The following is a 57,671-nucleotide window of genomic DNA, read 5'->3' on the forward strand; positions in this document are numbered from 1 at the left end:
CGACCCACGGCAGTGTCGTCAGGTCGAACGACAGCCTCTCTGAGCCGAGTTCAGTGGATTCAGGCACGGGTCACCTCGAGTCCGTCGGTCCTGCTGTACCGGAGGGAGAAGCCTGCCAGCCGGGTCTGACAATCCTCATCGAGCGCGAGAATCAGCTGCCCGGCGAGCCAGTGACTGTCCTTCACCTGCCACGCGGGCACGTACAGTTTCTCCAGCTCGGCGATAGCCCGGTCCATGACCTCGGCGTACGAGAACTGGATCGGCAGGCGCAGTCCGCTCGCCGCCGCCGTACGCGCCGCGAGCGGCGCCGGGACCTGGTCCTGCGGCAGGACCAGCCCGCCGATCTGCTTGCCGTGGCGGTCCTGAGCCAGCCACGGCACCGTCGTCAGCACCCCGTCGGCACGCCGCTGGACCACGACGACCTCCAGGCTCTCGCGGCTGTCACGGACCTGAGCGCGCCCGGCCCGCGTGTCATCCGCGTCCCCAGCGCCCGCGGCCACCCATCCGAACAGTGGCCTGCCCGCCTTGCCGACCTCGTCGAGCCGGAACGTCGCCGCCCGGTCGGCTTGATCCGCCCGACGCTCCTCATGCCTGGCCAGCGCCTCAGCAAGCGCATCCGCCCACTCCTCCGGCCCCGCAGGACCGTCCGCGTAGGCGCTCTGCACCAGCGGGCTGATGTCCTCCGGGAGCCGCACCGGGCGCCCCGGCCCGCCATCAAGGTGGGGCAGCAGAGCCGCCGCGGACCTCAGCAGGGCATAGGCCCCGTACACGGCGACCGACCCCCGCACAGGAGCCGGCACGCCCCCGTCCCAGTCCACCCCCGTCACCAGACACCGCGCCTCACGCAACCGCGGCGGACGCTCCGCCTGCTCCGCTCCACGCTGATGCCGGTGAAGACGCCCCATACGCTGAAGCAACAGGTCAACCGGGCAAAGATCCGTGACGAGAAGGTCGAAATCAACATCAAGGGACTGCTCCGCGACCTGGCTGGCGACCACGATATGCGGCCCCACGGGCCGGTCGGGCGCCTTATCCGGCGGCCCGAAACGCCTCAGCAGCGCCGCGTCGTTCGCCGCACGGTCGATGTCGAGGAAACAGGAGTGCGCGACAGTGACACGGTCCTCGCCGAACCTCGCCCGCAGCGCCCGTGCCGTCTCCAGCACCCGGCTGACCGTGTTCCGCACCACCAGGACGCAGCCACCTCCGCTGAGCTCCGCCTCCAGCCGGTCTCCGAGAACCTCCAGACCGTCCTCGAGACGCTCCAGCCGGACAGGCGCACCCCGGCCAGAGGACACCGGTCGGCGCATCACAGGTTCGCCGCCCCGAATCACCGCTGTCAGCAGCGGATAGTCACCGGCCGCCGCGACTGCTTCAAACGCCGCAGCCGCCGGCCCCTGAATGCTGGGCCCGGCGTACGCCTTCACCAGTTCCCGGCGACGGCCCGCCGGCAGCGTGGCAGACAGCACCATGACAGGCACCCCGTACGCGCCGAGCCACGACAGGACCCGGTCGAGGTAGACACTCATGTACGCGTCGTACGCATGGGCCTCGTCGATGACGACGACCTTCCCGGCCACCGCCAGGTGCCGCAGCGCCAGATGCTTGCTCTTGAGACCTGCGAACAGCAGCTGGTCCACGGTGCCCGCGACAAAGGAGGACAGCATCGCCTTCTTCCGCCCCCGCAACCAGGCATGTGCCACCAGGTCCGCCGGGGCACTACGACCGCTGTCTCCCGGCCGCCACACCACACCCTGCGGCGCGTCAGCATCAACCGCCACCACAGGCCGCGTACCGCGCATGAGGTCGGCGAAGTCATCGTTCAACGCGGCTTTAGAGTGAGCCAGCAGCACCGAGTGCCGTGTGCCCTCCCGGGCAGGCAATCTCCTCAGCCAGCTCAGCAGCCGGGGAAACATCGCACTCCCCGTAGCCATCGTCGGCAGCGCGAAGAACACACCACCCGCACCCGACCGGGCCGCGAAGATCTCCGCCACAGCAAGCGCTGCCTCGGTCTTCCCCTCCCCCATCGGCGCCTCAATGACCATCAGCCCCGGCTCCGCCATGGACCGGGCCAGCTCTACAGCCGCCTCTTGCACAGGCCGTACTTTCGCCTCCGACGGAAGAGCGAACCGGGAAGCGAATAGCTCCTGAGCATCCTCGTCCGGCTCCTCTGGGCACCAGGCCTGCGGCAGATCGAGGCCGCGCCACGCCGCGGCCGCACGCTCTGCACCGCTCCGGGAAACGTCTTGCGGGTAGTACGGAAAGAGATCCGGGTTGCTCGCGATCCAGTCGGAGACGATCACCAGCGCCGTCAGCAGCACCTGCACAGGCTGCGGCAATCGCACCGCACCCCAAGCCCCCAGTCGGTCCCGCACACCGAACTCGTCCGCACAGGCATCCAGCAGTTCATCCTGAACCCGCCGCCACAGAGCACGGCTCTTCCCCGGCGTACGCAGCAGCTGACCACGACTGTCCAACGCAGTGATCTGACCGTGCTCGGGCGGCACCCCATGATGCCCGCCCACCACGACCGTGAACTGCCCACACTGCCGAGCCGCCCAGCCACACTGCTCCTCAAGCCACTCCCCCAGCAACGCCTGTCCTGCAAGCCCATGCGGCGCCAACCTGCGATCAGGCCCCATAGCCCCCTGCGACTTCATTTCCAGGCCCTGCACCCGCATCCGGTCAGCAAGCTGCTCCACCTGACACGCGAACGCCGGAGTCGCCTTCCCGATGTCATGCACACCCGCCAGCCACACCGTCAGCAGCCGGCCATCAGCCTCTCCACCCGGAAGCGCCGCGCCGATCAGACCACGCACACGCGCAGGCAGCCACCGGTCCCACAGCAAGCCCGCCACTGCAGCACTGTCCTCGATGTGCTGCCAGAGAGGCAGCCACCCATCGGAGTCCCTGTCATGCTTGGCCCACACCACCAACGCCGGCCCGGCAAGCCGCCCCCTGAGGCCTGAACGCCCCGCCCCCACGCTTGTCATGCCAGATGACTACCGGCATATTCCGGCAAGTGATGGCCATATGGCGAAAACAGCCAAGATCTCATCCAGTTTCCTCGATCTGGAGCCTCGAAGCGCGCCGACTGCTTAGCCTGAGCGGTTGACGATCAGACCAATGAAACGAATGGGCTGCTTGGGCGAATTGCCGGATGCAGTGAAACTGGTTGAGAACCGGCTCCAGGCCACAGAAGAGGGCAGGTCAAGCAGTCTGCTCCCCGCACCCGCGGGGATGGTCCCTGGCTGATGGGGCCCATCCGGGACGCGATCGCCTGCTCCCCGCACCCGCGGGGATGGTCCCGTCCCAGTGACCACCCCAACCCGCGATGGCGTCTGCTCCCCGCACCCGCGGGGATGGTCCCGTGTTGTCCGCGGTCGTGGCCGACGCGGAGAACTGCTCCCCGCACCCGCGGGGATGGTCCCTCCATCGGCTGTGTCGGTCTCTGGCAGATCAACTGCTCCCCGCACCCGCGGGGATGGTCCCACGCAGCCCAGCGCCAGGTTCCCGGTCAGCGGCTGCTCCCCGCACCCGCGGGGATGGTCCTTCCATGTCGCTGTCGTCGTCGGGCTCGATGACCTGCTCCCCGCACCCGCGGGGATGGTCCCTGGATCCGGCGCATGGAACGCGCGTACGGGTACTGCTCCCCGCACCCGCGGGGATGGTCCCCACCTCCAGCAGGAACTGCTCCGCCACCCCGACTGCTCCCCGCACCCGCGGGGATGGTCCCGACGTGATCCGACACCTGATGGTCGTCGGCTCCTGCTCCCCGCACCCGCGGGGATGGTCCCCGGGATGAGCGGACGATGTGCGTCGTCGAAAACTGCTCCCCGCACCCGCGGGGATGGTCCCTTGCGGCGCGGAGCCGTCCGGGCGCGCGGGTTCTGCTCCCCGCACCCGCGGGGATCGTCCCAAGCCGATCAACACCGCAACGCAGGTGTGGGACTGCTCCCCGCACCCGCGGGGATGGTCCCTGGCTCCGCGTCACCTTCGCCCCCCTGGTGGTGCTGCTCCCCGCACCCGCGGGGATGGTCCCTGTTCCGGACGCTGCCGCTGCGGATCTTCCGCCTGCTCCCCGCACCCGCGGGGATGGTCCCTTCTCCCCCGGGCCGCGCTCGATCGGCCGGTGCTGCTCCCCGCACCCCCGGGGATGGTCCCACCTGGCGCAGCAGAGCGGAGTCGGTGATGGCCTGCTCCCCGCACCCGCGGGGATGGTCCCACCGAGGGCGACTTCGTGATCAGGGAGACCATCTGCTCCCCGCACCCGCAGGAGAAGTTCTGCTCCCCGCACCCGCGGGGATGGTCCCACGAGCGCGCCGCGCTTCGGTCTCACGGCCGGCTGCTCCCCGCACCCGCGGGGATGGTCCCTACCTGACCTTGTCCAGCAACGGCGTGCCCGTCTGCTCCCCCGCCCCGCGGGGATGGTCCCTGGATGTCGGCGAGGAACGTGGTGCTCGCGTCCTGCTCCCCGCACTCGCGGAGAGGGTCCCTGGCCGCCGTCCTCGACCTTGAACGTCTGAGACTGCTCCCCGCACCCGCGGGGATGGTCCCGGGATCATGCTCCACCACACCGTCACCCCCAACTGCTCCCCGCACCCGCGGGGATGGTCCCGACCGCCGCGCCGAGGTGAAGAGGCTTGAGCGCTGCTCCCCTGCACCCGCGGGGATGGTCCCCTCAGCTATCTCGTGGGGTAGTACCTGGGTACCTGCTCCCCGCACCCGCGGGATGATCCCTGTGGCTCGCAGCGGTCGGTTTGTAGGTGAAGCTGCTCCCGCACCCGCGGGGATGGCCCCGAACCCGCAAGAAGGCGGGCCAGGCCGTCCTCTGCTCCACGCACCCGCGAAAAGACGAGGCGGTCATTCTCGGCAGGTCGTTGCTGCCCTGGGCACGCTGTAGCCCGGCACAAGAGCAGTCCGCCCGGTCGACGTGCGAAGGACTCCCAGGCGGACGCCACTCACCATGCTGCCCCGATTCGGCCGAGACACTGTGAACGCGGCCGACACTGAGCCGAACGAGCAGCACACCGCGCGGAGGTGGTCGAGGCCGCCAGGATCCTCACCGCCGCCAAGCGGACATCGCCTGCGTTCAAGCAGGCCACGCTCGACTTCGCCGCCTCAAGGAAAGCCGCCGAGACCCACGCGGCGCACGCCGAGAGGACCGCCGCCGGTGCCAAAGACGCCCCGAGATGAGACACTGCGCGCGAGGAGCTCGTCAGTCATCGATACAGGCGATAATGCCCAACGGAAGCTGGAATGGGCCCTGCGCAGCCGGCTGGCCGACGCTATCCGCGACCGGGCACTGCTCCCGATGTGGTTCGTTACCGCCCTCGGCCCCGTGGCCCCCGCGCACAAGACACAGGAATGGATGGACCTCGCCACCCAGGTCATGGCCTATCGCATCACCTACGACGTCACCGACCAGGTCCTCGCGCTCGGCCCCCAGCCCGCGGCCCAAGGTCTGCGGCGCGATCAGTGGCACCGGAAGCTCTCTGCGGCCCTCAGTGGCTGGCATTAGAGGACAGGACGGATGCCAAGAGGTTGGGCCTGCAGGCAGTGGGACGGTCGGGGCCTACGCTGTCCGACGAGGGGTGGGATCGGCGGCGCCGTGTTCAAGGCCTGGGTCGACGCGGCCGGCGGTGACGTCATGGCCGCCGTGCAGAAGTGGCTGGTCGACAACGACCGGATCGAGCCCGGTACGCCGATCGTCGGCCTGACGATCCGTGCTTGGAAGCCCTAGTTAGGGTGGTCGCATGGCGGAGTGGCGAGACGGGGGCGGGCGGCTGCGCAGCGGGCTGGTGGAGGTCGAGTTGGAGGTGGCCTCCTCCTACCGGGCCCGGATGCGGGGGCTGCTCGGGCGGGACGGAGTCGACGGGGCGCTGCTGCTCACTCCGGCCGGCAGCATGCACACCTTCCGTATGCGGTTCGCGATCGACGTGGCCTACCTTGACCGCCGTCTCCGCGTCATCGCGATGACTACCATGCACCCCAACCGGCTTGGTCTGCCCCGGTTCTCTTCCCGCCACGTCCTGGAGGCCGAGGCCGGCGCCATGGGCGGCTGGGGTCTGCGTGTCGGAAGCGTGGTGGAGCTGTGGCAGGGCCCCGGCAGGCCGGTCCAGACATCTCGTAGCCAGGTGTGAGCTTGCCGTTTAACGTCCGGCGGTCAGTACCGGTTGCCTGGGAGTCCGTGCAACTGTCACTCTCACTCGGCAGCGAGCGCCAGGTCATGGATCATGAAGTGGAGTTGCACGTTGTCCATCGACTCCGCCCACAGTCCCTCGGCGTCGAGCACGGAGGCCGCGACCATCCGAGCCTCAGCGACGAGTTCGGGGTCGTTCTTGAAGCCTGGCCAAGGAAGGACGGGGTAGCCGTTCTCCTCGCCGAACTGCCGCACCCTCTCCATGTCGCCCAGGGCGGCGTGCGGGAGTGACTCGTTCGCCCAGGACCACAGATAGGTCTGCTGGGCAACGCTGACGCTGCCAATCACTGTGAGCCGGCCGGTGAGGAAAACCTTGCCGTCGCGCGACCGCGCCACGGCAGGTTTCGGCGTCCCCTACGAGGCCTGCACGGGATCGACGAGCGCGCGTCCCTGACCGAGCTCCCGGACGTCTACGCCATCCACCAGCAGGCCGTGGCCGCACTGCTGACCGCACGCTGACCGCTCCCTGCTTTTCGCCCAGTGAACCTCTTTCATCCTCCGTATCCGCAGATCCGGAGGGTGTGGACGGCGGCGACGATGCGTCCGATGCGGTTGGTCGAGCATCGGGCTCGACGAAGGAGGCGCCAGGTTTTCAGTTGTGCGAAGACGCGTTCGCCAGGGGCGCGTAGTCGGGCGTGGTCCCTGTTGTACTGCTGGTAGTGCTCGGGCAGTTCGTTGTGGTGGTAGTAGGGGGTACGGACGGTGGCGCCGGCGCCCTGGTTGGCGCGGTCGGCCAGGACGAGGATCTGTCGCGTGTGGCAGTTCTCGATCACGCCGTGAGCATGGGCAGCGGTCAGATCGTGAGTGCGTCCGGGCAGGGCCCGCGAGAACCACAAGGGTGTGCCGTCGGGTGCGGCGACGACCTGCACGTTCATGCTGTGCTTCTTGTGCTTCTGGGAGTAGTACGGTTCGTCCGCCACGACCCGTTCGGTGGGGATCAGAGTGCCGTCTCGGATCACGAAACCGTCCTCGCCTCGGCCGGTCAGGGCCTTGCGCAGGCGGGGCGCCCAGGCGGCGAGGCCGTCGACCGCCTCGTCCACGTACCGCCAGGCCGTCGCTTCGGAGACGCCGAACCCGGCGCTGAGCTGGGCGAGCGTCTCGTTCTTGCGCAGGTGGGCAAGGGCGGGTTGTGCCTGACGGAAGCAGCTCAACTTGCGCCAGCGAGTGCGGCGTTCACACCTTCGGGCCTCGATGAGCCATGAGACATGCTCGACCAGCTCGTGCCGGACATCGAGCGTGGAAGGATACGGAAGGAACGAAGCCCCCGGCCGTCGGCGTGTTGAGTGAGGTCACCACACCAACGACGAAGGGCTTCGCCACGTCACCGCCCCTGACCAGCCTGGTTCACCCGACAGCCCACGATGAAAGAGGCTCACTGCGGCTGTTTCATTTTGTTGAAATCATCCGGGCGGGAGGCTGGCGGCTCGTTCGACAGCCGCCTTTTCGGCTTTAACTACTGCCTGCTTGACGAACTCGGTATTTTCATCCGGGATGACGGAGCTGACCGAACCCTGAGCTGCCGCAGCTCTCGCAGCCTTCTGAGCCTTCTTTATAGCCTTTCGTTCCGCGGCGATCTGCTCGCTGAAGAACTTCCGGTATGCGAGGGATTCCTCTCTCCTGCCCGGCTCCAGAGCTGCCCGTCGCGCCGGAGAGGACCCGTCGGTTCGCAGGCAGACCCATTGGCTTGCGCTGGTGAGTTCTATTTTTCCGAGCCGCCATGCTCGCTCCCGGTGAGCCTTCCAGTGACCGTTAAGTACTTCGAAGCCCTCATCTTCCAGCTTCTTGCGAGTCTCTCCGCGAAATCTGCGTGCATCATCCACCTGCTGTCCGATGGATTCGATTGCGTGCCGGTAGATGATCATTCCTTCGCAGCGCTTGAAGAGCTCGTAGGCCCGCTCGTTGCCTCCCCGTGGCGCAATGATGGCATCACGATCCTGCTTGCGGAGACTCATGAGGAAATTATCCGGAAGCGGCGACTTCGGCGGGACGAGCCAGCGGATTTCGCTCATACCGCCAGGGCTCTGAATGGTCCGCTTCAGATCGCGGTTACCGCCTACAAGGATTTCAGGCCTGATGCGGAGAAGTCCGACAGCCATCTGACCTGATACGTCATCGCCGTGCACGAGCAGACAAATATGACCCACAGCTTGAGGCGGTATCTGCCAGCCTCCGAATGTGCGGGACCACTTGCAGTCGACGTCAACACCCATGACGTCGAAGTCCATGCCATGCTTTCCTTCGGCCAGGTCGCACTCCTGGCGCACGATATTCTCGATATTAACGCCCAGGTAGGCCTTTTCCTGATCATTGCACTGGTCCAGCGTCCAACGTCGTGTCCGGGGAGTGGCGATAACCTCGTCCGTGGCCCTCCGGATCATGACTCCCATCCGCTGAGCAACACTAGGCATGAAGAAGCTGAAGACAGTTTCCAGGTCCGGGTCATGCACACGGTTTCCTGAAGCAGGACTTCCGGATGCAGCTACCGCAGAAATTCCGGCTGCAGCAGCTGCCGCTTCGGGGTCTTCTGCTGGGGCCAGTCCGAAAATAAAATTCTCAGTCATCTAAAAGCATCCATAGCTGTTGAGCCGGTGAAGTGAGTCGGATCACAAAACGCGCTTTTGACGCTATGTCCCGGGAAAACTCTGCTCCAGCCACTGGCGGACAGCACTTACGGTCGTGCGGCCATTCTGGCGCAGCGCGTCAATAATGTCCCGCCCGGCGACGAGGACGATGGGGTGGCCGTCCTCGTAAACCTCTTCCTGCACCTGCCGGTGAAAGTAGGACGTGGTCACCAGAACACCGAAGTTGCGGTGCCTGATCCGCGAGATCAGCCGTGAAACTTCCCGCACGCCTACGGAGTTCCCTGTCCCATAGCATTTTGCTTCGAGTGCGAAGTCGATTGCGATGCGGCTGGAGGCAGGGCCAAGACCGTATGTGCCCACCGCGTCACGTCCGCCGTCCCGGCTGGGGCGTGTGACGTCCACTGCCCCCGTGTTCCGGGCGATCATCCGCCAGATGGCAACCGCGGAAGCCTCGAAGTCATGCTCACGGCCCCGGAAGTACTCCCTGATCTCTTCCAGCATGGCCGTTCCCACGGTGTCGTCCGGGAGCTGGTCGCTCTTGGAGCGGATGACGGTCGTCACCGGCGCCAGCAGCGGGCGGTACACCCGACCTTCGACCCAGGTATGCCAGGCATCCGGGCAGCCGCCGTCAACCGGGTCTCCCCCAGCGAGCAGGTGCTGAATCCAGCTGCGGGGGATCTGGTCGTGATCGAGGACGGTGAAGCGTGACCGGTAGTTCTGGAACCGCAGCCCCCCGGTCGCTCTCCAGATGGCAGCCAGCTCGTCGTCCGGTGTGAGAGTGGGGCCGCCAGGTGCCAGCAGGCCGCGGAAGCGCACAGAGAAACCTGGTGCTGCCTTCTCAAACAGGAAGAACGGGGGAACCGCCGCCCGTTCGGCTGCGGTTCCGTGTGATGCTGCGAACACGTCACGCAGCAGGACGTTTCCTGCTCGCGGTGTGCTGTGAAGGCTCTGTCCGGGCTTCTTGTTGTCGCCGTAGTACGTGAACGTCCCGGTCTCCACGTCCAGGTGGTCAGGCCAGTCGACCTCACCTCCGCTGGTGTAGAGCACAGCCAGCTTCACGGTCCCCTTGGCCGACGATCCGGCACACCGGAAGCCTCCCTGGTTCCCGACACCCTTTATAAGCTTGCAGATCGGGTCGTCCGCCTTGTTGCCCTTGGTACCGCCCGCGTAGAGCGCATCAACAGTCAGGTCCGCAGTCTCCAGCTCAGAGAACGCCACGTGCGGTTCAGGAGCGACAGGAACAGTCATGCCTCAAGATCTACCAGCCTGCTCTGACAGACTGGTTCGCCGGGCAGGGCGTCCCAGTGCACCAGGGTGTCCCTTGGCGTCTGCCCGGTGCCTGCCTCGGAGCCGGGAACCAGGGAATTCACCTTCATCTCGTGGGCAGCTGAGCAGACCTGCGGCTGGCTCACGCTGAACCCGTACCTGGCCCATGACTGCGAAACCCCGCCCACCCGTCCCGGATCCATGGTGCACCCGCCATGACCAGCCGCCGGCGCCTGCAAGGATTCCCGGTGCCGCCGGCGGCCGCTGCTGCGGGCGCCCTGCGCCTGCACCAGGACTGGAACAACGGCCTCCTCACCCAGGCGGTGCGCACCGCTGACAACCGGCCCCTCAGCCTCCCCCGGGCTGCAGGCATCAAAATCTGGAAGCACACCGCTGCGGGGTACGGCAGGCAGAGGCAAAATGCTTGCTCCTGCGGGCCGTCGCGCTAACGGCACGCGGCTGTGTCGTCCTGGCTGACGGGCGGGGCCGGCTGGCCTGCCCAGATCTTGGGCGCTGCGGGGACCCCGGACCGGAACGCTTATTGAGAGTTGCGCCGTCTGGGCGCCAACGGTGAAACTTAAGTGATAGTTGTGTGAGGCACTGTCTGCTGGGCAGCGCGATGATCTGATGCCTGGGGGCTGTCGTGGGCACATTCTCTTCTGCTGTGCTGGCCTGGCCAGCGGCGCTCTGCGCACCCAAGTCGGCTGCTCCGGCAACGAGGTAAGCCCGTGAGCCTGCAGTTCACCCAGGTATGGCAGACCTACCAGTGGTGGCAGCACCGCCTCGAGCAGGAGTTCTTCAGCGAGAGCCGTGCCGGCACTCCGGTTCTCTTCTTCCTCGGCGAGCCGGAGATGCTGGCCCTGCGCGGCTCTGCACCGGTAGAACCGCTCGACTCTGCTGTCAGTGCCGTGCTTGCCTGGCACGGTGACCCGTACGAACCGGTTGCCGAGCGCTGCGCTGCCTGGAAGCGGACGCAGAGAACAGACCCTCCCCCGTGCCTGCCCCTGCTGGGCTCCGCCGTCCTGGCCGCAGCCAACATGCGGCGGACGACGCCTGGACCGGGTGCGCCGGCATACTACGCACGTCTCGCAGAAGTACTGCGGCCCCCATGGGGAGGCCAGCTCCACGAGCAGCGGCTGAAGCACTACTACCGGACGGTAGCCGACCTGTGGAACGAACTGCACACCTGGCTCGGAGAAATGGACGGGGCCCGCGGACTGAGCACCATCAGACCGAATCCGGCCCGCAGCAAGATCGGCTATGCGCAGTCACAGGCACTGGTCAGGGCATCAGACCACGCAGCTCTGACACGGTTCTTCAAGATCTCGGCTGAGGTCACCCCGGACCGGAAAGTTGATGGTGCACGCCTGCTGCAGGATCTCGCCGCCTGGAGCCGCCGGCACCCCCAGGGCCTGTCCGGAGAACTGCGCCTGGCTCTTGAGTCTGATGCCGACCGGCGCCTTCTTGAGCCGCTGTTAACCTCACTCGCTGAGAGCTGGGACGGCACGGTCTCACCGGGCTTTGCCGACGGCCTGCGCCTGGTACCGCTGCGCCTGGTGCTCGAGGACGGTTTCACCGGCTGGGAAGCCGGCTGGCACGCCGACGTCGTACCCGGCGTCACACAGGACCTGCTGGAGCACCCAGGCGGACACGTGCAGCTCTCAGCCGGGACAGGAAGCAGTGCATACGAGCTGTCCGGCGACGTACCCGAGCCCGCGTCCGCCCTCCGTGAAGGCTTCACGGCGAAGGGAAGCACCGCAGCCCTGCGCGTCCCCGGCGGCCGGCCCCTGCTGGCCCTGCGGGAAGATCCCGTGGCGGGCGGCTGGACAGAAACAGACATGCTCTCCGTCTACGAGCCGTATATCTTTCTCTTCCGCCCCTCCGGCGAGCAGCAGCTCAAGACCCTCATAACAGAGGCCGGACAGCAGTGGTACCTCCCTGAACAGGGGCCCCTGCCCGGCTGGCAGGTCACCTCCGCGGTCGAGTTCACGGATGAGTCAGCACTCACTGATGCCCTGGCACAGGCCGGTACCGGCCATGTCCGCTACGCGGGAGGGCCCCGCCTGAGCCTGCGCAACGGACTGCGCACAAGATCAGAATGGGGGCTGAGGACACAGTTCATGCTGGGCGGCGAGCCCGACCTTGTGGTACCGGAGGCGGTGCAGGACAAGGCGCTTGTCACCCTGGACGGCCAGCCGCTGGACGTTCCCCCAGGCCACCCTGCTGTTGTCTCTCTGCGCGACAGAGGCCTGACGCCCGGAAAACATGTGCTTGCTGCTGACAGTGCCCAACTCGTCTTCCACCTCGAAGAATTCGCTGCTCCCAGACCCCTGGATCCCCCCAGTACGGAGCAGGCGCCCGCTGGCACCGTGGTCGTGCCGCTGACCGGCGACGCTCGCTTCCTCACGGCGCAGGGCAGGTTCTCCCTCATCGGCCGACCCCAGGAACCGCCGTGGTGGCGACAGCACGCGCCCGGTCTGTGCGGCAGGGGAACAGCCAGGGTTCCCGTCCCGGCTGACGCAGTGTGGCTGGTCGTCCTGCCCGCACAGGGCGCACCAGCTGTAACACTCATGCGTAGTGCCGAGCCCGAGATAGGCGTACTGAGCCGGGCAGCCAGGGAGTTCTGGGCTCAGGTCCTGCTCGATGACCAGGCGGGCCATGCCCACGCAGCTCTCTGGCAGCGCTACCGGCAGGCCGTGCTGACCCAGAACTCCCAGGGAAGGTTCAGGCGTGTTCGACCCTGACGTCTTTGTCGTGTGGGCGGCCCACCAGCGATCGGGCCGCCTGGCATCACTGGTGCGGGATGCTGCCTGGGCGAGCGGCACGGACTCAAAAAGCGCGACCCGCTGGATCAGCCGGCTGGAGAGTCTGGGCCTGCTGTCCGTCGACTGGATCCAGGGGCGGTGGAGTGCGCTCCCCTGCCAGATCACCAGTCTGCCGGACGGCACACAGACCGCCGTGCTGACAGGCACCAGGCCCTTTGACCCCGGGCTGTGCCGCGAGGCAGGAGCGGTAACCGGGCAGGCTGGTCCGGCGGTAGACGGTATTCCCCTGCCGGCCGCCGTGTGGTTTGCGTACACCTCGGCCTCCCAGCTGCACAAATGGGCTGCCTCGCTGGGTACGGAGGTGACACCCTGCGCTGCAGAGGCACGTGCCCGCAAGCTCGCTCACTTCGAACCAGGCCCTGGCGCAGCACCACCAGCACGAAACAGCGCCGCAGAACGGCTCAATCCCGCGACGGGAAAGTTCGAGGCCGTCGATCTTTCACGCAACCAGCCCCTGCCCGGCCTGTACAAGTACCAGCTGTACGGGAGTCTGCCCCGCTACCTTCTGCTGCGCAGGCCCGTACGGCAGACACGGCAGGCTCCACATACACCTGCCCTGTCCGGACCGGGCACCTGGCACACCGTGGGCCGCCGGGAAGGAATCCACGCCGCCCTCCCTGCCACCGTGTTCCCCCTGCGCTGGACTGCCAGCCCGCAATCTGGCGGCAGAGGCAGAAGAACGCTGGGATGCCTGACCGCCAGCTGGCAAGCCCCGCTGCCGCTGGCGCAGGAGACCACCGCGGTCCTGTGCACAGGCCTGGCCGGGACCCGCACCGCACAAGGGGACTGCTACGACGGCGTCCCGCAGCACATAGCCGAACGCATCGCTTTTTCCCTGCGTCGCAGCCTGGAGATTTCATGAGCACACCCGCCCCCGGTCTGGATGCCTTCGCGGCCCACCATGCCCTGCGCGAGGCCTACTTGCGGTACTACGACACCGCTTTCCGTGTGCGCGATGACGCGCTGCAAGCTGAGCGCCGCTCGCTGCTGGACCGCGCGGGCGGTGTCTTCGCGGACCCATTCATCGAACTGCGCGCTGAGTACGCGCTGACTGGGCGTTCCCTGGCCCAGTCGGCACAACTCGCCGGAGCCCCCGCTGAACTGGCTGCCTTCACTGAACGCGGCCTGTTCGATCCGGGCATGGAGCTCTATACCCATCAGGAGCGCACGCTTGCCTGCACCAGGACAGGCGGGCAGAACGCGGTGGTCACAGCCGGCACCGGATCAGGGAAGACCGAAGCTTTCCTGCTGCCGGTTCTGGCCGACCTGCTGCGGGAATCTCAGGGATGGAAGCCCGCCCCGGCACCGCACTGCCCCTGGTGGGAACGCGCCTCAGCGCAATACCAGCCCCAGCGCCAGGGCGAGCAGGGGCGGACTGCAGCCGTACGCGCCATGATTCTTTACCCCATGAACGCACTGGTCGACGACCAGCTGGTACGTCTCAGGCGCGCCCTGGACAGTGACAGGGTCCGCTCCTGGCTGGACAGCCACCGGCACGGCCACCGCTTCTATTTCGGCCGGTTCACCGGAAGCACCCCCGTTACCGGCACGTCCCACCAGAAGTCCGCCGTCGACGAGCTGCGTGCCTATCTCAAAGCCACTGCGGCACGCGGTGAACGGGCCAGGGAGGCCGCTGACGAAGGCAAGGACAGCAATCTGCGCTACTTCGCCCCGCGTCTGGACGGAGCAGAGATGCGCAGCAGGTGGGACATGTACGACGCACCCCCGGACATCCTCATCACCAACTACTCGATGCTGAACGTCATGCTGCAGCGCAGCCGTGATGAGGACTTCTTTCTCAGCACCCAGCAGTGGCTCGACTCATCCGAGGACGCACGGTTCACGCTCGTGCTCGACGAGCTGCACATGTACCGCGGCACGCAGGGCACAGAGATCGCCTACCTGATCCGCAACCTGCTGCACCGGCTCGGGCTGAGCGGACGGCCCGACAAGCTCCGGATCCTGGCGGCGTCAGCATCGCTGGATGAAAAGCGCACACAGGACCGGGCATTCCTGAGGGACTTCTTCGCCCGCGATGAGAACTCCTTTCACTTCATCCCCGGTGAACCCGCGCCACGCACCAGTGGTCCGGCCGACATCTCCGCCAGCGCACCGCAGCTCGCGAAGGCCGCTTCCAGGTCTCTGACCCCGCAGGAAGCCTCACAGCTGCTGGCCGCTACCGGCGCGGCCCACGCCATGGCCGACGTTCTCGCTGCCGGCACCGGAACCACAGCCTCGCCCTCCCAGCCGGCCTCCGCCCTGGCCCGCAAACTCTTCCCCGCAAGCAGCCAGGACGAAGCCGACCAGGCGCTGCGGGGAACCGCTGCGGCCATCCGAACCGCAGCGGCAGAGAAGACCACCTCGCTGCCCAAGATCCGCATCCACCTCTTCTTCCGCAATGTGGCCGGCATGTGGACCTGCAGTGACCCGGCCTGCCCCGCAGTCCCGCGTGACTTCCAGTCGCCAGGACGCACGACCGGCAAGGTCTACGCCGTTCCCCGGCCGTCCTGCGAATGCGGCGCCCGCGTCCTGGAACTGCTCTACTGCCAGTCGTGCGGCGAGGCGATGCTCGGCGGTTACGCCCCCCGCAGTGACATGAACGCCAAGCTGTTCAACTCCGTCCTGCTGCCCGACAGCCCCGACCTGTCCCGCGTCCCCGACCAGTCAGGCAGGGACCGCACCGCCGCCAACTACGTCGTTTACTGGCCCTCCACCCAGCCCCAGCGCGCCGACGACGACGCCCGCTGGACCGGCGGGAACGGCAGTGTCCGCTTCACATTCCGGCGCAGCATCTACGACCCTGCCAGCGGCCTCCTGCGCAACAAGGACGCCGGCGCAACAGGCTGGAGCTTCCACGTCACCAGCCCCGTGGACAAGACCACCGGACAGCCCAGGCTCGACGTATCCCAGCTGTCCCCTTTCCCGACCAAGAGCCCTTGCTGCGGAGCGGACTGGGAGCGTCGCTACGATAAGGAGTCCCGGCACCGGCCTATCACCGACCCCGTCCGTCTCACCTCACCCGTACGGACCATGCGGACCGGTTTCGAGAAGATCAACCAGGTCCTCTCAGATGAATTGGCGGAACAGTTCACAGACCGCCGCGAACGCAAGCTGATCGTCTTCACCGACAGCCGTCAGGATGCAGCCAAACTCTCGGCAGGGATGGCACTGCGCCACTACCAGGACCTCGTCCGCCTCCTGGCCCTCGACGAACTGCGCGCTACTGCCGTCTCCGCTGATGATGTTGCAGCGGTCAGAGCCCAGCTGTCCGGGCAGAAGTCCGCCGCAATTGACGACGCGATCGCCCGTCTTCGCAAGCGCAGCAAGCAGGACTTTGATGCCCTGCGCGGGGCGATTTTCGATCAAGATGAGGATGCGGTGCAGGCCGTCACCGAGCGGATTACCGCCCCTCCCACCCTGGAATCCCTCGCAAAGGTTCAGGTCAACGCGCGACTGCTCGCCCTGGGCGTCAATCCGGCCGGCCCGAAGCCCAGTGTCCAGTCGATCGGGCAGCTGGACTGGCATGAACTGTTTGACTGGACGCAGAAGCCGCCATCTCTGACCGCAGGCACCTCAGCAGCCCAGCAAGCGGCACTTCTTTCCGAAGACGGGCTGCTGGAGAACACCATCGAGGCCCTCTTCTCCGGTGCGGGACGCGATGTGGAGTCCCTGGGCCTGGGGGCGATCACAGTGGCAAGACCCGCGCCAGACGCCGACGGGCTGGGACAGGCCAGCCTGCGCATCCTCGCCGAACTACGCCGGTTCTTCCACATGCGCAGCGATGAGCGCATCACGCCGCCGCCCCGGCTCAGAGACTTCTGGAAGAGTGTCGCCGCGCACCGGGGAACGGACTACGACGATGTCCAGCACAACGCCGAGAGCGCCTGGGGCGATGCCGTCACTTCCGGCTATGTCATTGACCCCCGCAAGGTAGCTGTCCGCTGCGCACCCGGCGAGGTGTGGCAGTGCCCCACCTGTGCCCGACGGCATCTCACCCCCAGTGCGGGCACCTGCACCCGCTGCCGCAGTGAACTCCCCCTCCAGCCATCACAGCTGACCGCTCCCGAAGAAAGCGACTACTACGCCTGGAAGGCTTCCAGCGAACGGGCAGCCTTCCGGCTCAACTGTGCTGAACTCACCGGGCAGACGGGACGCATCGAGGCCCAGGCCCGCCAGGCACGCTTCCAGCACGTCTTCCTGAGCGATCCCCCCGAAATCCCGCTCGTCCATGAGGTCGACCTGCTGTCGGTCACCACAACGATGGAAGCCGGTGTGGACATCGGCCCGCTGTCTGCCGTGCTGATGGCCAACATGCCTCCCAGCCGGTTCAACTACCAACAGCGCGTAGGCCGCGCCGGGCGGCGCTCCTCACCAGTCGCCGTGGCCCTGACGGTCTGCCGCGGACGCAGCCACGACGAGCACTACTTCGCCGACCCGTCGGCCATCACCACCGACCCCACTCCCGCGCCATATCTCGCCCTCGAACGCCCGGAAATCCTCAAACGGGCCATGGCGGCCGAAATCCTGCGCCAGTCCTTCCGCAGCCTCGATGACCATGGAGGAACGGGAAGTGTACACGGAGAGTTCGGCCTGGCTCAGGACTGGGCAGCCGCGCTGCCCGACGTCCGCAAGTGGATCAGCCAGCAGCACAAACTGCTGTCGCAGACCGCGCAGGCACTGACGGCCTTCACCCCACTGCAGCCCGGCCAGATCTTTAACGACGGCTGGACGGAGCAGCTGCTGCGTGACATCACTGACACTGCCGCAAGCCCCACAGGCTCCGTGCAGCTTGCGGAGCGGCTGGCACATGCTGGCATCCTCCCCATGTTCGGGTTCCCCACCAGAGTCCGCCAGCTCTACCTGGAGGAGCCCAGGCACAAGTACCCGTGGCCTCCAGACGCAGCCATCGACCGCGACATCGCCATGGCTGTCTCACAGTTCGCACCCGGCGGTGAGATCGTGAAGGACGGAACGGTGTACACGGTCACCGGAGTGACCGAGTTCGAACCGCTCCCTCAGGGGCCGCAGCCCATTGCAGAACCACTGGAAAACCCCCGCACCGTGGGCCTGTGCCGGGTATGCAACCACGTCGAAGAGCATCCCTCCCAGCAGGGCCCCTGCCCGGTATGTCTGGCCGAGGACTACAGCATCGTCGACCTGCGCGAACCAGCCGGATTCCGCTCCAGCGAATCCCGTGACTTCGACGGCGTCTTCGCCTGGACGCCCAACACCGTCTCCTCTCGCGCTGCCACCAACCTGTCTGAACTTGGTTTCACGCCCTGGCGGAGCGCACACGTCCTGGCCGGTCCCGGCAAACGCTACGTAGTCAACGACAACAACGGAGAGCTTTTCTCTCTGCGGCGGGCCCCGGGCCGCTGGGGCGGCTACCTGGCCGAGGGCGCCTCAGGCCCAAGCTACGGTGAACCCGTCCATGTCGCGCTCGGCGCCGTACTGCCCACTGACTTCCTCTTCTTCGGTCCGGCATCCAGCCTCGACCGGGGCAACGGCTATCGCCTCAACCTCACCCACGCCGCCCCCGCCTACGGCGCCGACATCAGCGAGGGCAGAAGAGCCGCCTGGTACTCCCTGGCGTTCCTGCTCCGCAGCGCCGCTGCCAGCTACCTTGACGTCGCCCGCCAGGAACTCCTCGCCGGCATCCACCCCGGCGCCCACCACGACGGTCACGTCGTCTACGCCTTCCTCGCCGACGCACTGGAAAACGGCGCAGGGTTCAGCACACACCTGGGAAGTCCGGGCATCATCGACGCCTATATGAAGGCCACCGACACATTCCTGAACGAGCTGAAGGAGGAGGAGCATGCCAGCGTATGCACCTCCTCGTGTCCGCGCTGCCTGCGTGACTACTCCAACATGGCCCACCATCCTCTGCTCGACTGGCGCCTGGCAGGGGACCTCCTGGCCGTTCTCTCCGGCAGCCCCCTTACGCCCTCCCGCATCCGCGCCCGCGCATCGCTGGCCATCCTCAGGACGCTATTCAAGGGCGACTACCCCTATGAAGACACGCCTCTGCTGACGTTCAGTACCCAATCCGGGCGTCGACGCCACGCAGTAGTGGCCAAGCACCCGCTGCAGGCGTGCGAAGCCGACCTCCTCAGCGCGGATCTGCAGCCCGCTCTGGATACAGCCCTGGCATACACCCAGGACGCAGGCCGGGTGGTCGTCGCAGACTGGTTCACACTGGAGAAGAGCCCCATGCAGGTCATTGAGCGTCTGCGAGCCACGTGACCCAGGCAGCGTGTGCCGGAACGGCGCTCCGGCAAGGCTAGGCGGTGTTTTAGAACGCGCTGACCTAGCTGTTTGGCCGTCCGGGGAAGTCTCGGGCGGCCATCCAGATGGTGAGGTCACGGGCGATGTCGTTGATGCCGGTCGCCGTGGTGACCTCGTGCTCGTTGCGGGTGGTGTCACGGCGGACGATCTCGTAGCCGCCCTCGTCCAGGACGGCCACTGAAGCGAACCAGACGGGGTCGTCCTCGTCGGGCTGAACGACGACGAAGGTGTTGTCGGAGTCGTTGAGGTCGCTGATCAGCATGAACAGCGCGTCCTCGGAGGGGTCGTCGATGCGGTCGCCGTTCTCGCTGCCGGCGCCGTAGTACTGAGCCCCCATCGTGGTCTCTCCCTCACCCTGTCGGCCCTGGTCGCGGTCAGCATGGCATGAGGAACCGACAGCCCAGGCCGGTCATAATCATTCGCCAATCGCGGCGATCAGGACGGTGGCCTCGAAGCGGACGGCGAGTTTGCGGGCCCGCGCGGTCGTGGAACTCACACCCCACTCCCCCGCCGAACTCCCTGCCGTCGGCCTGCGAACCCAGGTCATCAGCAGGTGCTGCTCGCCTCGCTCGGCATTACGCGGCCCCCGCGCCTGTCAAGCGGAGCCGGGAGGATGTGGGCGCATAGCCGCGAGCCGCTGCCCAGTACTGCGCCCGAGGGGGTCCCCTCGACGTACCGCGCAGCCACACTGAAGAGGGCGACGGCGAACCCTGCGGCTCGGCGCCTGGATCAGCCAGCAGCGGGCCAAGACCGGGAAACTGTCGGTCCAACGGGTAGAGGAGCTGTCGGCCCTGGACATGCGCTGGTCGTAGACGAACGGACTCAAGCACGCTCCGCGGGCGGACCGGTGGCTAATGAGCTCTGCATTCTCGCTTCAGTGAAAGGTTGAACGCGGTGACCGCCTCTCGGGCGACGCTCAGCCTGCACAGCCCTGTCGGCGGCTCCCGCTGGCGGTAGCCGGGCACCCCCACACCGGGCATCGTCGCCGAGTGGTGGCAGGGCCGGACGCCGTGCCGATGGTATGCCGTTGCCAAACTTGTGGTGGGCTCCCCAACTGGGAGCCCACCACAAGTGACCTCGCTCCGGACTCTAATCCGGCAATTGGGCAATCGACGACGAAAAGCGACGCGTAGAATGGGCCCTAGAATCGCCGAACTCGGCACGCCTGGTATGGATCGACCTGCGACCAGCCAGGAGGCCCGCACGTGGCCTCTCGTGGCGTTTTGAGCTCTTGGTCAGGTCGTCGGTTACGGGAAACGGGTGTCTTTCGCGCGGCTGTGGCTGACCGTTTCAGTTGGCCCCGCTCGTTGTGCCTGCCCGGGTGAGGGTGACGGTCGGCCCGGGCCGCCCGCGGCTGGCGCCCCGCCGGTCTGCTCGGCCGCAGCGTCATGGGTTTCTCGTTACTTCACGGCGCGGTCGATGAGTTTGTGGCTGCCGACCAGTCCAAGCTCGTGACACCCCAGGAAAGGACGCCGCCATGTCGGAGCTTCTCGTTGACTTCATCACCTCCCTCGACGGCTACGCATCGGGAGAGGGATGGCCCGGGTTCTGGGGCCTCGAGGGACCGGAGTACCTCGCATGGCTCGGCGAGCAGCCCGACGCCACCTACCTGATGGGAGCGAACACCTACCGCCTTATGTCGGGCTTCGCTGAAGGCCAGGTCCCCAATGGGCAAGACGAGTTCAGGCCCGAAGAAGAGGCCTCCGTCGACGAGCTCACGCAAGCGTCCAAAGTGGTGTTCTCCTCCTCGCTCGAGGAGCCGCTGGCGTGGGCCAACTCCACGCTCGTCCGCGATGACGCCGTCGAGGCGGTCCGCGCCATGAAGTCGAATGGCTCGGGACTCCTCAGCACGATCGGCAGCCTCAGCCTGAGCCGGTCCCTGCTACGAGCCGGACTCGTCGACCGCTTCCGGGTCGTAATGTTCCCGGTGATCACCGGGAGCACGGGCGAAGAACGCATCTACGACGGCTATCCAGACGTTGCCCTCGAGATGATCGAGCACCGCACCTTCGACGGCTGTATCCAGCTGGTCGAATACAAGCCCCGCGTGCTCGATCATCCGCCGCTCGGCGTCCCTGCGTGAAGTCGCCCCGTCCGCCGGTCTGGACAGCCGCCAGGCCGGCGCCGTCGGGTGCGGAGTAAGACCAAATTGGGGGGCCAGACAACATCATGGCGCCGAGCCTTCGCTGGTCAGCCCACGTAGGCCGCTCCCAGGCCGCAGTCTCCCCCAAGTCCGGCGTCCAGCCCATCTCATTCACGGCAACCCGGCCCGTCCGCGCACTTCTTCGGCTGCCCGTACACAGCCCGGGGCCTCCACTGCTCGGGCGTCACCACCTGGGTGGTCGGCAAGACGATGATGCGCATTCCCTGCCTTATGGGATTGGGGTCAAGTGGCGGCCCGTACCTGTCGGGCGACCCCGCGGAGGACAGTGTCGTCGCGGCGACGCAGACACGAGTTACGGAACAGGCCCTCGGCGCGTTCGCCCCAGACCTCTACCGGCAGTCCGAACACGGCTGATGAGCTCTTCGTGGATAAGGGCCGTGTGAGTCAGCCGGCAGTCGTCGTGCCCGCCCACTGTCGTGCTGACTCACACGGGCCGGACGCCGTGGCCCGGGCTGCGCTCCACGAAGCGGCCACGTGACCACAGATCTCCAACGGGCATGCCTCCGCTCTGTGCACAGGTGCGTGCACAGGATGTCGCCGAGGACCGAAGCAGAGCACCCATCGAGAGGGACCGCGCTTCGTCGACATTTGGTCGTGAGACATGATTCGGGGCAGGGCAGAAGTAGCGCTGGACCAGCTGGCACGGTATTGGGACGCGTTCAGGAAGCTGGCGATCAAGGATCCTGGCCGAGGCGCGGCGGAGCAGGGTCGCCTGAGCCGAATAGTGCCGATGACCCCATAGGCCCCAGCGAAGCAGCAGCTCGACTCCGTGTCACGTCAAAAGCCAGGCCGCCGGCGCGCCTCCAGGCGCCCCTCCCCCGCCGAACGAACCGCCGTCGAGACCCAGCGGCTGCTTGAGACTCCTAACGAAGCACACTCCGGCACCAGTTCGCGACCTGTGCATGATGATCGGGAACGCCGGGGGTTGGGAGGGCACGTGGACGAGGGCGAGAGCCTGGACCTGATCTGCCTTGTCGACCCGGACAGCAGCCTCCGGGTACGCATTCTTGGGCGGAACAAGCCCGGGAACGCGCCGTACAACGACTACCTTGATGCCGAGCTCATCATCACGAGCGCCTTCGTCAGCGGGCGCCTTGGGCTGTGCTTGTCACCGGAAGTCATGGACGACTGGTCAACGGCCCTGAACGAGCTCCCCGCCAGAGAGGGCATCCGCTGGACGGTCATGGGCGACACCGAGATCCTCATTGACATCGACAGGCGATTCTCGGTGGCCCGTCCCATCGTCACGGTGGACGACGGTGGCGAGTCCGGGGTTTCGGTCCGCGTCGCCCTGGATCCGGGAGACGGCTGGTTGGACGAGCTGCGTGAGCAGCTCGGACGGGTCAGACGGACGTGGCCGAACGAGGTGGTTATGACGCTTCGGTCAAGGGACTACTGGCAGTGAGAAAGGCTTCGTGGATGTCGTCTCGTATCCCCCAACGGATCCGCGGGCGCCAGATCCCATGCAGGTGAGCGAAGCACATTCCACGACCCAGCGGTGGGTGCCCAGTCCGGAGGCACGTTCGGTGCCGCGGAGGGCGATCAGCGGCTTCACGCCAAAGTCCCAGACCGGGGGCACGGTGCTTGTCGCGATCGTAGCCGCGGTCCCGCGACAACCACGCCCGGGCAGCGCCGGGACCGGCCGCGTTGTCCCGCATTGCTGCTCGGCCTGCCGGCTGGGCGCGCCACTCGCCCGTGCGCTGAAGGCTCTGCATAGCCCAAGCGTGAGTCGTGACCCGCGGACGGCAAAGACTCCTCACCCGACCTTGGTAACGCGCCTGGCGGTTCAAGCCCCGCGTGCAGTGATACCGAAATGACGGATACCTCCTGGTGACACGCTGCATGACCTGCCGTCACACACCTCCACGGCAGAAGTTAGTAAGCTGACCTCATGGTCACTCCAAACCCCAGTGGAGACAGAGAGAAGGTCGTCTCCAAGCTGCCGTCCTGGCTTCGTCAGGACTTGAAGGTTCGCGCCGCCGAACTTGGCGTCGACATCCAGGACGCCGCGTCTGAGGGAATCTCGGCGTGGCACTCGGCCGACGCCGACTACTCCCCCATCGACACGGCCGGCTCAACGTCGTTCTCCACCTGGCTCCCGCCCGGGCAGTGGGACGAGCTCAAGAGCACGTGCAACGAGCGAGGTATCCCGTTCGTACAGGGCCTTGCTCAGTCCATTCAGTTGTGGCTGGACACGCATCCCTCCCCCAGGCACCGCCCGGTCACCGGTATCGCACAGCGAAAGATCGTCATCAACCAGAAGGGCGGCGTGGGAAAGACGGCTGTCGCCGCAGGCATCGCCTCCGCCCTGGCTGAGGACGGGATGTCCGTCCTCCTGGTCGACTACGACCCGCAGGGACACCTCAGCGATCAGCTCGGGGTAGGGCAGATCGCTCCTGGAGCAGACAGCCTTGTGCTGCACATGTGCGGGGAGGCGAGAGGCAACCTGCGAGACCTTGTGGTCACCATCGAGGAGCCCCGGTTCGGCAAGCGCCTGCACGTGCTGCCCGCCTGTCCCGACGGCTTCCTCCTCGACGCCAAGATCGCTGTCGCCCGGATGCGAAACAAGGAGGCCGCGCTGGAACGTGCCCTTGAGCCGCTGGAGAAGGACTTCGACGCCATCGTCGTCGATTGTCCGCCCAGCTTGGGCATGGCCACCGACGCGGCCATCTATTACGGCCGCCGCCGCCAGGGTGAAGGCGAGGGGATCTCCGGGATGGTCATCCCGGTGCTCGCTGAAGACTCATCAGCAACCGCTTACGCCATGCTGGCAGACCAGATCGAGTCTCTGCGAGACGACCTCAGCCTGGACATCGAGTATCTCGGCCTGGTCGTCAACCTCTACGACAGCCGACGCGGCTTCGTCGCGACCTCCTCCCTGCAGGAATGGCGTGAGCTTGGCGACCCGCGCGTCCTTGCTGTCATCGGTGACCTGAAAGAGCAGCGGGAGGCCGTGCGCATGCACCGTCCCCTGCTGGCGTACGCGCCGCACAGCGATCAGTCGGAGATCATGCGGCAGATCGCCAGGGAGATCTCATGAGCAAGCGAGACCAGCTCGGGGCATCTTCGTCTTTCGCTCGCGCGAGCCAGGCACGCAGTGTGCGACGGCAGCTGACCGATGCCGCTTTCGGCGGAGACCCGACCGTATTGGACCTGGCCCTCATCAGCGGTAACCCCGACAACCCGCGGGAAGCCCTGGGCGATGTATCCGGTATGGCCTCCAGTCTCCTGGAAGTGGGCCAGATCCAGGCAATCACTGTCGCGTCCGTCGAGGCCTATCTCCGTGACCGGCCTGAGCGAGCCTCAGAGCTGGAACCCGGTGCCGAGTACGTCGTCATCGACGGCCACCGCCGCTTGGCCGGCGCCAAAGAGGCAAACCTCACTTCGATCAAGGTCACCGTCGACGACGCCCGCGTCTCCACCGACGAGGTCCTGCTGGAGTCCGCCTTCGTCGCCAACGCTCAGCGGGAGAATCTCTCCGACCTGGAGGAGGCTCAAGCCCTCAAGACGCTGGTCAAGTTCTACGGCTCTCAGCACAAGGCCGCAAAGCGTCTCGGCGTAAGTCAGCCGTACATCTCGCAACGCCTGTCTCTCCTCGAGCTCGAACCGCAGCTGCAGGCCGACCTCGAAGCGGGACTGCGGAAGGTCGAGCACGTTCGCGGACTTGGCAAGCTCTCCCCTGCCGAGCAGCGCGCTACGGCAGACGCCAGAGCCAGGCAGGCCCAGGAGAACCGACAGAGGCGCAATCCCCCGGCCTCCCCCGCCGCACCCCTGAACGCTGGTGGCAACGCCGCAACCACCAACGAACAGATCAACCGCTTCGGAACAGAGCAGCCGAACAGTGATAACGGCGTTATCGCCGGCTCGAGCCTGGACAACTCCGCTGAGGCAGGGCCTCACACTGATTACGGCGTTATCGACGGACACCTGGTGGCATCCACGGAGCGACCCGACACAGCTCCAGCAGCGGCAGACCGAGACGGTGCGAATGCTGCATCCAGTCTTCCGTGGCATAACCCCCAGGCCCTCAACCGACTGGCACGCCAGCACATGTCCCATGAGGACCGCCAAACTCTGGCGAAGCTGCTCACTGAGGACTGACGCCGAAGCCGGGCGGCCCTGTCTCCCCACGTTCCTGAGACACGGCCGCCCATCGTGGGCTGGATCTTTTTAAACCGCAGCCGGAAACCAGGCTGACGCTTGAGACTGAACGGGAGGGGATCGCGGGTGGCCGCGGTGCAGCTGACACGCACGCACAAGATTCTGATCGGTGTGGTGGTCGCCGGCGCGGTCGTCATCGCTGGCATCGGGTTCGCCGGCTCCTACACAGCCGTACGCGAACTCGCCGTGCAGAAGGACTTCGGTGACTTCTCGTACTTCTTCCCCATCGGCATCGACGCCGGCATCTGCGTCCTGCTGGCCCTGGACCTGCTCCTGACATGGATCCGGATCCCGTTCCCCCTGCTGAGGCAGACAGCCTGGCTCCTGACCGCAGCCACAATCGCGTTCAACGGAGCGGCGGCGTGGCCCGACCCCCTGGGCGTCGGTATGCACGCCGTCATTCCGGTGCTGTTCGTCGTGACCGTTGAAGCAGCCCGGCACGCAGTGGGCCGCATCGCTGACATCACGGCAGACAAGCACATGGAGGGCGTTCGGATCACCCGCTGGCTCCTGTCTCCGCTGCCCACGTTCCGTCTTTGGCGCAGGATGAAACTCTGGGAGATCCGCTCCTATGAACGCGTGATCAAGTTGGAGCAGTACCGCCTCGTCTACGAGGCTCAGCTTCAAGCCCAGTACGGTCGCAACTGGAGGCGCAAAGCCCCAGTCGAGTCACTGATGCCGCTGCGACTCGCCAAGTACGGCGTCCCGCTTACGGAGACCGCTCCGCACGTCCTTGAGGAAGCCGGTCTGAAGCTGGGCTCCTCCATGGCGATGGAGGCCCAAAGCGACAAGCACATGGCCGACATACCTACGGCCGATGAGCACCAACGGGGGTTGGACTCCGGACCGAGTGGAACTGCCGGGCACGCGGAACGCCAAGCCGGCGGGGAAGTCCATGATGAGCTCGCGGCGGCCACGCAGCAGGACGTCACCGCCGTCGGCCACGCGGTTGCGGCGCAAGTGACCGATGGCCCGCCAGCAGCACCGGCTATGACCGATGACCGAGCATCCGCAGTTGACGAGCACGGCGTCCATCCCGACTCCCTGGACGTCATGAAGCACTCGGTCTCCGAGCCGCACCCGTTCTTCGAGCCGTCCACGCCGCAGGCCTTCTCCACCCCGCCAGCCTCAACCGTTCCCGAGCAGCATTTCCGTGAGCCAGTGCCGACTGCGCCGACAGTAGGCAAACAGCGGGAAGCCGGGGGAATAGCAGTACAGACCTCCCTGGATCTTCCCCCGACTCAATCGGAACCGACACTCGGCTCGCCCACCTGGGGGCCCACCGATCCCGGCACTGCAACGGCTGCCGCTCCATTGCTGGAGCAGACCGACGAGCCGGAGGTGACCTCCGTGCAGCAGGAAGTCGAGGCCGTCGCGGCATGGCTCGCCGAGGCAGAGGAAACAGGGGAGAGGCTCTCTGGCGCCGAAGTCGCCCGCCGCCTCAATGTGTCCCCCCGCACCGGCCAACGCCGCCTCGACAAGGCCACCGCATACCTGACGGAGCAGCGCCGGACTCAGGGCCGCGCACATCTCCGGTCCGTCCGTAGCTGACCGTCCGTATCTCCCTCAGTGGCCGATGACCGATCCTGGGCATCGGCCACTGCCATGTCCCTCTTCGCGCTCACTCTGACCGCGGCGCAGAATGGCCGATGCATGCGGCACCGATCAGCTCCCCCGTGGCCGATGGCTGATCCTCGGTGATTACGCCGTAATCACCAGTCACCTGCTCTCGGTGGGATCACTGAGCGCGCTGGTGATAACGGCGTAATCACCACAGCACAGTTCGGGGGAGTGAGCCACGCGCACCTCCGGTCCGCACGCGAGGCCGACCGCTCCGCCTCCCTCAGTGGCCGATGGCCGTTCCTGGGCATCGGCCACTGCCATGTCTGTCTCCGCGCGACCCTGACCGTCACACCTGACGGCCGGTACCGATCACTGTCCCTGTGGCCGATGACGGATCCTCGTTCAGCGCGTCGGTGATAACGGCGTAATCAGCACAGCTCGTGAAGTGGGGGAGTAGGCCGCACGAACCTCCGGTCCCCGAAGCTGACCACCCATACTCCCTCAGTGGCCGATGACCGATCCTGGGCATCGGCCACCGCCATGTCCGTCTGAGCACGCCCCCTGACCGCCACCCAGAATGGCCGATGCATGCGGCACCGATCAGCTCCCCCGTGGCCGATGACCGATCGCCGGTGATAACGCCGTAATCACCAAGCCTCGGCTGTCGATGGGATCGCTCCGCGCGCCGGTGATAACGGCGTAATCACCACAGCCCGTGGAGCCGGGGGAGTGGGCCGCGCGCACCTCCGGCTCGCACGAAGCTGACCGCCCAGACATTCCTCAGTGGCCGAGGACCGATCCTGGACATCGGCCACCGCCATGTCTCGAGGTTCATCGGCCAGGGCCGGCTGCACCTTCGTTCGCTAGGGCTCGCGCTGCCGGAACGTGCCCTTCGGGGGCCGTACCCGGCGATCGGTCATGGGCGCTAGCTGCCTCGGGCATCCGTCCGGCCGTGGCCGATCGGTACGTGGGTCGGGCTGTGGCCGATGGCCGGAGGCGCCCGTGGCCGATGCCGGGCACGGTGGGCTGTGGCCGATCCAGGCCGCATCGGCCACCGGTCATGACCGACCCTTGGCCTTCCGGTCACCCGCCCGCATCCTGGGCCCGGTCTCCCCTGGGCAAGCCTCGGCCCTCGCTTCGCGAGGCTTGCCCAGGGGAGCGGGAGGCTTGCCCAGGTTGCACGGATCGGCCACAAGGTGGCTTGCCCGACCCCCCGGCAGGCTTGCCCAGGCGGTCACATGAGGCTTGCCCAGGCGGCGGGCAAGCTTTCCAGCTGGGCTTTTCGGGCGCTGGGCAAGCCTTCGGGCAAGCCGGTCTGAGGAGTGTGTACGGCACGAGATCCGAAAGGAGACGTGCCGTGCACGACGCTTCGCACCCCGCCGCCGGCGGCGGGTACTTCGACCGGCTGGATGCCGACTGGGCCGCGCTGCGCGCGGACCCCGCCCTCCGCCAGGCGGTGACCGACTGGGTGGCCGATGGCCATTTGACCGATGGCATCGCGGCCGTGACCGATTCCTGGGCCGGCTCCCTGACGCCCGAGCAGCTACTTGCCGCGCTCCGTCCGACCGGCGGCGTGACCGATGCGCTGACCGATGCCGTCTTGCGTGCCCTCCTCCAGCGCGCCGCCGGGCGTGACCGATCGGCCGTCCTCGCCGGCCGCGTCATCGTCCAGGCGATGCTCCCCGCCGCCGTCCGCATCACCCGCGGACAGGTCCGTGCCACCGGCGGCCGCACCCGCGACGCCGTCGGTCACGTGACCGTGACCGCCCTTTACGAGGTCGCCCGCTCCGGCCGCATCCACCTCCGCCCCGGCCGGCCGGCCGCCAACCTGGCGCTCGACACGTTGCGCCAGGTCCTGGCCGAGCTCGCCGCCGAGCAGGGCCCGGTGGGGGAGGACCTCGCGGCTGCGGAGCAGCTCGCCGACCGGTCGCCGGGCCCGTACGAGGTCGCCCGCGCCCGTACCGTGCGCGCGGCCGCCGTGGAAGCCGGCCTCCATGCGGGCCCGGCCGAAGACGCCGCGACCGCCCCGGCTCGGCTGGAGCTCCTGGAGCTCCTCCTCGACGCGATGCGCGACGGCGCGCTGTCCACCGCGGACGCGCAGGCACTGGCCTGGCACCACATCAGCGGCGGCATCCCCGACGCCGAGGCCGCGGCCCGCGCCGGGATCACGGACGGCGCCTGGCAGCGCCGGCGCTCGCGGGCCAGGGCCCGCCTCACGGCTTCCCTCCGGCCCCAGGCCGCGGCATGAACCAGACCCCCGCCCCGGCCACCGTCCGCTCCCCCCTTTGGAGATGCGTCTTGACCACACCCGCCGCCTCGACGTCACTGGACGCCGATGAGGAGCGCGTCACCCGCGCCCAGCGTCTCCTCATCCACCTTGGCGCCGCCCTCGTCGCCCACCCCTTCGACACCGGCACCCACGACAAGCTCCGCGCCTTCCTCGACGAGGACGCCGAGCCCGTTCTCGCCTCGCTCGCCGCACTGAGCCGCCGACCCGAAGCGGAACTCCGCAACCGGATCGCGGAGCTGGCCGGCCACACCCTGCGCGCGGCGGGAGGCACGGCATGAGCCCCGCCCCCACCGGCCGCCGGCAGCCTGCCCCATCAGCCGACCCGCACACGCCGACCGTCCATGAAGCCGAGGCCAAGCAGGAGACCGGATGGGTCGGCGGCTGGTCGACCGGCGCCCAGGCCAACTCCACGGCGTTGCTGCGCTGGCTCGTCTGGGCCCTGATCGCGCTCGGCCCACTGCTGGGCACGCTCGCCTACCTCTCGGTCCCCACGACGTCCCCGGCCCCGGCGCCGAAGAACACACCATCCACACCGGCCGCGAGCGGCGGACAGGGCGCGGCGGGCTTCGCGAGCCTCTTCCTCGCCGCCTATCTGTCCGCCGGGCGCGGCGACGAGCCCGAGCTCGCCGCCTACTACCCGCCGGCCGGCAACCTCCAGCTCGACGGAGTCTCCGGCCGGCGCCGGGGCGAGCAGCTGACCGTCGTCCGGCTCCGCCAGATCGACACCTCGGTCTGGTCGGTCACAGTCGCAGCCCGCGTCACCGGCGCGACGCCTTCGGCCACGCCATCCATGCAACCGGGCGCCTCCTCAAGCCCTGCGACCACGACCGGCGCGCTGCGCTACTTCCAGGTGCCCGTGGCCACGGCGCCCGGCGGCGGGGGAGCGACCGCGTACACCGCGCTCGCGCTGCCGGCTGAAGTTGCCGCACCCGAGAGGGCCACGACCCCCGAGCTGGTCTACGGCGCGATGCACCCGGCGCTGCCCACCGACCCGCGGACCCAGGCCGTCACCAGCTTCCTGACCGCCTACCTCACGAAGGCCGGCGCCGAGCTCGACCGCTACCTGGCCCCCGGCACCCGCCTGACCGCGCCGTCCCCGGCGCCGTATGCGGGCATCGCGGTGGACCAGTTCGCCGCCGAGGGCGAGTCCGGCGGCGAGCTGGTCGTCTCCGTCCCCGGCGACGGGACCACCCTGCGCCTGCTCGTCACCCTCCGGGCCACCGGCCGGGACGGGGTGCGCCTCCCGCTCACCTACGCCCTCACCCTCAAGGCCCGCGCCGACCGCTGGGAGATCGCCAGCCTCGACGGCGCCCCCGCCCTCACCCCGCCGCCTCCGGCCCCGGTCGCCTCCGGCACACCGGGTCCGGCCACCACCCCCACCTCCTAGAAGGAGCACGAGCATGCCTGAAACCATCACGCTGGCCGCCGGCTGGATCCAGACCGGCACCGGCCTCGGCAACGACATCAAGAGCCTGATCTTCAACGTGGCCATCCCGGTCCTGTGCGGGATCTTCGTGATCGTCGTCGGCTGGAAGACCAAGGCGCCCGGCCCGACGATCATGGCCGTCATCTTCGCCGGCATCGTCTGGGGCCTGTCCGCGAACATGGGCGCGCTCAAGGACAAGACCACCGAGGACATCACCAACTACAACGGCGGCAACAGTCTGTCCCGGATGGACCAGTGAGCCCACACGGCGCCGAGAGCGAGCTGGACGGCGAGCTCATCGGCCGCTGCTACACCAAGGCGCGGCGCGCGCCCCTGGTCCACGGCGTGATCCGGGACGTTAACGGCGGCCGGGGGATCCGGCTGCCCGGCGGCCCCTACACCCTGACCCAGCTCGCCGGGATCGTCGGCACTGTCGCCGCCCTGATCCTGACCCGCCCGCTATGGGGCGGCCACGGCTGGCTCGACGTCGCCGCCCTCCTGGTCCTGCCCGCCGTGGCCGCGTTCGTACTGCGCCACCTGCACATCGACGGCCGCAACCCCGCGGCCGCCCTGCTGAGCATCGCCCTGATGCTGGCCGCGCCACGGCGCGGCCAGCTCCGCAGCCGCACCTACCGGCCGGCCCGGCCCACCCGCGGCGACACCCGCATCCACCTGCCCGCCGACGAACAGGCCGCCGAAGCCACCATCCCGGCGACACCTGCCGCCGCCGAACCTAAGCCCCTGCCGAAGCAGACCCGGCCCCGGCCCGCGAGGCCCGCCACCGAGCGGCCGGCATCCGCCGGGCCCTCTGCGCCCTCCGCGCCGGTGGCCTCGGGGGTGCAGGCCCTCCTCGCCCGCCGAGTCCCCACGACCCGCAGACTGGAGAACTGACGATGCGCCTGCCGATCCGGCACGTCCAGCAGAACCTGATCTTCACCACCCACGGCACTGTCTGGGCGGTTTGGCGCGTTGCCGCGACCAACTACTCCCACGCCCCGGCCGTCGTGAAGAAGCGTCGCCTCAAGGCTCTGGAGGGCCTGTTTAAGGCGCTCACCGGCGAGCCGATGCTGCTGTCACTGTGTCCGCAGATCGACCCGACCGCGGTGGTGCGGGCCATGGTCGACGACATCGACCTGGCGCGCGCCCCCCGCTACGCAAGTCTCGGGCATGCGGTGCTGGACCAGCTGGAGGCCATGGAGCTGACCGGCCGCACCGACTGGCTCGCGCTCCCACTGCCCCCGCTGTCGCAGAAGGACGCGGTGATGTCCGCGTTCCGGGCGGCGAAGGCGGAAGTCTCCCTGCAGCTCGGTCTGATGCCCGCCGCCGTCACCGGCACGGAGGTGCAGCGGCGCCTGGACCAGGCCCAGCGGATCCGGGCCCAGTGGCCTACCGGAGTGTCGATGCGGCCGGCGTCCGAGGCGGAGATCCTGTGGATCTACGGCCACAGCGCACGCCGCGGGCTCGTCGAGCCGTTCCTCCCTGACGGCACCGAGACCCCGGTCCGCGGCCGCGGCCGGAACGTCGCGGCGCTGGGGGAGATCCTCGTCGGCGAGGGCGGCGCCGACTTCAACGCCGGCCCCGCGCTGCCGGCCAACCCGTTCACGCGGCGCTTCCTCCAGGTCTCCAGCGAGTGGGGCGACTCCTACCAGGCGCTCCTGGCCCTCTCAGAAATGCCCGAAGCGTTCGCGCTGCCCGGGGCTGCCTACCTCCAGCAGCTCGACGACCTGGCCTACCCCGTCGACTGGACCGCCCGGCTGGTCATCGTCCCCGGTTCGAAGGCTGAGCCGAAGGTCCGCAAGCGCGCCCGTCACCTCAAGGCACAGGCCGCCGAGTACGAAGGCGACCCGGCCGGCCCGCCGGCAGCCGTCGCCCGGAACCAGGCCGACAACGAGGAGTACCACGAGAGGCTGACAGCGAACCGGCGCGAGGTCGAGATCCGCGCCATGGTCACCCTCGCCGTGTGGGGCAACAGCCCGGACGACGCCATGGACCGCGCCGCCGCCCTCGCCTCCGACTTCGGCTCCACCGACTACACCTTCTCCCGGCCCGCAGGCGAGCAGGCCAGCCTCTGGCAGGCGATGCTCCCCGGCTGCCGCACCCCCCGCGTCATGGCCGGCTACGCGCAGATCCTCCTCGCGCGCGACTTCGCGATGGCCATGCCCTGGTGCGGCTCCCAGCTCGGCGACGAACGCGGCGGCCTCTACGGCCTCCAGATCGCCTCCGGCGGCGCCCGCCCCGTCCTGATCGACCCCGCCCGCGGACCCCGCGAAAACGCGTCCGCGTCGATGGCCTGGCTCGGCGAGCTCGGCGCAGGCAAATCCGTCGGCATGAAAGGCGCCGTCTACAACGTCCTCGCCCGCGGCCACCAGCTCGGCCGCCCCGGCAGCCGCGGCCGCGCCGTCATCGTCGACCGCACCACCGACCAGGAATGGGCCCGCTTCGCGAAGGCCTGCCCCGGCACCACCCAGCTGATCCGCATCGACCACACCGCCGAGGTCTCCCTCGACCCGCTGCGCCTCTACAAGGAGAACAGCCCGCAGGTCGCAGCCCGCTTCACCGAATCCTTCCTCACCCTCCTCCTCGGGGTAAGGCCGATGGACCTCGAGGGCGTCGCCCTGTCGGAGGCCGTCCAGACCGTCCTGGCCCGGCCGGAGCCGTCGATGCGCGCCCTGATGGAGGAGCTCACCGCGCGCGGCGCCGGGGACACGGCCGCGCAGGGCCTGGCCCGCAAGCTCGCCTCGGTCGCCCGGAAAGACCTGGCGCGAGTGGTGTTCGACGACACCCTGCCGGTCGTCGACACCCACCGCGCCGACAGCGTGGTCTTCCTGGTGTCCTCACTCGCCCTGCCGAAGAAGTCCGAGCTCGCCAGCGAGCACCGGATCCAGCGTCTGGAATTCGAGAAGGTCCTGGGCCGGGCCCTGATGTACCTCATCGCCGCGGTCTCCCGCGAGACCGCGATGCGCAGCCGGGACGAGTTCGCGGTCACCGTCTTCGACGAGTGCTGGTGGCTCACCTCCAGCGACGAAGGCCTGGAGCTGCTCCTGGAGCTGCTGCGCGACGGCCGCAAGCGCAACGCCGCCGCGTACGTCGGTTCGCACGACGCCGACGACATCGGCCCGTCCGACAGCGAGAAGGGCACCATCGTCCGCGGCCTCATCCCGCACCGCTTCGTCTTCCGGCAGACCAGCCGCCCGCTGGCCGCGCGCAGCCTCGAATTCCTCGGGGTCGACCCCACCGACACCGACCTCCTGGACCTGGTGACCGGCGGCCTCTCGCCACTCGGCCTGCCCGACGACCAGCGCCGGGCCCGCGCGGGGGAGTGCCTCTACCGCGACCTGGCCGGCCGCATCGGCCTCATGCGGGTCCTCATCCCCCTCGACCATGCGATCGAGCGGGTCATCCACACCACCCCGACCAGCCAGCAGGCGGCGGCATGAGGACGCCGCGCGCCCCCTGGAAGCGGCTGCGTCTGCTCGGCACCGCCCGCCTGCGCCTCGTCCTGTTCGCGGCGGCGCTCGCCGCCACCGCCTTCACCATGCTCACCTCGCTGCCGGCGCTCGCCGAGCCGGGCCCGTCCGCGACCCCGACGCCCACGAGCCCCCTTGGGCCGAACCCGCCCGGGACGCGTACGCCCACCCAGGAGGAGCTCGCCGAGATCGAGAAGATCATTGCCGACCTCAACAAGCGGGTCTCGGAGGACATGCAGGAGGCCTACCTCAAGGCCGAGGAGGAGCGCCTGCGCGAGTTGCTGCCCGATGAAGGCGGCGTCCTGGCCGTCTTCAACGTCACCGACGAGCGGAACCTGCCGATCTCGGCCTACACCGTGAAGTCGGACACCGGCGGCCTGACCGACTGGGACCTGGGCATCCAGAACCTGATCACCGAGCTGGCCTTCATGATCACGAAGTGGGTCATCGCCTTCTGCTGCTGGCTCATCGTCTGGGCCCTCGGCTTCGGCCTCGCCAAGCTCCTCCTGACACCGGTCCTGTCCGTCGCCAACTCCCTGCACACCCAGGTCATCCTGCAGATGGGCCTGCCGTCCCTGTTCCTGTCCGTGTGCGCCCTGGTCACCGTCGTCCGCATCTTCTTCGGAGACCGGGCCAAGGGGTGGGGGGACGCGGCGCTGTCCCTCCTGATCGCCGCGCTCACCGCCACGCTGCTGTCCTCGCCCCCGCAGCTCCTGCTGGGGGAGCAGGACGGCGCCATCGCCGCCGCCCGGGGTCTGGCTCTCGAGGTTGCCGACATCATCCTCGACGCCAACCCCGGTCCCAAGGAGAAGGCCCCCGGCGACGAGGACTCGGCCAGCTCCCGGTCACTCTCCCGCCCGCTCACGAACGCGCTGACGGACGCCTTCATCGTGAAGCCGGCCATGCTGCTCCAGTACGGCCGGGTCTTCGAAGGTGCCTGCGCCAGGAAGTACAGCGACACCAAGATCACGCAGCTCGCCTACGAGCGGGCCATGAACCAGCAGATGGACCGGTTGAAGAAGTTCAACCAGTACCGGGCCTGGATCGACCCCTCTGGGGCGACGATCACCGACTGGACCCTTCCCCTGGTCAAGCAGTGGGCCGTCGACCACTTCGGCAACCCGCCGATGGAGCAGTTCGAGAAGGACTGCGTCCAAGGCGATGTGCAGGCCGCGAAGCGGGCGTCGATGGATAAGGTCGGCGGCGCGATCTTCCTGCTCGTCGCCGCACTGATCGTCACCGTCCTGATCGCCGGTCTCGCCGGCAGCTTCCTCGTCGCGCAGTGCCGCATCGCCTGGGACGCCGTACGGGCCGAACCCGCCCTCGTGGCCGGCCTGATGCCAGGCGCCGGCCGCGGCTACCTGTGGGACTGGGCCGCATCCGTCCTGCACTCCCTGGGACAGCTCCTCGCCTCCATCATCGGGCTCGCAGTCCTCATCCTGATCGTCCAGGCCGTCCTCGACCCCGTTCGGCAGGACTGGGGCAACGAGCTCACGTTGCGCTTCCTCGCCGTGGACATCGTGTGCATCGGCGCGATCAAGAAGCGCAAGGCCCTCACGGTCAAGTCGAAGCAGACCGCCGCGAACTTCCGCGCAAAGATGTCCTCGGCCCGGATCGGCGGGACCAACGGCTCCGTCTTCACCCCGTCCTCCACTCCGGTGGCGAAGAACCAGTCGATCGCCCGCAAGGTCACCCGCGGAGCGGTCCGCACCGCGATGGTCGGTGTCTCTATCGCCTCGGGCAATCCGATCGCCGCCCTCGGCTATGCCACGAGCTCCAGCGTCAGCACCGTCGCGCTGATGAACCGGATCCAGTCCGGCGTTAAGAACGGCGGCCGCCGGCCCGCCCAGTCCGCCCGGCCCGCAGGCCTGCAGCCCCAGCCCCAGCCCCAGCCCCAGCCCCAGCCCCAGCCCCAGCCCCAGCCCGGCAACGCGGGCAACCTGAACCCGGCACTGCCGCAGCCCAGCGACCCGCCGCCCCCGCCTACTGAGCCGCCGGTAACCCCTCCCGCTCGACCTGTGGTGACGCCGCCCACTCGGCCGCCGGCCCGCCTCCCATGGACCCCGCCCACTCAGCCGCCGGAGACCCCTCCCGCTCGACCTGTGGTGACGCCGCCCACTCGGCCGCCGGCCCGCCTCCCATGGACCCCGCCCACTCAGCCGCCGTCGCGGGACGTAGTCCCGGATCAGCCAAACTCGCAGGCACCGCAGGCGATGGAGCGGCCAGCGCCGACCCGTCAGTCAGCGCCTGCCGAGCCCGCAACCTCACAGCGTCCCAGCGACGCCTCCCTCAGCCGTAACGAGGAAAGGGAGTTGAACATCCGTCGCCGTCGGCAGGGCCGCTCATGAAGAAGAAGTTCAAGGGGTGGCTGGCTGGCGTTACGGGCCTGCTCGGCCTGGCGCTTGTCCTGCTTGCCGCAGTCGGAGCCCACGTGGCTGGCCTCGGCCAGAGCGAGGCCGACGCCGCCGCAGCGGCGGCGGCAAGATGCCCCGCCAGCGGCCAGCCCGGCCTCGACCCGGACACGGCCAAGACGGCTCGCAAGGTCAAGGAGATGCTCGCAGGAAGCGGCGATGCGAACGTGCCCGGCCTCTCCGAGCCCAAGAAACAGATCCCCAGCGCCAAGATCATCGTCGCGACCGGCATTCAGAAGCGAATTCCGGCCCGCGGCCAGGTCGTCGCCCTGGCCACCGCCCTCCAGGAGTCCACCCTGATCAACCTCGACCACGGCGATCGCGACTCGCTCGGCTTGTTCCAGCAGCGGCCCTCGCAAGGCTGGGGGACCCGCGAGCAAATCATGGACCCCGTCTACTCCGCCGGGAAGTTCTACGACAGGCTGGTGAAGCTCAAGGACTGGGAGCAGATGCCTGTCACCGTGGCTGCGCAAAAGGTCCAGCGGTCCGGCTTCCCCGACGCGTACGCCAAGCACGAGCCCCTCGCGACCGCCCTCCAGCAGGCCATCGCCCCAACCCTCGGCGCGGCCCCCGTCGGCTCGACCCTGGGGCAGCCCGGTCTCGGCGGCGGCTTCGGCCCGGGAAGGTGCGCGGGTCACGGCGGCAGTGTGGACTTCGGGGAGGTCCCGCCCGGCTCGCTGCCGGAGGGCTACCAGATCCCGGCCACTGCGCCGATGCAGGTGAAGACCGCAATCCGCTGGGCGCTCGGCCAGCTCGGCACCATGTACCAGTGGGGTGGCAGCTGCACAAACCCCCACGGCAGCGACCCGTCCGAGAGGTGCGACTGCTCCTCCCTGACCCAGCGCGCGTACGGAGTGGCCGGCAAGGAGATCAATCGCACCACATACACGCAGATCCACGACGGCCACGTGGTCCCGACCAGCGCCATCCAGCCGGGCGACCTACTCTTCGCTGTCGGCTCCGCCTCCCGCCCCGAACACGTCGCCATGGCGATCGGCTACGGATACGTGGTGCACGCGCCGAAACCAGGCCGCGTCGTGGAGGTCGTCAAGCAGGCCAACCTGGGCCCGATCCTGCTCGTCGTGCGCGTCATCGGCTGAAACGGCCGTTCCCGCTCGGACGTCCTGCGTCCCAACCTCATAGCGCCTCGTGCAGCCCGAGAGAATGACGGCATGACCATCTTCCGCTGTGCCAACTGCCAGCAGCCCGTGACCAGCGAAGTGGTGTCGGGGGAACCAGTGAGGGGTCCCGAGCGGCCGCCGGGCCACGAGGTCGCTCCGCCTCGGATGTCTCAGGGGACCTTCAAGACCAACTTCGACGGCAGTCTTCTGATCTTCCACCCGGATGACGTTCCTGGGACAGAGCTTCACCCTGACCTGCCGCGTGTCAGTGGTTGCTGCGGGCTCGCTGGCCAAGACGGGCCCAACCTCGTCTGCGGCGGATGCGGTGTTGAGGTAGCGACAAAAGAGTCCGATTGCTGGACCGACAACCTTGTGGCGCTGATTGCCGCCACAGTGACTGATGGGCGCACGGCAGGCGCTGACATCTAGGGCGATGTCGGGTCTTGCGCTCCCTTGAGAGCCCGGCACAACGACGACCGATTCACCCGCGCGAGGGCCCGGTTGCTCGGGATGCCGCTGGTCAGCACCCGCAGCAACTCCTCGTACGACTCCCGGGCGAACAGGCACAGGGCCAGGACGAAGTACACGACCAGCCTCGCCGGCAGGAGGCGGCGCCGCCGCTCGGCACGGTCTTGGCTATCGCCGCGTCGACCAGCTCGGCGGGGAACACCTTCGTCAACTGCATTGGCCCTCGCGGGCCCCGAGGGATGCCTGCCCCGGGGGCCCTTGCCGTATCGGCCGGTGGGAACCGGGAACTTGCGTGCACGGTGCCGTCTCGGGGTGCTACTCGTTGCTGGTCGTACCGCGAGAGTTAAGGCGAGAACTTGATCATTCTGGATAGCTGCGTCATACGCGGCATGGGCCTCGAGGACAGCAAGGCGGAGCTCCTTCGGGCCATCGCGCGGACCAAGACGGAGCGGGTCGGCGCCCCGTGGATGGTCGTCGAGGAGCTCGTGGCCCAGAAGGCTCTCGAGTACAACAGCGCGCACGAGGCGGCGGCCTCCGCGCTGGCCCAGCTGCAACGCAAGAGCTACAGGACGGAGCCGGAACTAGGCGCGGCCGACCCGGAGGGCGTACGCGCTCTCTGGCGTGTGAAGTACCGCGAGATCTTGGAAGTGCTCCCGACGAGCGAGAACGCGCTCCGCGAAGGCATGTACCGCGAGGCCAATGTCCTTCACCCGGCCCGGCGCAAGGGCGACGTCACCAAGGGCGTGAAGGTCGGCGCACGGGACGTAGCGATCTGGCTGACCGCCGTCGAGTATGCGCGGAATCACCCCAAGGAGACCGTCTACTTCGTCAGCGAGAACCACACCGACTTCACCAAGGGCACCGGGGCGTACCCCTCGCCGATGGACGCTGACGTCGAGGGCCTGGGTGACCGGTTCAGGCACCTGACGAACCTCGACGATGTCCTCGACCTGGTCGCCCCTCAGGTCGAGGTCGAGGGGCCTGACGAGCCGGACGTGCGCTCGCTGCTGGCGGAGAGGGGCGCCGACTTCGTGCAGTGGATGCTCACCAAGTATTGGGGCATTACTCCTTCCCGGGGAGACTTCCAGACCATGACCCAGGCCGGCACGGTCGAACTGGCTAAGGGCTGGGTGGATGGGAGGGCCTCGCTGGTCGAGCTCGCGGACGTGACCGACTTGAAGGCATACCGGCTCGGCGCGGAGACCTACTTCGTCGCTACGGTCAGCTGGCAGATCGCCGGGCCTGTAGTCACCGGAAGTCGTCTCAACCTGGGCGCGTGCTACTGGGACACCCGACTCATCGTCCCGCGAAACCCGGAAGGAAAGCTGATCCACATCCTCCGCGAGACGACGCCCGTGCCGGTGGAGGACGCAGCAAAGGTGACCTGGCCGCCGCGCCTCGTCCCGGTGGAGAAGAGCAGCGCCCTCGAGCTCCTCCAGAACAAGCACTTCGCGAGCCGCAAGGAGCAATGGGGCCTGACTGTCCTGGCTTTCCTCGAGGCCATGACGATGTCGCCCGCCGACCGGCAGGAACTCATCGAAAGCATGCGGGCACACCGCGACTGGACAGACTCCAGCGGCCTGGAGGTTGACGCGAAAGACCTCCACGGCCCTGCGCCCCTCGAGGACACTCCAGAGGACGAAGAGGAGTGACAAGACGTCTGGCCGGGGCCGGCACCGGCCAGATTTCCCCCCAGGAGGCCCCCACGGCCGCGCCGAGCTCCCCCGGACTCCAGACCCTGCTTTCGTCCACGGCCTCGCGGCGCTCGTGACGGCCATGGACGCCCTCCTCGACGCCGACGGGGCGCTGTGGGCCGCCGCCCACAGCGGACGGTGCTGATCGGCGCCGACGGGCGCGCGGAAGGGCGCGGTGGCAGTCTCGACCGGGGTTGTCCTCGCCCGGCCGGGGGCTGCACACTGACAGACTTCTCCGGGGCGGCGACGGCTACGTCCGCCGGGCGCTGCGCGACGCCTGCTCGGCGTCGGTGCGGCTCCTGAGCTGGTTGGACTCCTATCGGCGTTCCTTGTAGTCGCCGAGCATCGCGAGGGTGAGGAGGAACGACCAGTTGCCCCCGGTGTCCGGGTGGGGGACTTGGGGAGGATCGGGTGCGTCGTCTTCCGGTAGACCGCGGTCCGGCCGCGCACCCGGTCTGCTTGGCCGTTGTTCTGCCGCCAATTCACCAAGAGGGGGCGGAGTTCACTCGGGCCCTGCGGGGCCGAAGGGCCCGACGACGGGGTCATTGCCGGAGACGTAATACTCGTACACCTCGGTCCACTCAGGCTGCCATCCCGGTCGACCGAGGTCTCGCTCGGCGTCGGCCAGGACCAGAATGGCCCTGGCCCACTGCACGGCGGCCGCGCCGATGGTGGGGGACGGGTCGTTGGCGGCAAGCGTGGCGAACTCCTGGTGATGGGCCAGGAGCAGCCTCTTCGCGTCCCGGTCGGGGCCAGCGGGGTAGAGGTCGCTGAGGACACCGTGGTACCACGTGGCGATCTCGTCCATGTGCCGTGTGAAGTCGTAGGTCATCTGAACAGCGTGCCGTTCATGGCAAGCCTCCAGTGACCTCCTCAGGTGTCCCGTCTCAGCGAACCCAGTCGTCCACCGACCCGACTCATCCAATCCAGTCGCCGCAGGTCAGGGGTAAGTGGCTCCGCTTTGGTGCTCCCGTCTCAACGACTGGCTTCGCTGAGACGGGACAGCAAAGCAGGCGGAGACTCCTCAATCGTCAAGGGACGGCAAAGCGTTCAGGCATGGTGTCTGGATTGGCCGTGAGCTCCTACTTGGTCCAGGTGGAAGGCCTCTTCCCACCCTCCTGGAGGAACCGTGCACCACACCGCCCCGTTCCGGTCGACCTCGGCCCGGCCGACATGAGCCTCCCCGGCCTGCCGGTCGACGAACTCCCCGTCCGGCTCCAGGCCGTCTTGAGCGCGGCCACGCCGTACCTCGTCGCCCTCGGCGTTCTTGGGGCTGCGGTCTGGGTGTGGTGGACGATCCGGCGCGCGGCACTCGTTCGGGAAGCGCTCGCCGACCGGGTTCAGGTCGAGGTGATCCCGACCGCCACCTTCGACCCCGGTGCAGGTGAAGTCGGGCGCTGGGCCCGCCAGCTTGGGCGCGTGCACTACGCCGCCGACGGTGTCCCGGCCCGCGGATCCGCAGTGCGCCTGCGGTACACCGCCGTGGAGGGAAAGATGCGCTGCTACATCGAAGGGCCGGCCGCCGCGGCCGCGATTCTGAACATGCCCGGCTTCGCCGAGGTCGAGATCCGCACCCAGCACAACCAGGCCGACATCCGCCCTGTCCGCTTCAACGGCCCGGGAGGAACGCCGTGACCGCCGTCATCTCCCTCTCCAAGACGGCGCAGACGTCCGCTGCCCACCCCAGCGCGCGCCGGTACGTGCAGCGTGCCGAGCTCGCCCTGGGGCTGCCCGACTACAAAGCCCTCGCTTCCCTCGGTCTGAGCCCGGACCCGCTCCAGCAGCTGGCCGCCGCCATGTCCTCCGTGCGCACCGAGGACGGGGAGGAGGCGGAGGCGGTCTTCGACCTGGTACCGGTCGGTGAACGGCGCTTGGCCCGACGCCGGCGCCGCCTGATGGCGCGGGCCGCCCGCCGGGGCCCGTCCGCGTACGGCGAGCGCCTGACCGGCGGCCTGGGCGGAGGCGGCTTCTGGGGCTCGACGACCTCCGCCTGGTCCGGCGGCGCCGACGCCTCCAGCCGCTCCGAGCGGATCCCGCGGCAGACCGACCTGCGCGACGGCGTCGGCAAGCTCGTACCCGCCGCAGGGGCGGTCTTCGCCGTGCAAATCCTGCTGCGTACCGAGGCCGCCCATCCGCAGCTGGCCCTGGCGCGGATGCACCAGCTGATCGCGGCGCTGTCGATGACCTCGGGGGAGAACTACCTCAATGTCCACCGGCCCCGCAGCTGGTCGATCGGCCGGTTCGAGCGCCGCTTCGCGAGCGGGGAGTTCGCGCCGGTCCGTCGGCAGTGGCTGACGGTGCCAGAGCTGGCCGGATGGCTCAAGCCGCCGACGGTGAAGTGCACCGCGTCCAGCGTGGTCCGCTCCGGCGGCCTGGTCCCGCCGGCCCCGGCCGACCTCCCCGTCTACACCGGGCAGCGCGACCTGATCCCGCTCGGCGCCGTCGTCTACCCCGACGGCCGCGAGCGGATCGCTGCCGCCCGCGTGCAGGACCTCCTCTTCGGCCTCCAGCTTGGCAAGGCCGGCCACGGCAAGACCGAAGAGGCCCTCGTGCAGTGCATCGCGATGGCGCACTCCGGCTACGGCTGCTGGTTCCTCGACCCGCACGGCGAGGGCTGGGCCCGGGCCAAGCCCTACCTCGCGCACCCGGAAATCGCCGACCGGCTCTGGGAGATCAACCTCGCCAAGGCCGCCCCGGACCAGCCGGTCGTCTCCTGGAACCCGCTGTCGATGGAGGGCCGCACCCTCTCCGACGTCCAGGACATCGTCCGCTCCGTCACCGAAGGCATCGCCGCGGCGCAGGACTGGGGCGACAACGCACCCCGCGCCCGGACGATCCTGGCCCGCGCCTCCCAGGCCCTGGCCCTGCTCAACCTCCAGGCCGTCCAGGCCGGCGTCCCGCGGGCGCAGTGCACTCTGTTCCAGCTGCGCACCTGGCTCACCGACGAGGAATGGCGTGAGCGGCTCTTGCCCAAGCTCTCCGACCGCGTCCGCGCGTACTGGGAGAACACCTTCCCCAAACTGGGACCGCACGCGGTGCCCACCGTCACCTACGCCATCGACCGCCTTGACACCAGCCAGAGCCTCCAGGGCTTCTTCGGCAGCCCCCGCTCCGCGTACGACGTCCGGCACGCGATGGACACCTCGAAGGTGGTGTTCGTCTGCCCGTCCGGAAGCGAGAGCGACGCCCTCGTCAGCTGCCTCCTCATCCATGACCTTCACCGCGCCGGACTCTCCCGGCAGGACACCCCACGTGAGAAGCGGGCCACCTTCTGGGCCTGGGGCGACGAACTCACCGCTCTCGACAGCAGCAGCAAGGGCTTCCTCGCCGCCATCGCCGAGCAGCTGCGCAAGTACGAGGTCCGCTTCATCGGCATGACCCAGATGGTGCTCCGCCTCTCCGCCATCACCCGCCAGGCCCTCCTGCAGAACCAGTCCTGGCTGAGCACCTGCGCTGCGGACTTTGACGAGGCAGCCTTCGTCGCCAAGAGGTGGAACGGACACGTCAGCCCGGAGACGATCACCGAACTCCCCAAGTACCACTACGTGATGTCCGTGAACCTCAACGGCGCCCGCACCACGCCCTTTCGCGTCCGCGGCCTGCCCGTGGACGAGATCTTTCAGCACTACGACAACCCAGCCGGCGTCCCCGCCCTCGACCAGGCGATCGACAGCAATCTCAACCGCCGTCCGCTGAGAGACATCCTCGCCGACCTGGAAGAGCTCGACGCCGTTGTCCTCGCCCACCACACCGGCCGGCGCCCCAGCGGCCCGAGCGCCGGTGACCCCACCAGCATCATCGACTAGGAGAACGGAAGCACCCATGCCCTATCCGCAGTTCGCCCCCGCCGGGCTGGGCCAGGTCGCCCAGCAGGCTGCTCAGGTCATCTACCAGCACCGTCTGGTCTCAACGAGACAGCTCCACCGGCTCGTCACTCCGCACCACACGCGCACCGAGTACCTGCGCCGACAGCTCCACACTCTCCGCCATGCCGGCTTCGCCGAGGTCGTAGGCCGACGCAGCACCGGCCAGACCGAGCTGCTCTGGTGGCTGACGGAAAAGGGCGCTCAAGCGGTGGAGGCGGTCGGACTGCTCCAGCCCCGCGCGTACCGGATGAGCCCGGAAGCCGCCCTCGGCCCGCTCCAGGAGCACACCCTCGCGGTAGTCGAGACTGGAGCGGCCTTCGTCGAGCACGCGCGCCGTCTCGGCCACGAGTGCGGTCCCCTGGACTGGTCGCCCGAGATCGCTCACTACTACCGCGATGAAGCCCGGCCGGGGGAGGAGCTGTGTCTCGTCCCGGACGCCGTCCTAAGCTACGTCCACACCGAGGCCAAGCAGCGGACCCTGCTGACCTTCTTCGTCGAGGTCGACCGCACCCAGATGACCATCGCCCGCCTCGCCCAGAAACTCCACGCCTACGCCGCCTACCACGAGTACGCGCCTCAGCCCCAGACCGCCAAAGGTCCTCGAGGGCCCCGGCGCCAAGCCGCCATGCCGGCTTGGCGCTACCGGTACCCCGCGTTCCCCCGGCTCCTGCTCGTACTGACCGGAGCCTCCGAGGACCGCCTCGCCCGCCGAATCTCCGACCTGCGCAGCCTCGCCGCCAGCGACCCCTCGCTAGCCTCCACCCCGGTTCGGGTCGGCGTCACAACCCTTGACAAGCTCCGCACCCACGGCCCCTTCGAGCCCGTCTTCACACCGGTTCTCGGCCTGGCCGAACTCTCCGACGCCTGGCTGCGCCCCGGCGGCATCGCCGCCTGAGCCGAGAAATCCTGCCATGCGTTTCAGGGACTCTGCCTCCGCACCAGCCGCCTTCCAGCGATTCTGCAGCGTGCCACGAACGGGAACTCTGGTCGGCTTTTTTGAGCGCTTCACTTGGCGGGTTGATCGTCTTCCACTGCCACGCGTGCACCTCCTCAAGGGCGGGAGCAGCCTCGCGGCGCGGCCAGACCTCGTCTGAGCCAAGCATGTTCCGTGAGCTGTATCGGAACTTGAGTCGCTTCAGTCGCTTCGGTCCCTCCAAGTGGATAGCTGGTCCCAGTCAGCGACTGAAGATCCGACCCTTGAGTCCTTTCGTCGCGTTGCAAAAGGCCAGGTCGACCTGCTTGGAAACCGCCTGTCAGTGACTGAAGCGACTCAAGTTCCGATACAGCTACACGACATAGGGCATGGGGATGCCTGCTGTGGCCCAGTCGCCTTTCAGTCACTGATAGAGGGCAAAGGGTCTGCCTTCTCCTGGGATCCGGTGGAAGCGACTCATCTGCAGGGGCGCTGCATCGCGCGCGTGGACAGTGGGGCAGGGGCTGACTTCGTGGCCAGGTGCTCCTTCGGCAGCTGGGCCGGCCTCAGGCCACTGCGGCTCGAGTTGTTCTGCTGTTCTCAACTCATGAGCTCTCTCGCAGGAGGAGGGCTGGCAGCTGTTTTAGTCCCTGGGCGTTGAGTCCCTCCAGAAAACTGCAGTTCAGAGCGATGTTGCCCCTAGGAGAGGGACTGAAGTGACCGAACTTCCCTACTTCCATCCTTCGTGTGCGTGTGTGTATGCGCGGGCGTGAAGCAGTGCTTGTAACGCTGTTCAGCTCATAACTGCAGAACTGAGTCCCTTCAGTCCCTGCCGGTACCGCCCGAGCCCCCTGACCAGCGGGTTTCTGTAGTGACTGAAGCGACAGGGACCGAAGCTCTGACGGCTCAGCTCAGCCCCTGGGTCAGGGGGACGGGGGAACGGGGAGGGGGGCACAGGGACTCGCTAGGGCTCAGGGGCTGAATAGGCCTGCAGGCGACACGCCGATCGTTCAGGTGGCTGTCGTTGGTGACGTTTCGGGCAAAACGGTAGAAAGTTCAGGGACTGAGGGACCAAAGGGACTCAACTTTGCAAGAACGGCGACGTCATGGGTGAGTCGCGCACGTCTCTGCGCTAACCTCCCGCATAGTGAATCTTCAGTCCCTTCAGTCCCTCGCAAGTGGCTGGGCTGCCACTGCCCCTGAAGGCCCTAGGTTTCGAGAACAATCCCGAGACACCGTCAAGGAAGTACCCGTGCCCGTTCATTCCGAGCCTCAGCCGTCGCCGGCGACGACCGGACGGACGCCACTGGACATCGCCTCGTGGATGGCCCAGCACGGCTACCCGGTGCATCCCTTGATCCCTGGAGACAAGCGACCGGCACCCAACTGCCCGGACTGCAGCCGCTCGGAGCATCCGCCACACCTCTGCCCCTGCCACACGCGAAATGGCTGGTGCCACGGCTTCCACGCTGCCACCACTGACCTGGACACCATCAAGCACTGGTGGAAGGCCCAGCCCGACTTCGGGATTGGCGTCGCCTGCGGCCCAGCACGACTTGTGGTCATCGATGTAGACGCCCACACCACCACCCTTCCCGCCCGCGCGCGCCTCCTTCCTGGAATCCCCATCCACGACGCGGTCGACTTGACCGGGCTCCAGAGCGGCTTCGACACCCTTGCTCTCCTAGCCGCCCACCGCAACCGGCCCAACCCCTGTACGGACACCACTACCCTCCGAGTGCGCACCCCCTCGGGAGGGATGCACATCTGGTACCGCGCTCCCCGAAGCGGACCGGCCTTCCGCTCATCCAGCGGATCCAGCAACAAGACTGCCCTCGCCTGGCAGGTGGACATCCGGGCCACAAACGGCTACATCGTCGCTCCAAGTACGCGAACGAAAGCAGGCACATACACGGCCCTGCCCGGAGCACGGCAGCCAGCACCACTGCCCCTATGGCTCATGGCCGAGCTCACCCGCACCGGCCACAGCCTTGCCACCGTGCCGCCTCCAGCCCTCAAGGTGCCCTCCCCACGGCCCCGCACCCCCCGTCCCGCACAGAACGGCCAGCGCGTACTCGCCTCGCTCCTGCAAGAAATCCGAGCCTGCGTAGCGAGCCCCTCCGGCATGGCCTTCACCGAAAAACTCAATCGGGCAGCCTTCACCGCCGGAGGACTCGCACAGGCTGGGCACCTAGACGAGGCCGAATGCCGCGACCTCCTCCTCCAAGCCGCCACACACGCACGCCCCCACCAACCTCGAAGAAACGCCCTCATCATCGAGACCGGCATGCGCGCCGGCAGCGCCCGACCCATCCACCCCAAGGAACGCACATGAGCAGCGCCGGAAGCACCGGGTTCAACGCCCAGGCGGCGGCTGAACAGCTTGCCGCGTTCGTCACCGAACCTCCGCAGACACCGCGGCGCCTGCCTACCCAGCAAAGCTCGGGGCCCACCACTGCCGATCCCGCAGACTTCATCCAGTCAGGACTCCTCCACAGCCTCAGCGACCGAGGCAACGCAAAGCTTTTCGCTCACCTGCACCACGACAGATTCCGCCACGTCGAAGGCCTGGGCTGGTACGTATGGGACGAGTACCGCTGGAAGCGCACCGGCGGCGAGAAGGCCGCAATCTGGGCCGCGGGCGACATGGCCGAAGAGCTCCCCACCCACGACCCCCGCGGAGTCTTCACCGACAGGGAACTCGCCCAGCACCGCAAGCGCGCCATGTCCACCTCCGGCGTGAAAGCGATGCTCACCCAAGCGAAGGCCTCGCCCGAACTCGCCCTTGACCCCGACACGCTCGACGGCGACAAGTACGCCTTGTGTACCCCTGCCGGCGTTGTGGATCTGCGCACCGGCGAGCTCCGCAAACCTGACCCCACCCGAGATCTGCACTCGAGGGCCACGTACCTGGCACCCGAAGCGATGCCCACACCGCGCTTCCACGCCTTCCTCACCCAGACCTTCGGCGACGACGACAAGGGCAAGGAGATGATCAACTTTCTGCATCTCCTCCTCGGCTACTCGATCACCGGAGACGTCGGCGGCCAGGTTCTCCCCTTCCTCTACGGTGTCGGCGCCAACGGCAAATCCGCCCTTCTCGACGTCGTCATCAAGATCCTCGGCGACTACGCCGACGTTGCGCCTCCCGGCTTCCTCATGGAACGTGGCAAGTTCAACGAGCACTCCACAGAATTGACCGAACTCCACGGACGTCGGCTCTTCGTCTGCAGTGAGCTCAAGCCCCACGACAAGTTCGACGAAGCCCGCGTGAAACTCCTCACTGGCGGCGACCGCCTCAAAGCCCGCCGCATGCGCCAGGACTTCTTCAGCTTCGAACCCACGCACAAGCTGTGGCTCCTCGGAAACCACCGGCCCGAGGTCGGAACCGGCGGTCACGCCTTCTGGCGCCGCATCCGCCTCATCCCCTTCGAGAGAGTCGTGCCGGATCACCGAAAGATCGACAACCTCGCGGAAATCCTTGTCCACGACGAAGGCCCTGGCATCCTCCACTGGATGATCCAAGGAGCCAAGGCCTACCTCGCCACCAAGCCGCCCCTCACCGGCCCCAGCGTCGTCCGCACAGCCACCCAGGCCTATGCCACCACCGAGGACCACATCGGACGTTTCCTCGCCGAATGCTGCATCACCAACGGCAACCTCGAGGAACCCCGCGACCTCAAAGTCGAACAGGGCGCCCTCTACCGCGCCTACAGCGCTTGGTGCCAGGACGGAGAAGGTCTGCGCCCGGCTACAACCCGCGCTTTCGCTACCCGCATCAGAGCCGAGGCGGGCGTCGCATCACCGAGCGAAATGTTGCGGTCGAACGGGCAGAAGTTCTATCCCGGGCTCGCTCTCATGGCCGACGAAGAGCCGACCTGACGCGAAGCAGACGGGTAAGCCTCACATGACGCCAGGACGCATGCTCCCGCGAAGCGACCGACACACATACCATGGACTAGGAAAATGAGCCGAGCCACCAAGTCGTCGAGCCCCACGGGTGCCCGTCGCATATCGACATCGGCGCCGAACGCGGCGTGGAGGAACCCGGGCCCGCTGATGGCCAACATGACCGAGGAGGCACCCAAGCCATGAGTTCGCTACTGACGGCAAGCGATCTCACCCACGAAGACAACGTGGTGTGGCTGGAAGACCCCGAGGAGCTCGACTACGTCCGCCAAGCCCTGGACAAAACCCCACGCCGACGAGGCAAGCCGCGCTACCACCGCGACGGGCGCATGATCGGCTTTGCCGAACTGAGCGACGCAGCCGAGGCAGACCCAGACAGCGGACTGCAGAAGCGACGTGTCTTCTACCTGTTGCCCCATGACCGTGACGCCGAGCCCGATGGCCTGTACCGGGCAGGAGCGCCCGGGGAAGCAGTCGACCCTCGTACGATCCAGCCCGGTCACGTCGGTAGCAAGACCGCTCGATCGCAGCGTGGATCCGCAACGCCAGTTGCTTGAGCCGGTCCCTTTAGTCCCTTTAGGCCGCAAAAGCGATTGATCAGCAAGATTCAGACGATGACCGAGCAGTCGAATTCGCTCCTGACTGGTCAGGCTCCTGCAGCCCCGCGGACGGACGGCTGACATGGCGTCTGCGTTCTCCGGACTGGCAGCGCGGGACCGGGCGCGGACAAGGTGATCAACTGCCCGGGCGGCCTACCCCTCTACCGTACTGAGGTGGCGAGCCTGCGGCGGGAGTCACGACGGGTGAAGCGGATCTCGATCCCAGCGCGGGCGCTGACCCGGACGATGGTATCACCGATGGATCGGTCACCCTCTGGATGTGGATCACAGCTTTCGGTGACCTTGCAGTTCGAGATAGTCGACCAGCTTCGCTTCGCTGCGGCGCAGTCGAACAGATTCGTCCTCAGGCAGGGACCCAGTGCGTCGATGAGGACACGTGTTCGCGGAATGTGGATCATCGCACCGGCGTAGATCCGGCACCCGGAGCACCATGCCAAGCCGACGCAGCGCTCAAACATGGAGGACTCAGGCGGATAGAGACGGAACTGGTAGGAGCGGACCGCTGTCCCGCAGGCAGCACCGATTCGGCGATCACCGTCCCTGACCGTGTCCCAGGTCCCCACCTTGACCCAGTGCCACCGCCCTGCCGGTGCTCTTCAAATCGTCATGCGCAGCATTCTCGATCATGCCCATCAGCCCACCTCAACAGCCCCACAACTACCACCGCTCAGCCACCAACGTGGGGCCATCCCAGACCGAAAATCTGGGGCCATATCACCATTAACGCCACTACACCCCATCCCCGCAGGTGCAGATGTCTGCCACCACGCCGATCGCGTGCCGTGGGGTGCCGTCAGGGCGCGGACGCCGGGACGTCACCGATCCGATAGCGAGACGTTGTGGACCTTCTTCGCGCTCCGGCCCGCCACAGCCTGACCGCGGCCCGAACCCACCTGGCTTGTGCACGAGAACGGATTTCTAACACAGCTTCCGTGCAGCGGTCACTCTGAATAATGGAAAAGCCTTGTAGGGCGGCACTGAAAGCCGCCGGAGAATGAGCTCTCGCGGAGGTAGCTAAGAGGTTTTCTCACGTGGTGGCTCAGCTATCCGACCGTGCTTGTGAGAAACATCTGGAACTCTGCGGCGAGGTTTCGCATCTCCTCGCCGGCCGCATGCACGGTGGTGGTCTCGAAGTGCCACTCCTCGGACGGAGGCCGGTCGTGGATTCCCCACGTCAGGTGGACGTAGCCGCCCGGGCGGTGCTCCGCCGAGATCGTCAGGTCGCGTTCCAGGGAGCGCCAGCCGCGTGTTCCTTCCCAGCCGCGGAAGTCCTCGACCAGTGAGGAGAGGAAGGTGTCGAGGCCGTCGCCGCCCCACGTCCGCACCAAGGTCTCGATGCTCACCCACCGCCCGCGAGCTTTCACGAGGAAGTCGAGTGTGGGGTCTTCCCCATAGGGTCTTGTCGGCTCGGAGAAGAGCAGGTGGACCGGTCTCGGTCCGGGCTCTCCCACGCGTACCGCGGGTCCATCTTCGGTCATTTGAGCAGGCTAGAAGTCGTGGGGCTCGATGACCAGGTGATATACCCACACTGCCCCGGCCGCGGGCCGCGGGTGCCGCTTGCGGCATGATCGTCCGCCATGGCTGTGGATCTTCCGCGGGAACTGGTCCCCGATGGGCTGTGGAAGATAGTCGCGCCGCTGGTACCGCCGTTTCGGCCCAGACAACAGGGCGGTGGGACAGCGCCGGTGGCGGACCGGACGGCACCTTCTACCAACCGCCCATACCGGCTACGGCTTGATTTGATCGATCCGACGCTGTTGGGATGCTCGATGATGAGCGGCAGCCGCCTTAGCTGCTCCTGGGGCGCGGCCATGTCGGCAAGGAACTCGGAGCCGAGCTCGCGCGTCGACCAGTTGGTGGATGAAGGGGCATGCGAGCGTGCTGAACTGAGGCATTCTCAGCTAAACGAGTGGCTCAGGGCGGGAGCTTGGTCGTGCAGCCCCTGAGGGTCGCGGACTCGCGGGGGCTGCGGATCGGTGTACCGGTTTCGATGCCGAAGGCGCCGTCGTTGAAATGGTCAAGGCGCGTGCCCGCCGGTCGTCGCGCTACTTCGCGAGGCGTCCCGCTGAGCGCGCCTACCGACCGCCGGCCCTGGGGGGCACCAGCCGACCAGGCGAGAGCTCAGCCTCGTCAACCGGCTCGACCGTCGCCCGGGCACGGGTCAATTACGGCGCGGCGCGTTGCAGTAATGGCAGATCCTCCATGATCACGCAGCAACCCCAACCGTATGACCGTCATTAGATCGGTCTCGCCCTGGAGGCCGTTGCTGAAGACGGTTCAGTGACTCGACGACCTGACAGATTGATATCTGAACTCAGGTCGATTTTGGCTGATTTCATCGCATCCCTGAGGCTCAACGGCTGTTATACCCGGTGTGGTTGATGTGATCTTGCTTAGTCTTGGCCTTCGCGCAAATGAAGTGGTGCTGCGGTTCACAGCGAGCTCTGTAGGAGCGGCCAGCGCAGGTGGCGCCAGGTGACTGCATATGCAACGGGAGACATCGTGACGACTCATACGCACATGCGACGCGTGCACCCTCGAACGGCGCCGCTCCGATCAGCGGGATCCGTCCTTCTCGCCGGTTCACTCTTCCTTGGGGGATGCGCCAGCGCTGAGAAGACTCCGGAAGCGAAGCCGCACACGACCTCCACCTCGTCGGTCACGTCGACCCCACCTAAGCCCGTCGCAGACCCGGTCGAGACCGCGAAGACGGAAGCGATCGCCACCTACCTTGCGCACTGGAAGGAAGTGGAGAAGCGCTACGCAGACAAGGCGGGCAAGGCTGGCAACATTGAGAAGTACGCGGCTGCAGCAGCTCTGGCGCAGGTTGAGACGGGCGCCGCCGATATGCGGAAAAAGGATGCGGTAGTCCTCGGCACCGTCACTGTGAACAACCCGACCGCGACGAGTGCCGACATCGACCGCAAGGTCCCGCACGTCATTCTCTCAAGCTGCCTGGACATCTCTCGTTGGACCGTCACCGATGTGAACACCCAGAAGCCGGCCGCCATGCCCAAGAACAGGCTCGTGCGGTACGTCATCAAGGCCACCATCGAGAAGTGGCCCGCAGGATGGCGCGTCATCCGCGACGAACCGCAGGGTAAGTCGTGCTGACCCCTCGAGCGGCAGCTACAGCCTTTCTCGCACTCAGCATGACAGCGATCTCTGTTGCCTCCGCCCAGGCAGACGGCCCCGACGGGGAAAGCGGTTCCCACTGTGGTCCCTTCTTCTGCGAGGTGGAAGTCGACGTGCCCGGTTCCGGCGGCGGCAGCGGCGGCGCGCCGGCTTCGGGCGGAACCTCCGGAGGAAGCGGAGGCGGAGGAGCGAGACCGGCCACCGAGCCGGTGTGCACGTACAAGAAGCTCGATCCGCAACCCATTGCCGGCAGCCTCGACTGGGAGGGCCACGAACCCGACGACGGCGCCGTCTACGAGGAGCGCTGCACCTACGACAACGGCCTCACTGAGTTCACCAATGTGCGGAACATGTGGGCGGCTACACCACCCGCCGCAGTCGCTGTCGACCCGGCGACCCTCGCTCGTCAGGCAGTGGACCGAATGCTGCTGCGTGGACCGCAGATCGGCATCACCCCGAAGCCTGGCGGAAAGGGCGTGGTCGGCATGCCCGTGTACCTGTGGACCGAACGGGGCCCGGAGACATACGGGCCGAACGTCGCCTCGGCTTCAGCCGGTGGTATCACCGTGACCGCGACGGCACAGGTCAGCCGGATCGTGTGGAACATGGGCGACGGTAAGAGCGTCATCTGCACGACTCCCGGCACGCCCTACAAGGCCGAGTACGGCAAGCAGCCTTCTCCGGACTGCGGCCACCGCTACACCGCGCCCTCCTCCACCACCGGGATAGGCACGTATCACGTGAACGCGACATCGACCTGGACGATCGGCTGGCAGGCGACGACTGGACAGTCAGGGCAGCTCACCGAGACCAGGCAAAGCGCTGTGGACGTCACCGTCGCCGAGGTCCAGGTCCTCAACTAGTACGCGCACCGCCTGCACTTCCCCGAGAGGCAGTATCCCGAATGGAAACCCCCGCCGCCCCGCCGGTGCCGCGTCCAGCCGGCTTGCGCACCGAACTCCCGATCACCACCGTGGCCCCGGTGAAGAAGCAGCGCCGGTATGCCGCGGCTGCCCTGAGCACCGTCCTGGCCGTCGCTGCCGCCCTCGGCGCGGCCGCCGCGGTGTCCGCTGTCGGCGACCGCACGAAGGTGCTGGCCATCGCGAACGACGTCCCCGCCGGGCAGCCCCTGACGGACGCGGACATCGTCGTCGCGGAGGTCTCTGCCGACTCAGCCCTGGCCCCGATGCCTGCCACCGACCGGACGGTGGTGGTAGGCAAGCGCCCTGCCGTCGACCTGCGCAAGGGCAGCCTGCTGGTGGCCTCCCAGCTGCAGCCCGGCACCGGCCTGGGAGACGACAAGCAGCAGGTCGGTGTTCAGGTCAAGCGCGGCCAGGCCCCCGCCGGCTCCCTCGTCCCCGGCGACAAGGTCCTCGCGGTCACGGTCCCCGGCCAGGGCGAGCAGCCCACCGGCAAGGACGGTGCTGAGGCCCCGCCCACGTCGGTCAAGGCAATCGTGGTCTCCGTCAGCCGGCCCGACGCCTCCGGCGCCGTCGTCGTCAACTTGGCCGTCGCTCCATCGGACGGACCGCTGCTGGCCACCCGGGCCTCGTCCGGCCGCATCGCCCTGGTTCGCGACGTGCGGAGCGGGTCATGACGGTCACCACACTGGTGAGCGCGAAGTCGTGCGGTGTCACCACCAGCGCCCTTGCGATGGCCCTGTCCTCCACGCGGCCCTCGCTGCTCGCCGAGTGCGACCCGGCCGGAGGCACTCTGCGCGCGGGCTTCTTCCAGGCCCAGATCACAGCCGGGACCGGCCTGTACCACCTCGCTGTCGCCGAGCGTGCCGGTGAGGATGCGCTCGCGCAGGCCTTCGCGAGCCACCTCGTCGGCCTCGACGCCTCCGGCCACCGCCAGGTGTTGCCCGGTCTGACCGACCCCGCCCAGGCCCCTGCCCTGGCACGGACCTGGCCCGCGCTGGCCCAGGTGATGCGGGTGCTGTCGGACGAGGGCGGATACGACGTCATCATCGACGCCGGCCGACTGGCCCTGGAAGCCGGCCACCTCCACCCCACCCTGACCCCCGCACCGCTCCTCCAGGGAGCCGACCTGGTCCTGCTCGTCGTACGCGCCACCGATCAGTCCCTCACCCTGGCCCGGCACATGACGGAACCGCTGCGCAGCGAGCTCACCGACCGCGGCACCGGCGCCAACGCCCTGGGCGTCCTCCTCATCGAGGACGGCCCCCGCCGCGCCCACGAGGTCTCTGACGCACTGGGCCTGCCGGTCATGGTCGCGCTGCCCTGGGAGCCCGAGACCGCCGCCTACCTCGCCGGCACCGGTCGCGCCCCCCGGAAGCTGAACAAGTCCCCGCTGTTGAGCTCCGCCCGCACCGCTCTCGGCCACCTGCAGGCGGCCGCCTCCCGCCGCGCGCTTCACCAGCAGTACCCGCCCGCCCTCCCGGCACCCACCCCCCACCAGATCGCCGGAGTGCTCCAGCGCCTGGGCCAGGGACGGGTGGAAACCCGTGGCTGACATCCAGCAGCGCCCCGACAGCCCGACAGCGCACGGTCCCGCAGACATCGCCGGACTGCTCGCCGGCCGCATCAGTACAGCCCGGGTCCCCAAGCCCGCAGCCGTACCTGGACCGGCACCCGCTCTGCCGGCTCCTGGTCGCCCGGAGACGGCCGTCAGTCCGGGCGCCGTCCCGAAGCTGGCCGGCCTGCCCGGGCAGCTGCCGGTGGGCTGGGATGTGATCGAGGCACTCCAGGCCGAGGTGTCCGCCGAGCTGTCCGCGCACGATCCAAGCCGCCTCCTCGAGGAAGACGACCGCAGGGCCCAGGCCCGCTCCATGGTGACCAAGGCCGTCGCGCGGTGGGCCTCGAAGTACGCACACGGCAACACCGCCCTGTCCGCGGCCGAAGAACACGCTGTCGGAGCAGCCGTGTTCGACGCGATGTTCCGCGGCGGCCGCCTCCAGGGCCTGCTCGACGAAGAGGGCGTCGAAGACGTCATGGTCGACGGCCTCCGCGCGCACATCGAGTACTACGACCGGCCGCGCCGCACCATCGATCGGGTCGCCGACTCCCACGAGGAGCTGATCACCTGGGTCAACCGGATGGCGGGCCTGTCCGGTCACGGTGAGCGCGCCCTGACCCAGGCCACCCCCAATGTGGGCTTCCGCATGCCCGACGGATCCCGCGTCACCGCGAGCCTGCTCACCACCCGGCCGTCGGTGGTGATTCGAAAGCACCGCATCCGCCAGCACGGGATTGACGAGCTCGTCCAGTGGGGCTCGCTCAACCCGCTGCTGCGGGCCTTCCTCCTGGCCTGTGTCCAGGCGAAGCTCAACATCCTGGTCGTCGGCGACATGGGCGCGGGCAAGACCTCCCTGCTGCGCGCCCTGGGGCGGGAGATCCCGCCGGGGGAGCGGATCGCGACCCTGGAGTCCGACCGCGAGCTCTACCTGGATGAGCCCGGCCCGGAGGGCAAGCCGGGCCCCCTCACGTTCGCGTTCGAGGCCCGCCAGTCCAACGGCGAAGTCCGCGGGGGCAGCGCTTCCGGTGAAGTCACCATCGGCGACATGTTCCCCACCGCGCTGCGCTACAACGTGCACCGGGTGATCGTGGGCGAGGTCCGCTCCACCGAGGTCCTCCCCATGCTCCAGGCCATGTCCGCGGGCGGCTCCGGATCGATGTGCACCCTGCACGTCCGCCGCCCGCACGCGATCGTCTCCCGCCTGGTGCAGCTGTGCACCGAGGCCGGCATGCAGACCGAGGCCGCCAACCATTTGATCGCCTCCGCGATCGACGTGGTCGTCTACCTCACCTACCTCGACGAGACCGCGATCGGCGGCCGCAAGCACCGCTTCGTCTCTCACATCTACGAGGTCCACGACGTCGTCGGCGAAGGCGGACGACCTACCACCAGCGAACTCTTCGCGCCCCACGGCATCGAACCCCGCGCGGTCTACCGCAATATGCCGTCCTTCATCGACCTCCTGGAGCGCACCGGTAGCTTCGACCGCCGCTGGCTGACCCAGAACCCCGACGGCGCCTGGGGCCCGCCCCTGAAGGTGGTGCAGCCGCGATGACCGACCTGCAGAACACAAACCCCGGTGACCCGCGAAACCGCCTGCATCGACCCCACCGTCAAGGGCGCGGCTGTGGTCCTCGCAGGCCTGCTCGTGTGATGGCTTCACAGCTGATGACCGAACCCAAGATCCGGGAGGCGTGGTGAACTCCTCGCAGCTCGCTCTGGTAGCCGCGCTGTGCGCCCTCGTCATGGTCCTCGCCGGCCTGCTCGCCGTGCGCGAGTGGCGCGGCCGCGTCGTGGACCCGGCGAAGCCCGCCTCCCGCCGCGCCAGCCGGATCCAGGCGGCGAAGGCAAGCCTGCCCGAGGCCTGGCAGAGCCGCTGGCGCGCCCTGGTCACCACCGCCGGGATCACCATCCTTGTGGTGTGGGCGTGGACCGGCTGGCCCGTTCACGGAGTGCTTGCCGGCGCTGCGGTCCTGGGCTTCCCTTTCCTCCTCAACCCAGGCACGGCCGCCGAGCAGAGGATCGAGCGGCTGGAGGCGATCGGTCAGTGGCTCAACGGGCTGGCGGGCATCCACACCGCGGGCATCAGCCTCGTGCAGACCATCCGCGCCAGCGCCCGCAACGCCCCCGCCCCCATCGCCGTCAACGTCCGGGCGCTGGATGAGCGGCTGCGCTCCGGCATGGACTCCAAGCAGGCCTTCGCCTTGTTCGCGGACGAGCTCGGCGACGGTGTCGTGGACCATGTCGCGCTGCTGTTTCAGTCGCACGCGGCGAACATGGGACCCGGCCTGTCGACCGCGCTGGAGGCGCTCGCGGTGACGATCCACCAGCAGGCCGCCGACGCCCGCGACATCGAGTCCGACCGCGCCAAGATCCGCAAGTCCTCGCGCATCGTCTCGATCGTGATCTGCATCGTCTTCGTCGGCTGCATGCTCAACGAAGCCTGGTCCGCCTGGTACCAGTCCCCAGCCGGGCAGCTCGCCCTCGCGATCCTCGGCGGGCTCTTCGCCTGGACACTGGCCTGGCTGCGCCGGGCCGCCGCCACCAAGCCGGACCCCCGCCTCCTCAATCCGCTGACCCCGGCCGAGCCGGCCGCCGCGACGGGAGCCGCCCGATGATCCCCATGGAAGCGGTCCTGCCCGCCGCGGCCGCCGGAGCCCTCACCGGCGTCGCCATCCGCGCCCTGTGGCCGGTCCGGCCCGATGTCGTCTCCGTCATGGACCGGCTCGACGCCGACCACATCGCCCGCCAGCCCAAGATCACCGCCACTAGCACCGGGTCCCTGCCCGAGAGGGTCGGCACCCGCCTCCTGGCGGGCTTCGGCG

43 protein-coding genes, 1 pseudogene and 1 CRISPR repeat array (2 of these 45 running past the window's edge) are annotated in these 57,671 nt (G+C 68.0%); of the genes and pseudogenes, 33 read left to right on the forward strand and 11 right to left on the reverse strand.

Annotated features, from left to right (window positions below; all coding sequences use genetic code 11):
* On the reverse strand, window positions 1-67 hold the 5' portion of the coding sequence (casA, locus tag AMK29_RS31185; protein WP_073819350.1) for a type I-E CRISPR-associated protein Cse1/CasA. Its footprint begins 1,625 nt before the window's first position; the window shows 67 of its 1,692 coding nt (coding positions 1-67); its start codon is at window positions 65-67; its stop codon lies beyond the left edge, outside the window.
* Window positions 60-2,990: a CRISPR-associated helicase/endonuclease Cas3 gene (locus AMK29_RS31190; protein ID WP_073819352.1), complete on the reverse strand. Its 2,931-nt coding sequence runs from the start codon at window positions 2,988-2,990 to the stop codon at window positions 60-62. Before AMK29_RS31190 ends, casA begins: the two co-directional genes overlap by 8 nt.
* Before the next feature lie 226 nt (window positions 2,991-3,216).
* A CRISPR array of direct repeats spans window positions 3,217-4,615; the repeat unit is 29 nt; unit sequence CTGCTCCCCGCACCCGCGGGGATGGTCCC.
* A 753-nt stretch (window positions 4,616-5,368) separates the two neighbouring features.
* Here AMK29_RS31190 and AMK29_RS36265 point away from each other — a divergent pair.
* The 3 genes from AMK29_RS36265 (at window position 5,369) to AMK29_RS31205 (ending at window position 6,140) form a co-directional block, all read left to right on the forward strand.
* The gene (locus tag AMK29_RS36265; RefSeq protein ID WP_198942366.1) at window positions 5,369-5,518 is read left to right on the forward strand and encodes a hypothetical protein; all 150 of its coding nucleotides are present in this window, start codon (window positions 5,369-5,371) and stop codon (window positions 5,516-5,518) included.
* Between the two features lie 90 nt (window positions 5,519-5,608).
* A complete protein-coding gene (locus AMK29_RS37715; RefSeq protein ID WP_274535654.1) occupies window positions 5,609-5,740 on the forward strand; it encodes a hypothetical protein in 132 nt (43 codons plus the stop codon).
* A 13-nt stretch (window positions 5,741-5,753) separates the two neighbouring features.
* On the forward strand, window positions 5,754-6,140 hold the full coding sequence (locus AMK29_RS31205; RefSeq protein WP_073819356.1) for a DUF192 domain-containing protein: 387 nt from the start codon (window positions 5,754-5,756) through the stop codon (window positions 6,138-6,140).
* A gap of 62 nt (window positions 6,141-6,202) precedes the next feature.
* On the opposite strand, the gene AMK29_RS31210 is transcribed toward AMK29_RS31205, so the two are convergent.
* From AMK29_RS31210 to AMK29_RS31225, 4 genes are all read right to left on the reverse strand, one after another.
* Window positions 6,203-6,535, reverse strand: coding sequence for a DUF6882 domain-containing protein (locus AMK29_RS31210; RefSeq protein ID WP_073819358.1), 333 nt, complete (start codon window positions 6,533-6,535; stop codon window positions 6,203-6,205).
* Window positions 6,536-6,690: 155 nt separating this feature from the next.
* On the reverse strand, window positions 6,691-7,416 hold the full coding sequence (locus tag AMK29_RS31215) for an IS5/IS1182 family transposase (protein WP_073819360.1): 726 nt from the start codon (window positions 7,414-7,416) through the stop codon (window positions 6,691-6,693).
* Window positions 7,417-7,599: 183 nt separating this feature from the next.
* Window positions 7,600-8,760: a NaeI family type II restriction endonuclease gene (locus AMK29_RS31220; protein WP_079197200.1), complete on the reverse strand. Its 1,161-nt coding sequence runs from the start codon at window positions 8,758-8,760 to the stop codon at window positions 7,600-7,602.
* A gap of 63 nt (window positions 8,761-8,823) precedes the next feature.
* The gene (locus tag AMK29_RS31225; RefSeq protein WP_073819364.1) at window positions 8,824-10,029 is read right to left on the reverse strand and encodes a restriction endonuclease; all 1,206 of its coding nucleotides are present in this window, start codon (window positions 10,027-10,029) and stop codon (window positions 8,824-8,826) included.
* A 746-nt stretch (window positions 10,030-10,775) separates the two neighbouring features.
* On the opposite strand from AMK29_RS31225, the gene AMK29_RS31230 reads away from it, so the two are divergent.
* The 3 genes from AMK29_RS31230 to AMK29_RS31235 are packed head-to-tail and all read left to right on the forward strand — an operon-like array spanning window position 10,776 to window position 19,118.
* The gene (locus AMK29_RS31230; RefSeq protein WP_073819366.1) at window positions 10,776-12,791 is read left to right on the forward strand and encodes a hypothetical protein; all 2,016 of its coding nucleotides are present in this window, start codon (window positions 10,776-10,778) and stop codon (window positions 12,789-12,791) included.
* Window positions 12,778-13,734: a hypothetical protein gene (locus AMK29_RS36585; protein WP_158071365.1), complete on the forward strand. Its 957-nt coding sequence runs from the start codon at window positions 12,778-12,780 to the stop codon at window positions 13,732-13,734. The genes AMK29_RS31230 and AMK29_RS36585 overlap by 14 nt, the downstream gene beginning before the upstream one ends.
* Window positions 13,731-19,118 carry a DEAD/DEAH box helicase gene (locus AMK29_RS31235; protein ID WP_073819368.1) on the forward strand — a complete coding sequence of 1,796 codons (5,388 nt, stop codon included), beginning with the start codon at window positions 13,731-13,733 and terminating at the stop codon, window positions 19,116-19,118. The genes AMK29_RS36585 and AMK29_RS31235 overlap by 4 nt, the downstream gene beginning before the upstream one ends.
* Window positions 19,119-19,182: 64 nt before the next feature.
* On the opposite strand, the pseudogene AMK29_RS31240 reads toward AMK29_RS31235, so the two are convergent.
* Window positions 19,183-19,541, reverse strand: a pseudogene (locus AMK29_RS31240) (hypothetical protein).
* Between the two features lie 34 nt (window positions 19,542-19,575).
* The gene (locus tag AMK29_RS37720) at window positions 19,576-19,707 is read right to left on the reverse strand and encodes a hypothetical protein (protein WP_274535655.1); all 132 of its coding nucleotides are present in this window, start codon (window positions 19,705-19,707) and stop codon (window positions 19,576-19,578) included.
* A 930-nt stretch (window positions 19,708-20,637) separates the two neighbouring features.
* On the opposite strand from AMK29_RS37720, the gene AMK29_RS31245 reads away from it, so the two are divergent.
* The 13 genes from AMK29_RS31245 to AMK29_RS31310 all read left to right on the forward strand — a co-directional run bounded on the left by AMK29_RS31245 (window position 20,638) and on the right by AMK29_RS31310 (window position 37,742).
* Window positions 20,638-21,243, forward strand: a complete 606-nt coding sequence (locus AMK29_RS31245; protein ID WP_073819372.1) for a dihydrofolate reductase family protein — start codon at window positions 20,638-20,640, stop codon at window positions 21,241-21,243.
* A gap of 1,018 nt (window positions 21,244-22,261) precedes the next feature.
* Complete coding sequence (locus AMK29_RS31250; RefSeq protein WP_073819374.1) at window positions 22,262-22,729, forward strand: DUF5959 family protein; 468 nt, start codon at window positions 22,262-22,264, stop codon at window positions 22,727-22,729.
* 486 nt (window positions 22,730-23,215) lie between these two features.
* A complete protein-coding gene (locus AMK29_RS31260) occupies window positions 23,216-24,364 on the forward strand; it encodes a ParA family protein (RefSeq protein ID WP_073819375.1) in 1,149 nt (382 codons plus the stop codon).
* Entirely contained in the window at window positions 24,361-25,425 is a 1,065-nt protein-coding gene (locus tag AMK29_RS31265) for a ParB/RepB/Spo0J family partition protein (RefSeq protein ID WP_073819378.1), read from the forward strand. Before AMK29_RS31260 ends, AMK29_RS31265 begins: the two co-directional genes overlap by 4 nt.
* A 126-nt stretch (window positions 25,426-25,551) precedes the next feature.
* Window positions 25,552-27,036 (forward strand): DUF2637 domain-containing protein, encoded by a 1,485-nt coding sequence (locus AMK29_RS31270; RefSeq protein WP_073819380.1) that lies wholly within the window; start codon window positions 25,552-25,554, stop codon window positions 27,034-27,036.
* 1,369 nt (window positions 27,037-28,405) lie between these two features.
* Window positions 28,406-29,296, forward strand: coding sequence for a hypothetical protein (locus AMK29_RS31275; protein ID WP_073819382.1), 891 nt, complete (start codon window positions 28,406-28,408; stop codon window positions 29,294-29,296).
* A 50-nt stretch (window positions 29,297-29,346) separates the two neighbouring features.
* The gene (locus AMK29_RS31280; protein WP_073819384.1) at window positions 29,347-29,616 is read left to right on the forward strand and encodes a hypothetical protein; all 270 of its coding nucleotides are present in this window, start codon (window positions 29,347-29,349) and stop codon (window positions 29,614-29,616) included.
* Window positions 29,613-30,725, forward strand: coding sequence for a conjugal transfer protein (locus tag AMK29_RS31285; protein ID WP_073819386.1), 1,113 nt, complete (start codon window positions 29,613-29,615; stop codon window positions 30,723-30,725). Before AMK29_RS31280 ends, AMK29_RS31285 begins: the two co-directional genes overlap by 4 nt.
* Window positions 30,726-30,738: 13 nt before the next feature.
* On the forward strand, window positions 30,739-31,023 hold the full coding sequence (locus AMK29_RS31290) for a hypothetical protein (RefSeq protein WP_073819388.1): 285 nt from the start codon (window positions 30,739-30,741) through the stop codon (window positions 31,021-31,023).
* Entirely contained in the window at window positions 31,020-31,655 is a 636-nt protein-coding gene (locus AMK29_RS31295; RefSeq protein WP_073819390.1) for a hypothetical protein, read from the forward strand. Before AMK29_RS31290 ends, AMK29_RS31295 begins: the two co-directional genes overlap by 4 nt.
* Before the next feature lie 2 nt (window positions 31,656-31,657).
* Complete coding sequence (locus AMK29_RS31300; protein WP_073819392.1) at window positions 31,658-34,201, forward strand: ATP-binding protein; 2,544 nt, start codon at window positions 31,658-31,660, stop codon at window positions 34,199-34,201.
* Window positions 34,198-36,579: a hypothetical protein gene (locus tag AMK29_RS37725; protein ID WP_073819394.1), complete on the forward strand. Its 2,382-nt coding sequence runs from the start codon at window positions 34,198-34,200 to the stop codon at window positions 36,577-36,579. The genes AMK29_RS31300 and AMK29_RS37725 overlap by 4 nt, the downstream gene beginning before the upstream one ends.
* Complete coding sequence (locus AMK29_RS31310; RefSeq protein WP_073819397.1) at window positions 36,576-37,742, forward strand: C40 family peptidase; 1,167 nt, start codon at window positions 36,576-36,578, stop codon at window positions 37,740-37,742. Before AMK29_RS37725 ends, AMK29_RS31310 begins: the two co-directional genes overlap by 4 nt.
* Before the next feature lie 446 nt (window positions 37,743-38,188).
* On the opposite strand, the gene AMK29_RS38025 is transcribed toward AMK29_RS31310, so the two are convergent.
* Complete coding sequence (locus AMK29_RS38025) at window positions 38,189-38,602, reverse strand: transposase domain-containing protein (protein ID WP_443334087.1); 414 nt, start codon at window positions 38,600-38,602, stop codon at window positions 38,189-38,191.
* On the opposite strand from AMK29_RS38025, the gene AMK29_RS31320 reads away from it, so the two are divergent.
* On the forward strand, window positions 38,588-39,883 hold the full coding sequence (locus AMK29_RS31320) for a PIN domain-containing protein (RefSeq protein WP_241845768.1): 1,296 nt from the start codon (window positions 38,588-38,590) through the stop codon (window positions 39,881-39,883). The genes AMK29_RS38025 and AMK29_RS31320 overlap by 15 nt on opposite strands.
* 544 nt (window positions 39,884-40,427) lie before the next feature.
* Here AMK29_RS31320 and AMK29_RS31325 read toward each other — a convergent pair.
* Window positions 40,428-40,757: a hypothetical protein gene (locus AMK29_RS31325; protein WP_073819403.1), complete on the reverse strand. Its 330-nt coding sequence runs from the start codon at window positions 40,755-40,757 to the stop codon at window positions 40,428-40,430.
* A 341-nt stretch (window positions 40,758-41,098) separates the two neighbouring features.
* Here AMK29_RS31325 and AMK29_RS31330 point away from each other — a divergent pair, with 341 nt between their 5' ends.
* From AMK29_RS31330 to AMK29_RS31355, 6 genes are all read left to right on the forward strand, one after another.
* Window positions 41,099-41,560: a hypothetical protein gene (locus tag AMK29_RS31330; protein ID WP_073819584.1), complete on the forward strand. Its 462-nt coding sequence runs from the start codon at window positions 41,099-41,101 to the stop codon at window positions 41,558-41,560.
* Window positions 41,557-43,731, forward strand: a complete 2,175-nt coding sequence (locus AMK29_RS31335; RefSeq protein WP_079197203.1) for an ATP/GTP-binding protein — start codon at window positions 41,557-41,559, stop codon at window positions 43,729-43,731. Before AMK29_RS31330 ends, AMK29_RS31335 begins: the two co-directional genes overlap by 4 nt.
* Window positions 43,732-43,747: 16 nt before the next feature.
* Window positions 43,748-44,686, forward strand: coding sequence for a replication-relaxation family protein (locus AMK29_RS31340; RefSeq protein ID WP_073819405.1), 939 nt, complete (start codon window positions 43,748-43,750; stop codon window positions 44,684-44,686).
* Window positions 44,687-46,028: 1,342 nt separating this feature from the next.
* Entirely contained in the window at window positions 46,029-47,039 is a 1,011-nt protein-coding gene (locus AMK29_RS31345) for a bifunctional DNA primase/polymerase (RefSeq protein ID WP_338012746.1), read from the forward strand.
* Complete coding sequence (locus AMK29_RS31350) at window positions 47,036-48,586, forward strand: DNA primase family protein (RefSeq protein ID WP_073819407.1); 1,551 nt, start codon at window positions 47,036-47,038, stop codon at window positions 48,584-48,586. Before AMK29_RS31345 ends, AMK29_RS31350 begins: the two co-directional genes overlap by 4 nt.
* A 209-nt stretch (window positions 48,587-48,795) precedes the next feature.
* Window positions 48,796-49,170 carry a DUF6009 family protein gene (locus AMK29_RS31355; RefSeq protein WP_073819409.1) on the forward strand — a complete coding sequence of 125 codons (375 nt, stop codon included), beginning with the start codon at window positions 48,796-48,798 and terminating at the stop codon, window positions 49,168-49,170.
* 1,106 nt (window positions 49,171-50,276) lie between these two features.
* Here AMK29_RS31355 and AMK29_RS31360 read toward each other — a convergent pair.
* Window positions 50,277-50,711, reverse strand: coding sequence for a DUF6228 family protein (locus tag AMK29_RS31360; protein ID WP_073819412.1), 435 nt, complete (start codon window positions 50,709-50,711; stop codon window positions 50,277-50,279).
* A 997-nt stretch (window positions 50,712-51,708) separates the two neighbouring features.
* On the opposite strand from AMK29_RS31360, the gene AMK29_RS36270 reads away from it, so the two are divergent.
* From AMK29_RS36270 to AMK29_RS31400, 7 genes are all read left to right on the forward strand, one after another.
* Window positions 51,709-52,347, forward strand: coding sequence for a hypothetical protein (locus AMK29_RS36270; RefSeq protein WP_143202964.1), 639 nt, complete (start codon window positions 51,709-51,711; stop codon window positions 52,345-52,347).
* A 38-nt stretch (window positions 52,348-52,385) separates the two neighbouring features.
* Window positions 52,386-53,231, forward strand: a complete 846-nt coding sequence (locus AMK29_RS37490) for an ATP/GTP-binding protein (protein ID WP_241845769.1) — start codon at window positions 52,386-52,388, stop codon at window positions 53,229-53,231.
* Window positions 53,232-53,350: 119 nt separating this feature from the next.
* Window positions 53,351-53,965 carry an SAF domain-containing protein gene (locus AMK29_RS31380; RefSeq protein ID WP_241845770.1) on the forward strand — a complete coding sequence of 205 codons (615 nt, stop codon included), beginning with the start codon at window positions 53,351-53,353 and terminating at the stop codon, window positions 53,963-53,965.
* Window positions 53,962-54,843, forward strand: coding sequence for a MinD/ParA family ATP-binding protein (locus AMK29_RS31385; protein ID WP_073819420.1), 882 nt, complete (start codon window positions 53,962-53,964; stop codon window positions 54,841-54,843). The genes AMK29_RS31380 and AMK29_RS31385 overlap by 4 nt, the downstream gene beginning before the upstream one ends.
* A complete protein-coding gene (locus AMK29_RS31390; protein ID WP_073819422.1) occupies window positions 54,836-56,401 on the forward strand; it encodes a CpaF family protein in 1,566 nt (521 codons plus the stop codon). Before AMK29_RS31385 ends, AMK29_RS31390 begins: the two co-directional genes overlap by 8 nt.
* Before the next feature lie 142 nt (window positions 56,402-56,543).
* Window positions 56,544-57,464: a type II secretion system F family protein gene (locus AMK29_RS31395; RefSeq protein ID WP_073819424.1), complete on the forward strand. Its 921-nt coding sequence runs from the start codon at window positions 56,544-56,546 to the stop codon at window positions 57,462-57,464.
* Window positions 57,461-57,671, forward strand: partial view of a type II secretion system F family protein gene (locus AMK29_RS31400; RefSeq protein WP_073819426.1) — the start only. It continues 680 nt past the right edge of the window; 211 of the gene's 891 nt are visible here — the first part of the coding sequence; its start codon is at window positions 57,461-57,463; its stop codon lies off the right edge, out of view. The genes AMK29_RS31395 and AMK29_RS31400 overlap by 4 nt, the downstream gene beginning before the upstream one ends.

This window comes from Streptomyces sp. CB02261 (assembly GCF_001905665.1).
Taxonomy (GTDB): Bacteria; Actinomycetota; Actinomycetes; order Streptomycetales; family Streptomycetaceae; genus Streptomyces.

Excerpts from the sequence above, each read along its gene's own strand:
- AMK29_RS31340 (WP_073819405.1), top strand. The coding sequence starts at position 43,748 with ATGCCCTATCCGCAGTTCGCCCCCGCCGGGCTGGGCCAGGTCGCCCAG.
- AMK29_RS31385 (WP_073819420.1), top strand. The coding sequence starts at position 53,962 with ATGACGGTCACCACACTGGTGAGCGCGAAGTCGTGCGGTGTCACCACC.
- AMK29_RS31290 (WP_073819388.1), top strand. The coding sequence starts at position 30,739 with ATGCCTGAAACCATCACGCTGGCCGCCGGCTGGATCCAGACCGGCACC.
- AMK29_RS37720 (WP_274535655.1), bottom strand. The coding sequence starts at position 19,707 with ATGACCTGGGTTCGCAGGCCGACGGCAGGGAGTTCGGCGGGGGAGTGG.
- AMK29_RS31330 (WP_073819584.1), top strand. The coding sequence starts at position 41,099 with ATGAGCCTCCCCGGCCTGCCGGTCGACGAACTCCCCGTCCGGCTCCAG.
- AMK29_RS31265 (WP_073819378.1), top strand. The coding sequence starts at position 24,361 with ATGAGCAAGCGAGACCAGCTCGGGGCATCTTCGTCTTTCGCTCGCGCG.
- AMK29_RS31205 (WP_073819356.1), top strand. The coding sequence starts at position 5,754 with ATGGCGGAGTGGCGAGACGGGGGCGGGCGGCTGCGCAGCGGGCTGGTG.
- AMK29_RS31355 (WP_073819409.1), top strand. The coding sequence starts at position 48,796 with ATGAGTTCGCTACTGACGGCAAGCGATCTCACCCACGAAGACAACGTG.
- AMK29_RS31350 (WP_073819407.1), top strand. The coding sequence starts at position 47,036 with ATGAGCAGCGCCGGAAGCACCGGGTTCAACGCCCAGGCGGCGGCTGAA.
- AMK29_RS37725 (WP_073819394.1), top strand. The coding sequence starts at position 34,198 with ATGAGGACGCCGCGCGCCCCCTGGAAGCGGCTGCGTCTGCTCGGCACC.
- AMK29_RS37490 (WP_241845769.1), top strand. The coding sequence starts at position 52,386 with ATGACAGCGATCTCTGTTGCCTCCGCCCAGGCAGACGGCCCCGACGGG.
- AMK29_RS31220 (WP_079197200.1), bottom strand. The coding sequence starts at position 8,760 with ATGACTGAGAATTTTATTTTCGGACTGGCCCCAGCAGAAGACCCCGAA.
- AMK29_RS36265 (WP_198942366.1), top strand. The coding sequence starts at position 5,369 with ATGGACCTCGCCACCCAGGTCATGGCCTATCGCATCACCTACGACGTC.
- AMK29_RS31345 (WP_338012746.1), top strand. The coding sequence starts at position 46,029 with ATGGCCCAGCACGGCTACCCGGTGCATCCCTTGATCCCTGGAGACAAG.
- AMK29_RS31190 (WP_073819352.1), bottom strand. The coding sequence starts at position 2,990 with ATGACAAGCGTGGGGGCGGGGCGTTCAGGCCTCAGGGGGCGGCTTGCC.
- AMK29_RS31325 (WP_073819403.1), bottom strand. The coding sequence starts at position 40,757 with ATGACCTACGACTTCACACGGCACATGGACGAGATCGCCACGTGGTAC.
- AMK29_RS31360 (WP_073819412.1), bottom strand. The coding sequence starts at position 50,711 with ATGACCGAAGATGGACCCGCGGTACGCGTGGGAGAGCCCGGACCGAGA.
- AMK29_RS31245 (WP_073819372.1), top strand. The coding sequence starts at position 20,638 with ATGTCGGAGCTTCTCGTTGACTTCATCACCTCCCTCGACGGCTACGCA.
- AMK29_RS31235 (WP_073819368.1), top strand. The coding sequence starts at position 13,731 with ATGAGCACACCCGCCCCCGGTCTGGATGCCTTCGCGGCCCACCATGCC.
- AMK29_RS31300 (WP_073819392.1), top strand. The coding sequence starts at position 31,658 with ATGCGCCTGCCGATCCGGCACGTCCAGCAGAACCTGATCTTCACCACC.
- AMK29_RS31225 (WP_073819364.1), bottom strand. The coding sequence starts at position 10,029 with ATGACTGTTCCTGTCGCTCCTGAACCGCACGTGGCGTTCTCTGAGCTG.
- AMK29_RS31285 (WP_073819386.1), top strand. The coding sequence starts at position 29,613 with ATGAGCCCCGCCCCCACCGGCCGCCGGCAGCCTGCCCCATCAGCCGAC.
- AMK29_RS31260 (WP_073819375.1), top strand. The coding sequence starts at position 23,216 with ATGGTCACTCCAAACCCCAGTGGAGACAGAGAGAAGGTCGTCTCCAAG.
- AMK29_RS31310 (WP_073819397.1), top strand. The coding sequence starts at position 36,576 with ATGAAGAAGAAGTTCAAGGGGTGGCTGGCTGGCGTTACGGGCCTGCTC.